The sequence below is a fragment of the Pseudomonas sp. WC2401 genome (assembly GCF_041200115.1).
GTDB classification, from domain to species: domain Bacteria; phylum Pseudomonadota; class Gammaproteobacteria; order Pseudomonadales; family Pseudomonadaceae; genus Aquipseudomonas; species Aquipseudomonas fragi.
Genome location: NZ_CP165623.1, coordinates 3,006,798 through 3,064,468, shown reverse-complemented (window position 1 = coordinate 3,064,468; position 57,671 = coordinate 3,006,798). Strand labels below are relative to the sequence as shown.

The following is a 57,671-nucleotide window of genomic DNA, read 5'->3' as shown; positions in this document are numbered from 1 at the left end:
TGCCGCTGCAACGGGGTGGTGGTGGCCGTGGTGAAGCCGCACAAGCGGGTCAGCCCGGCAATATTGATGCGATAGCGCTCGCACAGGTTCTGCTGATAAGTCACCCGGCCCATGATCTGGCGCGCCTGGACAGCACGCAGCTGGGCCAGGCGGTTGAGCACATTGATACGTTCTTTCATGTTCGCCGGCTCGCGTCATGGCCCATCATTTGACGATGCTCTGCAGCGTGTCGATGCACACGCCCAGCGGCGCCCCGGCCTCCACATCCTGGCGCAGGTAACGCTCCAGATTCGGCGCCAGCCTGACGGCGCGATCCGTGCCCGGGTCCATCCCCGGGGTGTAACCGCCCAGCGGGATCAGGTCTTTGATGCCGTCATACACACTGCTGCATTCCTTGAACGAACGGGCCGCATCCAGGTGCTTGCGCCCGGCCACCTGGCTCATGCAACGGCTGACCGACGCGGCCACATCAATGGCCGGGTAATGCCCGACATCTGCCAGCTTGCGCGACAGCACGATATGGCCATCGAGAATGGCCCGGGCACAGTCAACGATGGGGTCCTGATGATCGTCGCCTTCGGCCAGCACGGTGTAGATCGCACTCAGGCTGCCCTGGCTGCTTTCGCCGTTACCGGCACTTTCCACCAGCTCCGGCAGCATGCCGAACACCGACGGCGGGTAGCCCTTGGTGGCGGGCGGCTCGCCCAGGGCCAGGGCGATTTCACGCTGGGCCATCGCGTAACGGGTCAGGGAATCGATCAGCAACAGAACATGCTTACCCTGGTCCCGGTAATAAGCCGCAATGCTGTGGCACAGCTCTGTCGCCTTGAGCCGCATCAGCGGTGACTCATTGGCAGGTGCGACCACCACCACCGCCTTGCGCAGGCCTTCGGGGCCCAGGGAATGCTGGATAAACTCCTGTACCTCGCGGCCACGCTCACCAATCAGGCCGACCACCACCACTTGGGCTTCGGTCTGGCGGGTGATCATGCCCAGCAACACGCTCTTGCCTACCCCGCTGCCGGCGAACAGGCCGACGCGCTGGCCCTTGCCCAGGGTCAGCAGGCCATTGATCGCGCGCACCCCCACATCCAGCGGCTCGTTCACCGGCTGACGCTTGAGCGGGTTGACCCTGGGCAGCTCCACTTGCAATTCGTCCCGCCCGGTGAGCCGGCCCAGGTCGTCCATCGGTTCGCCCAGGCCGTTGAGCACACGGCCAAGCCAGGACTCATCGATCTGCAGCGCCGCTTCCTGTCGGGCGGCAAACACCCGCGACCCCGAACTCAGGCCCACCGGTTTCTTGAACGGCATCAGGTAGGTGATATCACGGTTGAACCCCACCACCTGAGCCTCGAGCATTTGCCCGTCGGCCTGTTCGACAGCGCAGCGCTGCCCGGTCACCTGCTGGCAACCCAGGCTTTCGAGCAAGATCCCGGACATGCGCACCAGCCGCCCGCTGACCTTGGCCAACTGAACCGTATCCAGCGAGCGCAAGGCTTCATCCAGCGCAAAGGGTTTGAGCACGCCCTACTCCTCAATCAAGTGCAAATGTTCAGACAGGGTGGCCACGCACGCATCCAGGCGCTGCTGGCAGCCTACGTCGACCTCGGCCTGCGGGGTGACGATCCGGCACTCCCCCAGCGCCAGCGTGTCGTTGGCCACCAGGCGCCAGCTGGCAGCGCGCTCGGGCACCAGATCCCGGATCCGCGCAAACTCCTGTGGGTGCAGGTTGATATGCACATCCAGCGCCTCCAGCGGCATGCTGGCCAGCGCCTCTTCTGCCAGGGTGAGCAATTGCGTCGGGTTGAGGGTCAGTTCGCAACGGATCACCTGCTCCGAAACTTTCTTGACCAGCGCCAGCAACTCCTCGCGCCGAGCCAGCTCAACCCCCTGCGCAAAGCTGCGCAACTGGCGATTGATGGCGTCCAGCGGCGCACTGGCCTGATCGAAGGACTCGCGCCCTTGCGCCCGCCCCTGTGCCAGACCCTCCTGCAAGCCCTGCTCCAGGCCGCTGTCGTAGCCTTGCTGGCGACCCTGCGCCTGGCCCTGGTCGAGACCTTCCTGATAGCCCTTCTCCATGCCTTCCTGAAAGCCGTCGGCGATTGCCCGTTGCAGGGCAATCGGGTCGTTTTTCCATTCCGGGGCCAGCCCTTGCGGCAAGGGCGGAAAACGGTAGGGCCGCCAGTCACGGGGCTTGCCTTTGAGTATTTTGATCGACACTGCGCGCCCCTTACTCTACGGTCTGTTCACGGAACAGTTGCACCGCGAGGCCACCTTCGGTCGCCATCTCGCGCACCACCGCCATGATCTCCTTGCGCACCTGCTCGACCCGGCTGATGGGCACCGGGCCCTGTCGACGGTTCTGTGCTTCCATCTGCTGCATCTGTCGACGCGGCATCGCCCCCTGGATCGCCTTCACCAGCGCCGGCTCTGCGCCCTTGAGGGCCACCACCCACTCGCTCAGCGGAATGGCTTCGAGCAGGGCCGACAACACTTCCTGGCTCTGACGCGAGAGGATAAAGAAGTCATACATCTCATCCTCGATGCGCTCCACCAAGGACGTGTCATGGGCACGCAACAGTTCGAACATCTGGTCGCGGTCACCCTTGAAGCGGTTCATGATATCGGCCGCCTGCTTGACCCCGCGCACCTGCGAGCCCTGGGTCGACAGCACCGACAGGCTGCGATCGATCAGTTGCTCCAGTTCCTTGATGACTTCACCGTTGATCTCGTTAAGGTTGGCAATGCGGTACAACAACTCGTCCTGGCGCCAGGCGGGCATGCTTTCCAGCACTTCGCTGGCCATGCCCGGCGGCAGGAAGGCGAGAAACACCGCCTGCATCTGCGCGTGTTCCTTGGCGATCAGCGAGGCAAACTGCTTGGGGTCGACCCATTCGAGCTTGACCATCTTGGCGCGGATTTCCTCGCCATAGATGCTGTCCAGCAAGCTACGGGTAATGTCGCTGCCCAGCGCCTTGCCCAACATGCCCGACAGGTAACTGCGCGAGGCACCCTTGATGCTGCTTTGCTCCTTGTAGTCATCAAAGAAACGGCTGATGACTTCACCCACCATCGGCTGCTTGACGTTGCTCAAGCGCGCCATCGCCTGGCTGATAATGACAATCTCTTCACGGGAAAAATGCCGCAGCACCCCCGCCGAGACGCTGTCGCCCATGCTCAACATCAGGATCGAAGCCTGCTCAAGAGACGTCATGTTGCGATTCAATGAGTTGCGGGCGTTCAATATCTGCATGACATCAGGCTGGGTTGACATTGGTTTCATTGCGGCCTATCCACTGCTTAATCACTTCCGACACACGTTCGGGGTCGTTTTTTGCCAACATTTGCAAATGCTCGATTTGCAGCTCAAGCCCTGAGCCCGGTGCCGGCAGGCAAATTTCTGACAACGGGTTGGATTCGCCCAGCATGGTTGCGAAGTTGCTGCTATCAATGCCCTTGAGCATCTGCTGGGACAGCATGGCGCTGTCCTGATGCAACTCACCGCTGCCCTGCACTTCAGGGAGCAGCACCGGCTCCTTGCGACCCAGCAGGCGACCCAGTGCCGGGCGTACCACCATCAGCAGCAGTAACAGGCTGATCAAGCCGAACAGTGCGATCTTGACCAGTTGATGCAGCTTGTCGTCCTGCCACCACAATGCCTGTTCGACCGTCATGTCGGCGGCGGCAAACGGGAAGACACTCAGGGTCAGGACATCACCGCGACTGCTGTTGAACCCCACTGCGCTCTTGAGCATGGTTTCAAGATCGGTACGCGCTTGCGGCGGCCAGCCCCCGTCGGGCTCGGCCGTACCGTTCAAGACCACGGCAATGCTCTGGCTGCGCAGGCTGAACGGTGAGTATTTGACGTGAGTGACACTCTGGTCGTAATCCAACTTGCGGGTGGACTCCTTGCGGACCGAGGTAGCCCCCTTGTCCGCCGTATTGGCCCGCGCCTCTGCTGCAGGCTGGGCCTGGGCAGCAGTGGGCGGCCGGTTGCTCAGTGAACCGGGGACTCCCAGCGCCAGTTGGTCCAGCACACTTTCATCCTGCAGCACCTCATTGCGCAGGCGTGGGGTGTCGCCAAAGGCTTGTACGGTCTCTTCTTTCTGGCTGAAATCGATATCGGCGGTGACGCTTATGCGGTAGTTGCCGTGGCCCAGGATGGGCGCCAGCACCTGCTCGACATTGCTCGATGCTTTTTGCTGGTATTCCTCGACCAACTGCCAGCTTTGCGCCGGGGCGCCGTCCATGTTGAGCCCGCGGGACAACAGCGCCCCGTACTGGTCGACCACGCTGACGTCCTTGGCTTGCAACTTGGGCACGCTGTTGGCCAGCAGATTGACGATGGCCCCCACCTGCTCGGGCTGCAGCCGTGCCCCGGGGCTCATCTGCAACATCACCGAGGCCTTGGCCGGCTCCCGGTTGCTGACCACAAAGGAGCTGCTTTCCTGCATTGCCAGGTGTACCCGGGCATTGTCGATGCCCTTGAGGGCCATGATGGTGCGGGCCAGTTCGCCTTCCAGGCTACGCTTGAGGCGCACATCCTGGACAAACTGGCTGGTGCCTAGCGGCTCATCCTTGTCGAACAGGTCATACCCGGCGGGTACGGCCACCTGCACACCCTTGGCGCTGAGCAGCATGCGAGCGCGGCCCAGGTCGGCCTCACGCACCAGGATCTGGCCGCTCTGGGGATGCAGCTGGTAAGCGATTTTGTCGGCATCGAGCACCTGCATCACTTCCGCCGCCGGGTACGCTTCCCCGGCACCGTACAGCGAACGCATGGCGCCTTGATCACGCCACAGGTAAAACACCACGCCAATGGCCAGCAGGCCAGCCAGAGCGGCCATCAGCCCCAGCCCCAGACGCGGGTCAAGCTTGACTCCGCCCAGCAACGTCTTGAGTTTATCGTTGATTGTTTGCAGCACGTTCAGCACTCACTCGTCGATTACAACGGCATTCTCATCACGTCATCAAATGCCGTGGTCAATTTGTTGCGTACTTGCAGCAAGGCACTGAACGCGACACTGGCTTTCTGGCTTTCAATCATCGCGCCGGCCAGGTTATCGCTCTTGCCGCTGTCAACGTCGGCCATCGCCTTGCTTGCCACATGCTGCTGGGTATCGACTGCACGCATGGCCTGTTCGAAGGCAGCACCGATGCCGCCGCCAACGCTCTGATCGAATACCGCGGCAGGTTGAATCATCGGGCCTTGCGCCAGGCTCTTGGCCTGTTCCATCTGGCCCAACAGGTTTTGCTGGACACTCAAAATCGAGCTCATAGGTTATGTTCCACTGGGGTTGGCCTATCGGTTGAAGGTATAAAATCAGAAAGCCGGCATCGATATGCCCTGCTCGCGCATGGCACTCAATCGATAACGCAAGGCTCGGGGAGTCATGCCCAGGCTTTGCGCCGCCTTGCTTTTATGGCCGTCGAATTTGCGGATGGTGTCCAGCACATGCTGGTATTCGGCCCACTTGCCGGTAGCACGCAAGGCCGCCTTGCCGTCACCGGCATCGAGGTCCGGCAGCCGCGGCGCACCGACAGGCGCAGCCGCGAATGCCAGGCCCAGGTCCTGGGGCTGGATAAACAGCCCCTTGCGCAGGATCAGCGCACGTTGCAGGGTGTTCTCCAGTTCGCGCACATTGCCCGGCCAGTCGTGCTGCAACAGGGCCTGGCAGGCCTGTTCGGTCAGCAGGTGCTCGGCATCTTCCTGGGGCGCATAGCGGCTGATAAAACGCCGCGCCAGCGCCAGCACGTCATCCTGGCGCTCGCGCAGCGGGCAGATATGCAGGGGCAGCACATCCAGGCGGAACATCAGGTCCGAGCGAAAACGCCCCTGGGCTACCTCCTCGCTCAGGTCACGGTTGGTCGCGGCAATGATGCGCACGTCCAGGGCGATCTCCTTGTGCCCGCCCAGGCGTTCTACGCGCTGCTCCTGCAGCACGCGCAACAGCTTGGCCTGCAAGCCCAGCGGCAACTCGCCGATCTCATCCAGCAGCAGGGTGCCGCCGTTGGCCATTTCAAACTTGCCGCACTGGGCCGTCACCGCCCCGGTGAAGGCCCCGCGCTCGTGGCCGAACAGCAGCGACTCAAGCATCTGCTCAGGGATGGCGGCACAGTTGACCGCTATAAACGGGGCATTGTCCCCCGAGGCAAAACGATGGATATAGCGCGCCATCATCTCTTTGCCAGTGCCCGTTTCACCGGTAATCAGAATCGGCGCACGGGTCACGGCCACCCTTTGGGCCATTGCCAGCAGACGACGCCCGGCGGCAGAGCAGGAAACAAAACTTTCCTGAGCACTGGCGGCTGCGGCATGGCGCTGCAGCAATGCCTTGATCTGGGTGCTGCTGAACGGCGCCAGCAGGTAATCCACACAGCCTCTCTCCAGCAGCGCCGTGGCCCGTTCCTGCTCGGCGTATTCCACCACCGGAATCACGCTGATATGCGGAGCGCGGCGGATCAGCGCTTCAGTTTCAGCATTCAACAGTTGAACGGAAAAACCGCTGACCAACACAAACACCAGCGTGGCCTGTTCAAGTACATGGTCATATAACTGCCCATGATGCTCAACGCAGATCACCTCGCAGCGCTGCCCGGACAAACTGTCTACCAATATTGAAAAACCCTTGTTGTCTGCAGTGCCCACAACAATAACGGGGGCCTGTTCAATACGAGTTTCAAATGGTGCAGTGCCTGCCTGACTATACGAATTAATAACCGGTTTCACCCTGTATACCTGCGGTTTTGATCGCCTGTTGCTGTTGGCCACTCGCGGGTTGCCGATGCACCTGAGCGGGTAGCCCAGGGCGATACCTGAGCGTGTTCGTTTCGGTTGTTGGCTGCATCCCGGGCAACCGGCGAAGACTCACGTTCCTGTGACGGCTCGAACTGTAGGCAAGGGCGCGAAAAAACTGAAATCATTAACAATCAAATCGTGCTGATCGTTATCAAACCGCGATTTGACAGTTTTTGATTTAGGTATTTGCACACACATTCCTATACTCGCTGACAGCCAAAGGGACCGGCCACACGCTACTCGGCCTTGGCAGGCAGCGGATGCCTGCTCCTCGATTCCAGGACACGAATCACCTGCCCGACGGTCAGGTACGAGACACCAAAGGATGCGCGCTACAACTTTCAGGAACAACTTTTCAACTATGACCCGTTATAGAAAAGTTCAACATCAGGTACCGGCAGACGGACTGTTGTTTTTAAAGCCCGAAAAATTGGGGCGCTATTATCACAAAGTACCTGTTTATATTAAAAAGCTGGCGGGCAAATACCCTCGGGCGATCAGCGATTATTTTTTAAGTCACTATCGAATCAACAGTGACCTGCGTGAAGTTATTGTGCTGGAAGCGCGCCACCCCGCTCCGCAATGCCGGTATAGCACCGCCATTGGCAAAATCGGTTTCAGTATCGACCGCCCCTTGTTGAGCGAGTTGCTGGAAAGTTACTACGGCGGCAGCGCCCGACCGGCTCAGGACGAGCCGCCGATCAGTTCTTCGGAAGATCGCATGCGCACCCGCCTGGGTGTCGATATTTCGACTATTTGCGCGCGCATCCTGATGGGCAACATTGCACTGGGCACTGTCGACAGCACGGTGAGCACCTACGAAGAAATTCACTGGGCCTACAGCATCGAGTTCGTGTTCTGCAGCACCGCCACCCATCTGGAGTCGTCGGTGTTCCTCTACCTGGATGCACACGCCGTCGATGAGCTGACTCGCCGCCTCAGCGAGGACTCGCTCGCGCCCCAGGCCGAGGGCGGCGGGCATGACATCGTCGGGTTGCCGGTACGCCTCGACTGCATCCTGGCACGGGCACAAATGCCCCTGGCTTGCGTGCTCGCGCTGCAGGTGGGCGAGATCCTGATGGTGCGCCTGCTGGAGCGCTGCGAAGTGCATATCAAACAACAAAAATTGTTTCACGGAGCCATCTCCGAAGATGACGGCGCCTTGTTCTTAACTTCTCTCGACAGTGTCAACAACCCATGAACAACTCCATCTCCGATTCCGATTTCGACAATCTGCTCAATGACACCCTGCCGGCCTTTGACGACGACAGCGACATGCCTGCCAACGCCCCGGCGGCCGCCCCCCTGCCACAACAAGACCTGAAGTTCTTCGGCAAAATCCCGGTCACCGTCACCCTGGAGGTGGCCTCCACGGAAATATCCCTGCGCGAACTGATGGACGTTGACACCAGCAGTGTCATTGCCCTGGACAAACTGGCTGGTGCGCCACTGGACGTCAAGGTCAACGGCGCCCTGTTTGCCAAGGCCGAAGTGGTCGTGGTGCATGGTAACTATGGCTTGCGCATCGTCGAACTCAGCGGCTCCAGCCTGAGTGACCTGGCGCTATGAGATTGATCAAACCGATCGGCTTTGCCCTTTTGGTGCTGCTCATGATCCTGGTGCCGCAATGCGCCTGGGCGGCCAATGGCGAAATCTCATTGCTGAACCTTACTGACGGTGAAAATGGCCAGCAACTGAGCATCAAGCTGCAAATCCTGGTGATGATGACGCTGCTGGGGTTTCTGCCGGCCATGCTGATGATGATGACCAGCTTTACCCGCTTCATCATTGTCCTGGCTATCCTGCGCCAGGCTCTGGGCCTGCAACAGAGCCCGCCCAACCAGATCCTGATCGGCATTGCTTTGTGCCTGACCATGCTGGTGATGCGCCCGGTATGGCAGGAGATCTACCACGATGCCTACCAGCCGTTCCAGAACGACCAGATCACGATGGACCAGGGCCTGGACGTGGCCAAGAAGAGCATCAGCGGCTTTATGCTGGCGCAAACCAACAAGGCCTCGCTGGAGACAATGGTGGGCCTGGCCAACGAAACAATGCCCGAGGACCTCAAGGAACTGGACTTCTCCCTGCTGCTGCCGGCTTTCGTGCTCAGCGAAGTCAAGGCCGCGTTCCAGCTTGGTTTCATGATCTTCCTGCCGTTTCTGGTGATTGATCTGGTGGTGGCCAGTGTGCTGATGGCAATGGGCATGATGATGCTGTCACCCATGATGATATCGCTGCCCTTCAAGCTGATGGTGTTTGTGCTGGTGGACGGCTGGGCCTTGTTGATGGGCACCCTGGCCAGCAGTGTCCAGCCCTTCGGAGGTGCGTGATGATGACCCCGGAAATCGCCGTCGGCCTGGTGGGCCAAGCGGTACAGATCACCGCGCTGATTGTCTGCGTGCTGGTAGTGCCCAGCCTGCTGGGCGGCCTGCTGGTCAGCGTGTTCCAGGCAGCAACACAGATCAACGAACAGATGCTCAGCTTTTTGCCGCGGTTGCTGATTACCCTGGGCATGCTGATGTTCGGTGGCCACTGGATCCTGCGCAAACTTAGCGACCTGTTTATCGAAACCTTCAAGATGGCCGGGGCCCTGGTGGGCTGAATCGATGAACGCGACCGAACCCCTGCTGCAGGCCAGCCAGTACCTGCACACACTGCAAGGCTACTGGTGGCCGTTTTGCCGGCTGCTGGCGGTGTTCAGCATGGCCCCGCTGTTCAATCACAAGGCCATGTCGAAAAAACTCCGGGTGTTGCTCGCTCTGGTGGTCACGGCCGCCATTAGCGGCGCCCTGCCCCCGATGCCGCAGGTCAACCCGTTGTCGGCTGAAGGCGCCTTGCTGGCACTGGAACAGATCGCGTTCGGCCTGATCCTGGGGTTGTGCCTGCAACTGGTCTTCACCGTGTTCAGTGTGGTCGGCGAAGTGGTCTCGGCGCAGATGGGCATGACAATGGCGCGCTACAACGACCCGGTAAACGGCGTGTCGTCGTCTTCTATCGTCTATCAGCTGTATTTCGTGCTGCTGGTATTCCTGTTTTTGTCCATCGACGGCCACCTGCTGACCCTCAGTGTGCTGTTCAAGAGTTTCAGCCACTGGCCGGTCGGAAGCGGCCTCAACTACCAGAGCTACACGGCGTTCATGCAGGCCATTGCCTGGGTATTCAGCGCCGCTGTGCTGCTGACCCTGCCGATGGTGTTCTGCGTGGTACTGGTGCAGTTCTGCTTTGGCCTGCTCAACCGTATTTCGCCGTCAATGAACCTGTTTTCCCTGGGCTTCCCGATCACCATCCTGGTGGGGCTGCTGTGCATCTACATGACCCTGCCCAACCTGCCGGAAAATTACCTGCACCTGACCCGCGAGCTGCTGGACAACATCGCTGCGATGCTCGAAGGAGGACCCGATGTCTAACAACAGCGCCCAGGAAAAAACCGAAGACGCAACGCCCCAGAAGCTGCGCAAGAGCCGTGAAGACGGCCAGGTCACCCGCTCCAAGGACCTGGCCACCACCGTCTCGCTGATTGCCACCTTGCTGATCCTGCGGATGGTGTTTTCCAGCTATTACCAGGGGCTGGAGCAGAGCTTCCGGATTTCGTTTCTGAACTTTCACGCAAGCGAAATCACCCAGCAAGACCTCGGCCTGATCCTCAGTCACAACCTGGCCCTGTTTGTGAAAATACTCGCGCCGCTGCTGCTGACCAGCCTGCTGGTAGTGGTGTTTTCCCTGATCCCGGGGGGCTGGTTGTTTGTGGCCAAGAACTTTTACCCTAAATTCAGCAAGCTCAACCCGATTACCGGGCTGGGGCGCATCGTGTCCAAGCAGAACTGGGTTGAGCTGTTCAAGTCGATGGCCAAGATTGCCGTGCTGATTGGCGTGGCCTGGTTGCTGATCAGCGACGCCATCCCGCAGCTGATCGCCCTGCAGCGCACCAGCCTGCCCACGGCAATTGGTACGGCCTTCAGCATGGCGTTCAATATCCTGATCGCGCTGATGGGGATTTTTGTGCTGTTTGCAGCCATCGACATACCAATACAGCGCTATTTCTTCCTGAAAAAGCTGCGCATGACCAAACAGGAGCGCAAGGAAGAACACAAGAACCAGGAAGGCCGCCCCGAGGTCAAGGCACGGATCAAGCAGATCCAGCGTCAGATTTCCCAGCGCCAGATCAGCAAGGTGATCCAGAACGCCGATGCCGTGATCGTCAACCCGCAGCACTATGCCGTGGCCATCAAATATGACACCAACAAGGCCCAGGCGCCCTTCGTGATCGCCAAGGGTGTCGATGACATGGCTCTGTATATCCGCAAGCTGGCCATTGCAAACACACTCGAAGTGCTGGAAATACCGCCCCTGGCGCGGGCCATTTACTTTACCACCCAGGTCAACCAGCAGATCCCGGCACCGCTGTATGCCGCAGTGGCGCATGTGTTGACCTACATCCTGCAACTCAAGGCATACAGGAACGGCTTGCGGGCCAGACCGCAGTTGCCCGACAACCTCCCGATACCTGCAAGCATGGCGAACAAGGCGTAAACATGAACGTACTGAACACATTCCTCCCGACGCTGCGCAGCGGCCGGATCGGGATCCCGCTGGTTATCCTGTCCATCCTGGCCATGATTATCCTGCCGTTGCCGCCCTTGTTACTGGATATCCTGTTTACCTTCAATATCGCGATGGCGGTGCTGGTGCTGATGGTCAGCGTGTCATCCAAAAGCCCGCTGGACTTCTCGCTGTTCCCCACGGTAATCCTGATTACCACCCTGCTGCGTCTGACCCTGAACGTCGCCTCGACCCGTATCGTGCTGCTTGAGGGCCACAATGGCACGGGCGCGGCGGGCAAGGTGATCGAGTCGTTCGGCGAGGTGGTAATCGGCGGCAACTTCATTGTCGGGATGATCGTGTTCGTGATCCTGATGATTATCAACTTCATGGTGGTCACCAAGGGCGGCGAGCGGATTTCCGAGGTGACGGCGCGTTTTACCCTGGACGCCCTGCCCGGCAAACTGATGGCCATTGATGCCGACCTCAATGCCGGGCTGATCACCCAGGATCAGGCCAAGCAGCGCCGCCAGACCATCGCCAAGGAAGCCGATTTTTACGGGGCAATGGACGGTGCATCGAAGTTTGTGCGCGGTGACGCGATTGCCGGGATCCTGATCCTGCTGATCAACCTGTTCGGCGGCTTTGCCATCGGCCTGTTTGTCTACGACCTGCCCGCGGGCCTGGCCTTCAAGCAATTTGCCCTGCTGACCATTGGTGACGGCCTGGTGGCACAGATCCCGGCGTTGCTGTTGTCGACCGCCGCCGCGCTGATCGTGACGCGGATCAACGAGTCTGCCGAAATCACCACTCAGGTGCGCCGTCAGTTGCTGGCCTCGCCTGCACTGCTCTACACCGTGGCCGGGATCCTGCTGGTACTGGGCCTGGTGCCCGGCATGCCGCATCTGGCCTTCCTCGGGTTTGCCGCCATTGTCGGCGGTGTGGCCTGGAGTGTGTCGCGCTTTCAGCCACCCGCCGAAGCCGCTGAACTTGAAGCCGTCAGCGCATTGAGCATGGCCATGCACAACGAGCGCAGCCACAGCCTGGCCTGGGATGACATCCCCCATGTTGAGCGGTTGTCGGTGTCACTGGGCTACAAACTGGTGGGTCTGGTCAATGAGGCCGCGGGCGCCCCCCTGACCCAGCGCGTGCGCGGCCTGCGCCAGACCCTCTCGGAGAACCTGGGCTTTCTCCTGCCCGAGATCCAGATCCGTGACAGCCTGCGACTCAAGGCGGCGCACTACAGCATCCATATCAACGGCGAGCAGATCGAGGGCGCCGAAATCCATGCCGACCATCTGATGGCCATTCCTTCGGCCGACCTGTACGGCGAAGTGGACGGTATTCTTGGCATCGACCCGGCCTACAAGATGCCGGTTGTGTGGATCAACCCCGCCGACAAGAGCCGCGCCCTGAACCTGGGCTACCAGGTGGTGGACTGCGCGGGGGTGATCGCCACGCATCTGAACAAGGTGATTCGCGACAACCTGGCGGACATCTTCAAACATGATGACGTCGACAGCCTGATGCAGCGCCTGACCGAACTGGCGCCCAAGCTGGCCGAAAACCTCAGAAGCCAGCTGTCGTATACCCAACAACACCGGGTGTACCGCCAATTGCTGGTGGAGAACATCTCGGTGCGCGACATCGTCACCGTAGCCACGGCGCTGGTCGAAAGCAGCGAGACCACCAAGGACCCGGTGCTGCTGGCATCCGACGTGCGCTATGCCTTGCGCCGCAACATTGTGGCGAGTATCAGCGGGCGCCGCGATGAAATCAGCGTATTCGTGCTCGACAATGCCCTGGAAAACACCCTGCTGGGGGCCTTGAGCATTGCCCAGCAGGCAGGTCCGGTGAGCCTGGACAACATTCCCGTAGAGCCCAACCTGCTTAACCAGCTGCAAAATGCGATGCCGGTGGTCAAGGAAAAACTGCGCAAGGACGGCCACCCGCCGGTGCTCACCGTCATGCCGCAATTGCGCCCGTTGCTGGCACGTTATGCGCGGGTCTTCAGCCCGGGGCTGCATGTGCTGTCGCAGAATGAAATCCCGGAGAACGTCAGCGTAAATATCATCGGCACACTGGGGTAAACAGGCTGCGAACGCCATGACTCCCCGTCGTTTTGCCCTGCTCAAAAAAGCCCAGCTGGCCGCAGCCTTGGTCAGCACCGTTGACGCCCATACGGCAACTGGCGACGCCGGCATCGTGGTCTTCTACCAGTAGCCCTGCGACACACAAACCGCGTTGTTCCTCGGTGACGCAGTGCTACTGCCCGCCACCCTGGCGGGTCAACAGCCCCGGGCTGCTGGCACCACCCTGGGCCTGGCCCATGTGCTGCCCCATTGATGCGTGCCGGCTCAGTCCCGGCTAAGTCTTGCGCTGTACCTTTGCCCTGCGCCACACAACGCGCCATACCGCAGAGGTCAAGACCATGAACAACGCAGCCCGCTGGCTGAACGAAGTGCCCGAGGTGACCCTGTCCTTCTGGGTGATCAAGATCATGTCCACCACCGTGGGCGAAACAGGTGCCGATTATCTGGCCGTAGATGCCGGATTCGGCGCCGGCCCCACCAGCCTCGGCATGGCCATGCTGCTGGCCGTAACGCTGTTCTGCCAATTGCGCACCCGCGCCTGCACCCCTTGGCTCTACTGGCTGAACGTGGTGCTGCGTCGCCTGGGCGGCAGCGCCGTGCCCGTGCTTGGCAATGGCGTGGTATCGCTGGACCTGGTGTGCAAGCAGGCCAGCGCCGCAGCACACCACGCCGTGGCCCTCTCCAGCCATGAATTCGCCCTGTTGCAGGCTCTGCTGGTAAGGCCCGGGGCGATTCTGTCGCGCAGTGAACTCGAAGAGCGCCTGTACGGCTGGGGCAACGAAGTTGAAAGCAACGCTGTCGAGTTCCTGATCCACGCCTTGCGGCGCAAGTTGGGCAGCCATGTCATCAGGAATGTCAGGGGGCTGGGATGGATGGTTTCAATAAACGCCTGAGCGAATCTGTCCAGCTCAGGCTGTCGGTGGCCCTGTCATTGACCATTGTGCTGGTGGCCGTGGCAGCCAGCGCATTCGTATTCGTTTCGGCTCTCGACGAGGCCCACAAACTGCAGGACGACACCCTGCGCCAGGTGGCCATGTTGTATGACCGCCAGCACATGACCCTGCACTATCCCGAAGGCCCGGCCCTGAAGGGCGATGACGAAGAGTCCCGGGTCATCATCCAGCACCTGACTGACAGCAGCCAGGCCTTGGCCAATGGCGACGAAACCCTGCCACTACCCTTACCCGCCACCCTGGTCGATGGCCTGGCCACGGTTGATGTCGGTGGCGAAGCCTTTCGTATCCTGGTGCGCAGCACAAGCCGCGGCGAGCGCATCGCCGTGGCCCAGGAGCTGCGCTCGCCCATGACAGCGTTGCCCCTGCAAGCCGAGCGGCTGGCCGTCTGCTACTTGCAGGTGTCGGCACGCGAACGCCTGCTGTCCTTGTGCCAGGGCATTGAGCGCAGCCGTCAGTTGATAGATCAGTTGCTCAGCCTGGCCGCCGCCCAGGCCGCCGTTCCCCGCCCGCAAGCCCGGATTGGGGTTCACGCGGTGTACCGGCGGGTGCTCGAAGACTTGCTGCCACTGGCCGAGCAAAAACACCTCGATATCGGTGTTGAAGATAGCGCAGATGTGCAGTTGCTGATAAACCCGATGGACCTGTTCACCCTGATCAAGAACCTGGTGGACAATGCCACCCGCTATACCCCAGCAGGCGGCACCATCGACCTGTGCCTGGCACAGACCGACACCTGTGTATGCCTGCAGGTCAAGGATTCGGGCCCTGGCATCAGCGTCGAGGAGCACGATCGGGTGTTCGACCCGTTCTACCGTACCCTGGGCTCGGGTGAAACGGGCTCCGGGCTGGGGCTGTCGATCGTGAGGGCGATTGCCGAGCGGGTCGGCGCCAGGGTTGCACTGGGTTTTACTGATGAAACCAGCCGGCGCGGGCTGTGTGTTTCACTCTGGTCCCCTGCACCAGGGGCTAAAGCTGGCGTATGCTTTGCGCCATTCCCAACCACCACCGCAGCAGGCCTTATGAGCACACCTCTGATTTCATCCTGGATTTTCTGGGCGCTGCTCTCGGCAGTGTTTGCCGCCATGACGGCCATTTTCGGCAAGATCGGCATTACCGGCATCAATTCCGACTTTGCCACTTTACTGCGTACCGTGGTGGTGCTGGTGAGCCTGGCGTTGATCCTCTATGCCACGCGCCAGTACCAGTCGCTGAGCTCAATTTCGGCACGCAGTTATTTGTTTCTGGTGTTGTCGGGGCTGGCCACAGGAGCCTCGTGGATCTGCTATTACCGGGCTCTGCAACTGGGCCAGGCGTCGCTGGTAGCCCCCGTGGACAAGCTTAGCGTGGTGATTGTCGCCGTGCTGGGGGTGACCTTTCTGGGCGAGAAGCTCGACATCCGCCAATGGGTCGGGATCGGCCTGATCACTGTGGGCGTGGTGGTGCTGGCGTGGCGGCGCTAGGCTGTTCTGCCGTTGGCAGCCGCCAGGCTTGCCCCCCTCATCAGTGCAGTTCGCTGTCAAAGATCACGGTGATGGTGCCCCTATAGGTGCTGCCTGAATGATCGGCGATCATACTGGCCACCTGATCGCGCTCAACGTTGAATTGTAATGTTGCAGCGCCATTGTCGACATAGTGGCTCGGTGAAAAAATGGTCGGGGTTGTGGTCAACAGATAGCGGTTCACGGGTTGACTGGAGGCATCGCGCAGGCCGTTGGGCAGGGTTATCCGGGTGTCCACGGTGACCGTATGGCCTGCGGGGTTGCGTATACCGCACTGCGAGGCCTCGGTGTATTCACATTGCAGCTCGACGCTCAATGGCGTCGATGCCCAGATATTGAAGGCCTGGCTCGCTGCCAGTGCTTCCGGGCGCCGCCCGCGGTCCAGCCATTGTTGCCAGCCACCTGCCGGGTACAGGCTGATGCGATTATAGTTGGCCGGAAACTGGAACTTGAGCGTGTGCTGCACATCAAGGGATAAATTGAACGTGACCTCGGTTACACTGGTGGTCAGATTGTCGCCAAAATCGAAGTCGCCATTAGGGCCAATCGAGTAGGTGATGGAGCCGACGTAGGTGCCGCTTTCCATGCTCAGCGGGTCCGGGGTAGTCATCCTGTAAGCCACGCTGGTATTGCGTAACCGCAACCAGGGGATTTCAAACTTCGGAAGCTTGCCACAGGCTTGCTGCACAGGTGTAAACCAGAAAAAATCTGCATCCAGATAAGAGAGGGCAGTCATCTGAGCCCCAAGTGTGCAGGGGGCGGCCGCAAAATAAGACCAGTTCTGCCCCCACAAAGCATCATGGGCTGAAAACGGTCCTGAATTGACACTGGTTATTGTGTTTACGTACGGATTCGTTCTGATAGTCGCGCTGAAAGCCGTAATGGAAAACGCCACTTCGGCCGTTTGCCCCGATGGGCTGGTCACTTGAACGGTTCTGGTATCCGCTGGGACCTTGAACATTGCGCTGTCCCGAAGACTGGAGGGGTTAGCCGGGATGGCGTACTGCGTAGTGGGCTCCATTCCCAGGCGGATGCTGTACAGCGGCGGCTTGCACATACTCGGAAACGTGAGGCACAACCCGGAATTGGGCGTGGTGTTAATGAACTCGTTGACATTCGGATTGGTCGGATCCGGCGAGAACACTGCGGTTATTTCGACCACTGCCGCCTGAGCCCTGGGTACTGCAAACAGCGCCAGCAGCAGGCAAAACCATAGAAAAAAACCTGCTTGCACCTGCAGATTCAAAGGGGATTTATCAAGCTTGCTCATGGCTGGGGTTTGACCTTGGCAGACCGGTTACCGTGAATCGACACCCCATCCTGCAGGTGCCAGTTAACTAATAATAGACCTAACCTGCCTTTCCCAGTCCACCAATAAACGGCTACAAATCGTGTCGTTCCCACTGCCCACACAGCGTACCCGCCCATGCCGGTTGGAAGACGTCGTTACGCTTGACTAACGCGCGCCCTATTGCACCACGACACTTTCAGACAGATCTGCGGCCGAGGGAGTGACTTTTCCTACAGGCGGGTTCTAGTATTGCCGCGCTTCACCCTGCCCCCCCCTAAAAAAATAACGTATGGAAACTGCACAAATGCCCTTCACCCGTACCCTTCTCGCCCTTTCCCTGGGCATGGCTCTCCTGCAAAACCCGGCGTTCGCGGCACCGCCCCTGTCGATGGTTGACGGCGTTGCCCAGGTCAATACACAAGACAGCAACGCCTGGGTCGAGATCAACAAAGCTGCGTTCGTGCACAACATTGGCGTGTTGCAAGCGACTGTCGGTGACAAATCGAAAATCTGCGCCGTGCTCAAGGCCGATGCCTACGGTCATGGCATCGGCCTGTTGATGCCCTCGATCATCGCCACCGGTGTGCCTTGCGTAGGCGTGGCCAGCAATGAAGAAGCCCGTGTGGTGCGCGAAAGCGGCTTCAAGGGCCAACTGATCCGCGTGCGCACGGCAGCACTCAGCGAGCTTGAAGCAGCGTTGCCATACAATATGGAAGAGTTGGTGGGTAACCTTGATTTCGCCGTAAAAGCCAGCCTGATCGCCGAAAAACACGGCCGTCCGCTGGTGGTTCACCTGGGCCTGAACTCCAGCGGCATGAGCCGCAACGGCGTGGAAATGACCACCGCCGAGGGCCGCCGCGACGCCGTCGCCATCACCAAGGTGCCGAACCTTGAGGTGCGCGCGATCATGACCCACTTTGCCGTTGAAGATGCCGACGACGTGCGCGCCGGGCTCAAGGCATTCAACGAGCAGGCGCAATGGCTGATGAACGTGGCCGAGCTTGACCGCAGCAAAATCACCCTGCACGCGGCCAACTCGTTCGCCACCCTGGAAGTGCCCGAGTCGCACCTGGACATGGTTCGCCCGGGCGGCGCCCTGTTCGGCGACACCGTGCCGTCGCACACCGACTACCAGCGCGTGATGCAATTCAAGTCCCATGTGGCCTCGGTCAACAGCTACCCCAAGGGCAACACCGTGGGCTACGACCGCACCTGGACCCTGGGCCGTGACTCGAAACTGGCCAACATCACCGTGGGCTACTCCGACGGCTACCGTCGCGCCTTCACCAACAAGGGTATCGTGCTGATCAACGGCCATCGTGTGCCGGTGGTGGGCAAGGTGTCGATGAATACGCTGATGGTCGATGTTACTGACGCTCCGGATGTCAAAAGCGGCGATGAGGTTGTGCTGTTCGGGCAACAGGGCAAGGCCGAAATCAGCCAGGCGGAAGTTGAAGACATCAACGGTGCATTGCTGGCCGACCTTTATACGGTGTGGGGCAACTCCAACCCGAAGGTACTGATCGACAAGTGACCGACAACCTGTCGGCCGCCCACGCGAGGTGATGCTTGCTACCCGTCGGGACTCTCAGGGCAACAGTCACCCCGCCCTGAAAGCGGAAAATTGTTGATCTTGATCTGGCTCTGGCTCTGGCTCTGGCTGTTGATTTTGATCTACCGCCCCATCGGGAGGCCGAGTGGAGGTTCTGTGGAGTGGGTCGACCGGCATGGATGCCGGGAGAGCCGCGATGGGCCATGGATGGCCCGTGGCGGCGTACCCACGGAGCTAACCTGCACGAGGGAACCTGAGCGCAGCGAAGGCCGGACGCCAGGGGCAAGCCTTTTTGGTTACTTTTTCGGCGTCTGGAAAAAGTGACTCGCCGTAAGGGCGAAACCAATATTCCAGTTAAACGCAAATGCCGGATATGTACTCGGTACACCGGTTAAAACCACCGAGTACATATCCATTGGATGAGTCACGGCTGTCTACGGGTTTCGCCCTTGCGGCCGACTCGCCGAGGCTCGCCGTTGCCCTCGCTCCGGCAGTGTTATGGGGCCACATAACAGCACCTGCGCTCGGCCTTCAGTGAGGGGCATTCGCGTCGTCTGGACACTCGAGTGGCTACAACAACATTAATCCCTTGTGGGAGCGGGCTTGCCCGCGATGGCAGCACTTCGGTCATCCAAATAGAACGAGGTGCCTGCATCGCGGGCAAGCCCGGCTCCCACAGAGGAAATATGTCGGTAACAAATCCTGCATTCAAACAGCTCGGCCGCCCCCTTGGGAGAACCTCCACTCGGCCTCCCGATGGGGCAGTAGATCAAAATCAAAAGCCAGATCAAAAACCAGATCAATAGCAGATCGAAAGGCCGTCACAACGGTTTGGCAACAAACAGTAAAGATACGTTAACGGCATTGATTATCATTTGCGTAAATGTAATTATTTGTAACTAATTCTCGTTTACGTATTTCCCTGCCGGAGTATTCGCAGATCATGCGCTCACTGTTCAGCCTTCCTACGTCTGCCCTTACGCTTGTCGCACTAGGGATTCTCAATACGGCTTCTGCCGAAGAGAACACCCTCAACCTGCCCTCCACCAGCATCACCTCCACCGCAGACGATGAGGCGCCGCAAGGCTATCAAGCCAAACCCAGTGCCACGACCACGCGCCTGAATCTCACCGCCGGGCAGACCCCTCAGGGCATTTCCAGCATCAAGCGCGAGCAGATGGACGACTTCAAGCTCAACAGCATTCGCGATATCATGGACAGTACCCCGGGGGTCAATGTGCAAAAGGTCGAAACCGACCGCACCTACTTCACCGCCCGCGGTTTCGATATCACCAATTTCCAGTACGACGGCATGGGCATGGGCCTGGCCGGCGGGGTGCTGGTGGGCGATATCGACACCGCACCCTATGAGCAGGTGGATATCCTGCACGGCGCCAACGGGTTGATGACCGGCAGCGGCAACCCCTCGGCCACGGTCAACTTCATCCGCAAACGGCCCACTTATGAACCCGAGGCCAAGGTCAGCGTGAGCGCCGGTTCCTGGGACAAGCGTCGGGTCGACCTGGATGTGTCCGGGCCGCTGACCGATTCGGGCAATGTGCGCGGCCGGCTGATCTATGCCAACGAAGTGGGTAACTCATACCTGGACCGCTACTCCCGGGAAAAGAACATCTTCAGTGGCCTGCTGGCCTTCGACCTGACTGACGACGACACCCTGACCGTCGGCTACGAAGAGCAAAAAAGCAACGCCAACGGTGCCAGCTGGGGCGCATTGCCCCTGACCGACAGCAGCGGCAACGCCCTGCACTACAGCAGCACCAGCGCCAATATTTCGCAGCCCTGGGTGTACTGGGACGTGCGCACCAGCCACGCCTTTGCCGAGTGGCAACACAACTTCGCCAATGACTGGAAGTCCACGCTGACGGTGACTGCGATGGAACATCGCGAGGACACCGACATGTTCTATATCTATGGCGACAGCACCTCCAGCACCGGCTACACGGGGCTGGCGTCCAATTACAAGGGCAAGACCCGCGAACTGGATGGCGACCTCTCGTTCAGTGGCCCCTTCAGCCTGGGCGGTCGCGAGCACCAATTGACCGTCGGCGCCAACGTGGCACGCTCACGCACCCGGGAAACCTCCCTGTACGGCACCTCGTCCTACTACACCCCGGTGTCGCTGGAAGATGCCCTCAACGGCGTCATTCCCAAGCCCACCTACAACATGGCCAACGCCGACGCCACGTCAGACTTCACCGACCGCCAGAAAAGCCTCTACGCCGGTGCCCGTTTCAGCCTCACCGACGACCTGCACCTGATCACCGGTGCGCGCATGCTCAGCGCCGACAGCGACGGTGAAAACTACGGTTCGGGGCGCGACGTGAGGATTCATGGCAAGGTCACGCCTTACGCCGGGGTGGTTTATGACCTCACTCCGCAGTACTCGCTGTACGCCAGCTACACCGAAATCTTCAACCCGCAGTACTACCTCAACACCCAGGGTCAGGTGCTCGACCCGCTGGAAGGCAAAAGCTACGAAGCCGGGATCAAGGGGCACCTGCTGGACAAGCGCCTCGACGTGTCTGCCGCGGTGTTCCACACCAAACAGGACAACGTCGCCACCTACGCAGGCTTCAACCCTTCCCTGGGCGGCTATTTGTATGAGGGCATGTCGTACAAAAGCAGCGGCGTAGAACTCGAAGCTACTGGCGAACTGGCACCAGGCCTGCAAGTCAGCGGCGGTTATACCTATGTCTATATCACCGATGCCGACAACAACCGCGGGCGTAAATTTATCCCGCGCAATGCGCTCACCTCCTCCATGACCTACAAACTGCCGATGGCGCCCAAGGTCAAAGTAGGTGGCAGCCTGAAGTGGCAGAGCAAGGTCGAGAATGACGACACCCCGGCGGCAAACCAGGCCGCCTATGCCCTGGTGGGCCTGATGACCAGCTACGATATCGATCCGCACTGGAGTACCCAGCTCAACCTCGACAACCTGACCAACGAGAAATACCTGCAAAGCGTGCGCTATGGCCAGAGCAATTACGGAGCACCGCGTAACGTCACGGCATCGGTGAGCTGGAAGTTCTAGAGGGGGTAAAACCGGATGTGGTGTTGGGACAATAACCAGGGGTTGTCTAAACTGCTGGGAGCCGTCAACCAATGCCACGTCACGGAGAAGCCATGAGCCACGCCACTGTTGCGCTGTCCCTCGCTTTCAGTCTGGGCCTGATCACCTGCGTCGCGGTATCCCACGCCGCGCCCCTCTCCCCGCCTGACGCCCCCCAGGCCAAGCCCCACAAAGCCCTGCTGATTGGCGTGGACGGTTTGCAATACGAAAAACTGCGCCAGGCCATTAAACAGGGCATGGCGCCCAACCTGGCGCGGCTGCAACTGGCCAAAAGCTATGTGGGCGGCATCGACGGCACAACCACCGAGCAAACGACGGGCAGCGGCCCGGGCTGGACGACGATTCTGACCGGCAGTTGGGTCGACCGGCATAAAGTCCCGTCCAACAACGATGAATGGCGCAACCAGGCCCCCAGTGTGTTCAAGCAGCTCAAGCTCGCAGACCCCCAGCGTAAAACCGCCAGCATCGTCAGCTGGAATACCATTAACCACAACTTCACTGATGACATTGCCAATGGCTATATCGACCTCGCCGTCGACTGTGCCGAAGACGACCAGTGCGTCGCCGACAAGACCGGCGAAGAACTTGAGCACGGCCAATCGGACCTGGTGTTCGTGCACCTGGACGAAACCGACACGGTAGGCCACAGGGACGGGTTTTCACCTGCCTATCAGCAGGCGATCCAGAGCGTGGACAACCATGTGGGCCAGTTACTGGCAGCATTGAGCCGTCGTCAAGTCACCCACCCGCAGGAAGACTGGCTGGTAATTGTCGCCCCTGATCACGGCCGCCGCCTGCCCGACGGCCACGACCATGGCAAACAGACCCTGAGTGAGAAAACCACCTTTATTGCCCTGAACAAACCCGGCAACGCACAACTGACGGCCCCCATCGCCCACCCGACCAACCCCGCCCATAAAGGCCTGTACGGTTATGCCAGCCAGGCAGACATAACCCCGACCCTACTGGCCCACCTGGGCGCCCTGCCCGCTGCCGCGCAATATTCGATGGATGGATTGCCCTTGACCGGGCCGGTGGGGGCCAGGCAGTTGACGGTGCGTCAGCTACCCGGCCGGACAGACGTGAAGTTGACCTGGCACGCGGACCGGCCCACCGGCACGCCGGTGCAGATTTATCGCAACGGCGAGCCTATCGCCACGCTCAAGGACACTCAACAGGCGTATGTCGACACCGGCACGCAGGCACTCGAAGGCCCCGTCAATTACACGGTGGTTGTGCATCAAGTGCCGGTGTCGCGCTTGATTATCCTGGGCGACAAGGCGCACTGAAATAGGCGCCGGCCCTCACCCCAACCCTCTCCCGCAGGGAGAAGGAGCTGATTGGCGGTGTTCTTGAAGTCGCGTGCGGTCAGTCCCCTCTCCCTCCGGGAGAGGGGCTTTTGATCCCGAGTTACGCCAGGCTTTTGCTGACCACTTCAAATACGTCGCTGGACAACTCGCCCGAGTCGCGGATACGCACCAGTTCAGCCTTCATCAGCGCCTGTCGCGCCGCGTCGTATTTGCGCCAGCGGGTCAACGGCGCCAGTTGCCGCGAAGCAATCTGCGGGTTGAAGCCATTGAGTTCGATCACCAGGTCCGCCAGGAAGCGATAGCCCGAACCGTCCGCCGCATGGAAGTTGATCAGGTTTTGCCCGGCAAACGCACCCACCAGGGCGCGTACCTTGTTCGGGTTCTTGAGGGTGAACGCCGGGTGCTCCATCAACTCGCGCACACGCTGCAAACCACCGGGCAATGTGCTGCCCGCCTGCACGCTGAACCACTGGTCCATGACCAGCGGGTTGTCCTTGAACTGCTCGGCAAAACTGGCCAGTGCCGCGGCTTTTTCCGCCTCGAAAGGCGAGTTGACCAGCACCGCCAGCGCCGTCAGGCGTTCGGTCATATTGTCGCTGTGCTCGAACTGCTCCAGCGCCGCTGCCAGCACTTGCGGCTTACCGCTGAGCATCAGGTACGACAGTGCGATATTTTGCAGGGCACGGCGGGCAAAGTGCTCGGCTTCAGCCACATAAGGCGTGGTTTTGGACACTTCGCGGTTGGCCTGGTAACGCGCCCACAGGGCATCAAACAGGCTATCGGCCAACTGCTTGCGAGCAAACTCGCGGGCGGTATGGATCGCCTCGACATCGGCCACGTCACTGATTTCAGTCAAGTAGGCTTCACCCGGCAACGACAGCATTTCAGCGACCATTGCCTGATCCAGCTGGTCATTGCCCAGCACGGTGCGCAACGCCTCCACCAGACGCTGATCCATGACCAGCGCTTCACCACGCTGATGCTGGCCGATCAACTCCTGGAGCACCTGCACCGACAGTTGCTGGCCGGCATCCCAGCGGTTGAAGCCGTCGCTGTCGTGTTGCATCAGGAACATCAACTGGTCACGGCTGTAGTCAAAGCTCAGCTTCACCGGTGCCGAAAAACCGCGCAGCAAGGATGGCAACGGTTTTTCGTTGACGCCAACAAAGGTGAAGGTCTGCTCGGCTTGAGTCACCGACAGCACGCGACTGGTGCCGGATGCGACCGTTTCACCGGCCAGTTGCAGGGCGATCTCGCCGCCCTGGGCATCCAGCAGGCCCAGCTCGACCGGAATCACGAACGGCAGTTTTTCGACCTTGTCCGGGGTGGCCGGGCAGCTTTGCGCAAAAGTCAGGCTGTAGGTGCCCTGTTGCGCGTCGAAGTGCTCGCTGACGGCCAGGCGCGGCGTGCCTGCCTGGCTGTACCAGCGCTTGAACTGGCTCAGGTCGGCACCGTTGGCGTCTTCCATGGCCTTGATAAAGTCGTCGCAGGTCACGGCCTGGCCATCATGGCGCTCGAAGTACAGGTCGCTGCCCTTGCGGAACCCTTCGGCACCCAGCAGGGTGTGGATCATGCGCACTACTTCCGAACCCTTCTCGTAAACGGTCAGGGTGTAGAAGTTGGAGATCTCGATAAAGCTCTCCGGGCGCACGGCGTGGGCCATGGGACCTGCGTCTTCGGCGAACTGGTGGGTGCGCAGATAGGCCACGTCCTGGATGCGCTTGACGGTGCGTGAGTTCATGTCGGCCGAGAACTCGGAATCACGGAACACCGTGAAGCCTTCCTTGAGCGACAGCTGGAACCAGTCGCGGCAGGTCACGCGGTTGCCCGACCAGTTGTGGAAGTATTCGTGGGCGACGATCGCTTCGACCCGCTGGTGCGCGGCGTCGGTAGCGGTTTCGGCGCGAGCCAGTACGGCGCTGGAGTTGAAGATGTTGAGACCCTTGTTCTCCATGGCGCCCATGTTGAAGTCATTGACGGCCACGATCATAAAGATGTCCAGGTCGTATTCACGACCGTAGGTCTCTTCGTCCCAGCGCATGGACTTTTTCAGGCTGGTCATGGCGTGCTGGCACTTGTCGATGTTTTCCGGCTCGACATAAATGCGCAGCGCCACGCTGCGCTCGCTCATGGTGGTGAAGGTGTCTTCGACGCACCACAGGTCACCGGCCACCAGCGCAAACAGGTACGCCGGTTTCATGAACGGGTCTTCCCAGGTCGCCCAGTGCCGGCCGTCATCGTCGGGGCCGCTGGCAATCGGGTTGCCGTTGGACAGCAGGATCGGGTAGCTGTGCTGCTCGGCCACCACGGTGGTGGTGAACTTGCTCATCACGTCCGGACGATCAAGGTAGTAGGTGATCTTGCGAAAGCCTTCAGCCTCGCACTGGGTGCAGAACATGCCACCGGATTTGTAGAGGCCTTCCAGCGCGGTGTTGGTTTCGGGGTGGATACGCACGCTGGTGTCGACCACGAACTGTTCGCTGGTCGGGTGCAGGATCAGGTGGCTGTCGCTGAGCTGATAGTCGTCAGCCGCCTGTTCGATGTCGTCGAGGCTGACCGACAGCAGCTCCAGTTGCTGGCCGTCCAGCGCCAGGGCCGGCAGGCCGGGGCCACGGGCCGGGTTACGGCGCATCAGCAGTTGCGCATGGACCAGCGTGTGGTCCTCGAACAACTCGAAGGTCAGGTGCGTCTCGTCGATCAGGTAATCGGGCGCCTGGTAGTCCTTCAGGTAGATCATTTGCGGTTGTTCGGTGCGCATGCTGGAGTCCTTTTACTGATGCACGGCCAGCTGGTAGGCCGTGTATTTGCGGATATTGATAACGCCGGTGTCAAAGATCAGGTACTGGCCCTTGATCCCCATCAGCGTGCCTTCGACGATCGGGTCTTTATCCAGATTGAAGCTGACAATCTTGGTCGGGTACTGCTCGACCGGGTAGCAAATCTCGATGGGCTCGACGCTATGCAAAGGCTGTACCGCTTGCAGGCCAAAACGCTCCTGCAGGGTGTGCAGGCCCTCGGCACAGCTATCGAACAGCTGATCGCGCACCGCGCTGAGGTCTACCGGCTCGGCATCGCCCTTGAGCAGTGCGCGCCAGTTGGTGCGGTCAGCCACTTGCGAGCGGAACAGGTCTTCGACAAAGCCCGATTGCTGACGCGTAGCGACCCGCACGATCGGCAATGCCTGGCTGGCGCCCTGGTCGAGCCAGCGGGTCGGCAACTGGGTGGCGCGGGTGATACCGACCTTGACCCCGGAGGAATTGGCCAGGTACACCACATGGTCAGTCATGCAGAACTGCTCGCCCCACGACGGATCACGGCAGGTGCCTGCGTCGTAGTGGCAGCGTTCGGGGCTCATTATGCAGACATCGCATTGCGCCAGCTTGGTCATGCACGGGTAGCAGTAGCCCTGGCTGAAGCTCTTTTTGGTTTTACGCCCACAGTGGGAGCAGTTGATCTCTCCCAGGTATTCCAGACGCAATTTTGTGCCAATCAGGGGGTTGACCGGCACTTCGGTATCGCCCAGGCGAAACGCATACTGAACGGTCGGCGTTTGCAGGCTTGCCGACATCTTGCTAATTGCACCGCGACCAATCTCAATCAATGGATAGCATCCGATTTGAACAGGATGTTGGGCACTGGCGCCGATTTGGAGCTGCATTCCTGCGGGCCCATATAACCGGTGCGCTGGTCTTCGGGCAGGTTTTGCACTTCCCAGGCAATCATCGCCTGCAACGACAGCTCGCGCTGTTCGGCAGTGAGTTTGTTACCGTCAGCCCATTTGCCGATTTCCACGGCCAGTTTCAGGCTCTGGTAGATCTCGGGGGTGATGTTTTGAATCATTTCGTTGAAAGAGGACATGGTTCTGTTTCCGCTCTTTAAAAATCAGATGACATTTCTATCTGTGGGAGCGGGCTTGCTCGCGATTCAGGCAACTCGGTGCGTCTGAATCAACGGGTTGATGCCATCGCGAGCAAGCCCGCTCCCACACGACAATTCGAAATTCTATACAGCCTGCTTGCGCCGCGCCCACAGCCCGCCCAGTAACCCGGTCACGCAACCGATGACCAGCCCGCCCACATGGGCAGCATTGGCGATCTGGCCAAAGCCGATCATCGACACCAGCCCCGACATGCACAATGCCAGCCACACCAGCATCATCACCAATACCCCGCGAGGCAGGTTGTACAGCGGGTTGGGCGCCATCAGCTGGTAAATCCAGACATGCCCCAGCAAGCCGTACAACACGCCGGACAACCCACCAAACAGGCTCGGGCCGCCAAACAGGTACTGGGCAAAGTTGGACACCAGGCTGAACAACAGGCTCAAGCCGATCAGGTTGATGCTGCCCTGGCGCATTTCAATGCGCCGCCCCAGTTCCCAGTACCACATGCCGTTCATGGCAATGTGCAGGAAACCGAAGTGGATCAACATCGGGGTAAACAGTCGCCACCACTGCCCCGCCGCCAGGCTGTCGGCCATCGGGGTGAATTCTATGTATTGCCCGTGGATGCTGAAGTCCAGGAACGTCAGCCAGCGCAGGGCCGACAGATTGTCCCCCAGTTGGGTAACGGCAGCCACGATCACGCACAACAGCAACACGATGGCCGTGGCCGGGCTATCGCGCAGCTGCTGCGCAAAACCCGGGCGGTTCATGGCCTGCGGGCGTTCAACAATCGGCAGCTCGTGGTCAGGATCACCCGCCGGGAAGCGCTGATAGAGGCTAAGTACATCCTCGACAATCGACTCGGGCGCCCACAGCACTTGTTCGCCGGCCTCTTCGCTGACCCGATGGGGCACCTGCATGCGCCGCAACAAGGCAACAAACCCGCTCAGATCCACGGACAACGGCAAACGTAATACAGCAACAGCACTCATTGAATGGCCTCAGGGCGATCTACATTCACCCATACAAATTTGTTCGGATCGAGGCGGGTTTCCTGGTCCAGGCGGTAAGCCACCAGCTTGCCGTACAACACCGCGCTGTAATCCAGGCACGCCAGGTTCGGACGGATCGGCGCGGGTCGGCCGCTGCGCCAGTAGTGCCCGACAAACAACAGCGGTTCATCAATGCCGTAGCGTAACAGGGCACTTTTCTCGGTGGAGGACAGCGGCTGCTGCGCCACCCGCTCGGGCAGTGCGTCCGGCTGGAAGACGATATCGCCGTAGGTCTTGGGGTCGTCTTCCCAGAACTTGGTGCGAAAGAACGCCCGCGTCAGGCCATCGCCACCGGTCAGGGTCATACCGCCGGGCAGGCGCATGTCGGTGCCGCGCAACAGGCGGTTGAAGCTCAGGTTGGCGAAGCTGTCCGGCACCGCTGCGGCCTGCAAGAAGGCCTCGTCGATGCAGCCGTCGGGGTATTGCGCGCGCAAGGTTGCAATCACCTCGCGGTCCCAGCAGGCATGCACCACGCGAAAGCGCCCGGCGTCGACAAACAGCGGCATGTCGTAAAACCACTGTACGAACTCGCGCCATTCGGCGGGATAGTGCTCGAACTGCTCGAGGGTTTCGTGGATCAGCCGGGCATGGCGCGGCGTGTGCTCGCGCACAAACTGCTTGCCACTGCCGGCAGGCGCGGGCGTACACCAGCCCAGCGCGTTGAATTCATGGTTGCCCATCAGGCACAGGGCCTGACCGCTGCGCACCATGTCGTAAACAATATGCAGCGACTCACGAATGCGCGGGCCGCGGTCAATGATGTCACCCAGAAACACCGCCATCCGTTGCGGGTGTCGCCAGATACCGGCGAGTTTGCGATAGCCCAGACGCTCCAGCAGGTGCTCAAGGGTATGAGCACAGCCATGCACGTCACCGATCAGATCGTAACTGCGCGCAGGATCGAGCATCAGTCAGCCCTGCCGCCCAGTCGGCTACCCCAGCCAAGCTTGGTCCGACACACTTCATAGTAGTTGTGGTCCAACGGGTGGATCAGGCGCAGCTTCTGCGCTTTTTTGCTCACGGTAATGGTGTCGCCCGGCGCGCAGGTGAAATGGTTCTGCCCGTCGCACGAGACTTGCGGGTAGATTTGCATGTCCTTGGCCACCACGATTTTAAGTTCGCTGTTGCCATCCACCACGATCGGGCGGCTGCTCAGGGTATGCGGGTACATCGGCACAATCACGATGGCGTCGAGCTTGGGGTGCATGATCGGCCCGCCCGCCGACATGGCGTAGGCCGTGGAGCCGGTGGGCGTGGCCACGATCAGGCCGTCGGCCTTCTGGCTGCAGACGAACTGGCCGTCGATATGCAGTTCGAATTCGATCATGCGCGTGGACTTGCCGGGGTGCAGCACTACGTCGTTGAGGGCATCGCCCTGGCCGATGGCTTCGCCGTGACGGCGCACTTCGGCCTGGAGCAGAAAGCGGTTTTCGACCAGGTAGTGGCCGTCAAGCACTTCAGCAACCTTGACTTCCAGCTCATCGGGGCGGATGTCGGTCAGAAAGCCCAGGCTGCCACGGTTGATACCCAGCACCGGGACGTTGTGCCGGGCCAGAGCGCGGGCGGCGCCCAGCAGGCTGCCATCGCCGCCGACCACAATGACCATGTCACAGACTTCGCCGAGCATTTTGCGTGACGACGTTTGCAGGCCATGACCGGGCAATACCTCGGCAATCGTGTCTTCAAGGATCACGTGCATATGCCGCTCGAGCAGGAATTTTTTCAGTCGGCGAACCGTATCGAGCACTTGCGAGCTGCCCAGACGACCTATGATGCCGATATTGCGAAATTGCTCCATGGGGCTCCTGCGGGATTCAATGCGTGCGAAAATAACGATTATGGGCGAAAGACGACGATAGACAAAACCCTTTCAGCCCCGCGAGCGGCTATGCTCGCACAATGACCCTCTTCCCCGACTTGCTCAACCTGCCCCATCAATTGCGCCACCCTGAGGTGCGCGATCTGGCGTGGGTGATTCTCGCCCCGCCCATGCTGATCCAGACACCCTGGCCACAACGCCATCCCCTGGCGGGCAGCGACTGGGTGCAGGCCCCGCAGCAACTGGCGGCGTGGCTGCGCGAGCTGGACCGCAACAGCCAACCGCTGCAGCACTGGCTGGCCCAGGCGACCACCCGCCGCCTGGGGCGCTATTACGAACGCTTGTGGCAGTTTGCGCTGCAACATGCCCCGGGTGTGGAGTTGATTGCCGCCAACCTGCCGATCCGCCAGGGCGGGCATACCCTGGGTGAGCTGGACTTGTTAGTGCGCGACCGTGACGGTGTGCATCACCTGGAACTGGCGATCAAGCTCTACCTCGGGCCACAGCACGGCGATGGCACAGATCACGCGCAATGGCTCGGCCCTGGCAGCAACGACCGGCTGGACCGCAAGCTCAGGCACTTCAGCCAGCACCAACTGCCCATGTCCAGCCGCCCGGAGAGCCGTGAAGTCCTGGCCGGCCTGGATGTGCAGGGGTTCAGCGCCCATCTGTGGCTCGGTGGCTACCTGCTGTATCCGTGGCCCGGGCAGGCCTGCCCGCCGGCGGGAGCCAACCCGGAGCACTTGCGCGGGCGCTGGCTGCATCAGCGCGACTGGCCGGCGTTTATTTGCCAGAGTGCTGCCGGGCGTTGGCAGCCCCTGCCCCGCCATGCCTGGCTGGCCCCGGCGCACTATGGCCCTGAAGGAGTCTGGACTGCGCAACAGCTCGATACCTGGCTGGCAGAGTTGCACCCCCAGGCCCCGGCGCAACTGCTGGTACGCCTGAGCGAGAATGCAGAGGGTGATTGGGAAGAGGCTGAGCGCTTGTTTCTGGTGTCCGATCTTTGGCCAAATGTACCTGGCACACCTGAAAGCTGACCCATCTCAGTGCAAAATGGCTCAACAGCTTTAAAGTAAAGGCACTCCGTCAACAAGAACGGGGGCCCAAGACCTGAACCGTGAGGAACCACCATGACCTGGAAAAGCACCGCCCATCACTACAGTCGAATGTCCATCGCCCTGCACTGGCTGATGGTGCTGCTGTTTATCCTGATCTACGCCTCGATCGAGTTTCGCGGCATTTTCCCCAAGGACAGTGACGGCCGCAACCTGATGAAGGACGCGCATTTTATGCTAGGCCTGACGGTGTTTGCGCTGGTCTGGCTGCGGCTGCTGGCCCGCAGCCTGGGTGTTGCACCGCCAATTACCCCGGCCCCACCCGCCTGGCAAACCGCCCTGGCCACCTTGATGCACTGGGCGCTATACCTGTTCATGATCGCCATGCCGGTACTGGGTTATCTGGTGCTGAGCTACAACGACAAGCCGGTGTACTTCTATGGCTTCGACATCTTGCCGCTGACCGCCAAGGACCCGGATTTCGCCAAGCAGATCAAGGGTTGGCATGAACTGGGCGGCACCATCGGCTACTGGTTGATCGGCCTGCATGCCGTGGCCGGGCTGGGGCACCACTATTTGATCAAGGACAACACCCTGCTGCGCATGCTGCCCGGACGCAGCTGAACCCGCAGCCTGCATGAGGGAGTGGCTTGCCTGCGATGCCAGCGACGCGGTCTGGCTGGTAAACCGCAGTGATCCCATCGCGAGCAAGCCCGCTCCCACATCGTCCCCCTGGCAAGTCACAACGTCTTGGGACACCACAAAACCTGTGGGCGCTGGCTTGCCTGCAATGCCTGCGACGCGGTCTGGCTGGTAAACCGCAGTGATCCTATCGCGAGCAAGCCCGCTCCCACATCGTCCCCCTGGCAAGTCACAACGTCTTGGGACACCACAAAACCTGTGGGAGCTGGCTTGCCTGCGATGCCAGCGACACGGTCTGGCTGGTAAACCGCAGTGATCCCATCGCGAGCAAGCCCGATCCCACTTGGTCCCCCCTGGCAAGTCGCAGCTTCTTTGAACAGGGCGTCGGGTTATGCAAACCCCCGGCGGCCTTGCAAGCCGCCGGTGTGGACAAACACCAGACGCCGACCCCGGGTAATTAACCCTTCTTTAACCGCCTGCTCCAGCGCCATCAAGGCCTTGGCCGTGTACAACGGCTCCAGCGGCAGACCACTGGCCGCTTCGCTGGCCCGCATAAACCCCAGCAAGGCATCATCCACCCGAGCAAATCCGCCGCGGCTGGCGTCGATCAGTTCAACGTTGCGCGCGAGCAGCCCGCCAGCCTGCAAGATGGCCTCCACTTGCGGGGCGACGCCGTGATCCTCTGGCACCGCCAGTGCCCCATATACCCGCCGCCTGCCGGCTTCGCCCAGCATCAGACCGGCCAGGGTCGTGCCAGTACCCGCCGCCAGCCACCAACCGTCATAATCGTCCCAACCGACCGTCGCCAGTTGCTCACGTACCTGGTTCACCAGTGGTTTGCAGCCCAGGGCGCCCGCCAGCCCGCCTCCGCCCTCGGGCACCTGGTGCAGGTTCTGGTACTGCGCCTGCCAAGGCTGCCAAAAACCCGGTTCATGGCGCGCTCGGTACCCGGCAAAACCCAGCCAGTGCAGCTGCATGCCATAGCGTTCAAGGTCCAGCGTGGTGGGCGTTTGCTGGGGATGACCACGCAGCAGCCCCACGGTGGCAAAGCCAAAACGCTTGCCGGCAGCGGCCAGGGCATGCAGATGGTTGGAATGGGCACCCCCCAGGCTGATCAGCCCGTCTGCCCCTGCTTGATAGGCGGCGCGCAGATGCTCGGTGAGTTTGAACCACTTGTTGCCGCTGATCAGCGGGTCGATCAGGTCCAGGCGCAGCACCGCCACTTCCACCCCGGCCTGGTGCAACCAGTCCAGATGCAGGCGCTGCAAGGGTGCATGGGGGTGCCAGTCGATCAAGGGCAGCATGGCTGGGGCTCAATTGAAAAACAGCGAGTTTACCGCAGCCCGTCGATTTTCATGTTCAGAACGGCCAATAAACTGCCTCCAGATGCAGCTTCTTGTTAAGGTGTGCGCCGAATTTTGTAGTGCTGCTATCTGTTTTTTCACGCGAGCCCCCCTTAATGCCTGAGCCGATCCCTCTTAAAGATCACGAATCCGAAAAACGGCTGGTCAATAAAAGACTGATCGCCTGTGCGGCGCTGGTAATGGCTATCAGCTGCGCCCTCATCGGCCGTATGTACTTCTTGCAAGTCACCGAGTTCGACTACAACTCCACGGTGTCCGAGAACAACCGGGTGCATGTGCTGCCCATCCCCCCCGAGCGCGGTTTTATCTACGACCGCAACGGCGTGCTGCTGGCGGACAACCAGCCCAGCTTCAACATGACCATCACCCGCGAACGCGCCGGCGATACCGCCAGGGTGCTGGATTCAGTGATCAGCATCCTGCACTTGCCCGAAGAAGACCGCGCTGTGTTCGCCAAGGCGATGAAACAGGCCCGCCATCCGTTTGATCCTTCGACCCTGTTGTACGAGTTGACGGAAGACCAGATCGCCCTGTTGGCCGTCAACCAGTTCCGCCTGCCCGGCATTGATGTTGAGGCGCAGTTTGTGCGCCATTACCCGCAAGGCGATCATTTTGCCCATTCTGTGGGTTATGTCGGGCGGATCAACGAGAAAGAAGCCAAACAGGTAGATGCCACCCAATACCGGGGTACCCAGTCCATCGGCAAAACCGGCATCGAGCGCTTTTATGAAAATGAACTGCACGGCAAGGTCGGTTTTGAAGAAGTCGAAACCAACGCCCAGGGCCGGGTCATGCGCGTGCTGCGCCATACCGATGCAGTGGCGGGCAAGAACATCGTCCTGAGCCTGGACATCAAGTTGCAGGAAGCCGCCGAGGATGCCCTGGGCGACCGCCGGGGCTCGATCATTGCTCTGGACCCGAAAACCGGCGAAGTGCTGGCGATGGTCAGCAAGCCGAGCTTCGACCCCAACCTGTTCGTCACCGGTATCAGCTCCAGGGACTACTCGGGCCTGCGCGACTCCATCGACAAGCCGCTATTCAACCGCGCCCTGCGCGGGCTGTATGCACCTGGCTCGACGATCAAGCCCGAAGTGGCGATTGCCGGGCTGGACAGCGGCGTGATCTCGGCCTCGACCCGGGTGTTCGACCCTGGTTACTTCCAGCTGCCCAATGTCGACCACAAGTACCGCAACTGGAACCACAGCGGCGACGGCTGGGTGGACTTGAACGCGGCAATCATGCGCTCCAACGACACCTACTTCTATGACCTGGCGTCCAAGCTGGGCATCGACCGCATGCACGACTACATGGCCGAGTTCGGGTTGGGGCAAAAAGTCTCGCTGGACATGTTCGAAGAATCTTCAGGGCTGATGCCGTCCCGCGAGTGGAAGCGCAGCACCCGCCGCCAGGCCTGGTTCCCTGGCGAAACGGTGATCCTGGGCATTGGCCAGGGCTATATGCAGGTCACGCCGCTGCAACTGGCTCAGGCCACGGCACTGATTGCCAACAAGGGCGTATGGAACCGTCCGCACCTGGCCAGGACCGTGGACGGCACACCGCCCGTGGACGAACACCCGATCCCCAACCTGGTGCTGCGTGATCCGCGGGACTGGGATCAGGTCAACCACGCCATGCAACTGGTGATGCACGACCCGCGTGGTATCGCCCGGGCGGCGGCCCAGGGTGTGCAATACCGCATCGCCGGCAAGAGTGGTACGGCGCAAGTGGTGGCGATCAAACAGGGGGAGCGTTACAACCGCCTCAAGACCGCCGAGCGCAACCGTGACAACGCCTTGTTCGTCGGCTTTGCCCCGGCGGAAGATCCACAAATCGTGATTTCGGTGATGATCGAAAACGGCGAAGCCGGCGGCCGCGTAGCCGGCCCCGTGGTGCGCAAAGTGATGGATGCCTGGCTGCTGGACAACCAGGGCCTGCTCAAGCCGCAATACGCCAGCCCTCAGGTCAAGGCGCACACCACGCCGCATGTTTGAACAGCGGCCCTCGCCCGTAGGCAGAGGCCGCTCGATCGGCGGCGTTACGCAGATCTGCTTTTGCCTTTCGTCCCCTCTTCCTCCGGGAGAGGTTTAGGGTGAGGGGCTTTTGCTTTTGCGCGAGCGTTCCCTTAATACCGCGCATCCACAGGCTTGCCGCCCTTGGGCCAGTCCTTGGCCTTGTCGACAAAATCAGGCCGTGGCTGATGGGAAAAGTACTCGGCCACATCCACCGCATCCTGATCCGATAATCCGCCCTGCCCCAGCGGGAATTTCTCGTGCATGCCGATCGGCATATTGCGCTTCACAAACGCTGCCGCCGTATAGGTGCGCGCCATGCCCGCACCAATATTGAACGACTCGTCGCCCCACAGCGGCGGGTACACAAAGCTGCCATCGGCGTGCTTCAAGCCCTCGCCGTTGTCACCGTGGCACACCGCACATTGCTGCACATACACGGCCTTGCCGTTCACCGGGTCCGGCTTGATGGTCGGGTCCACCTTGCCCACGCCCCGCCCTGCCACCTTGTCCCCCGCCACGGTGTTCATTTTCATCCAGTCAAAATACGCCACCATTGCCTGCATGTCGGCCGAGGCCACCGGCAACGGCTTGCCATCCATCGAACGACGGAAACATCCATTGATCCGCTCCTCCAGCGTCACGTCCTTGCCCGCACGGGGGGCATAGCTGGGAAAGAACGCCGACACCCCGACAAAAGGCGAACCATCGGCCACAGTGCCCGCGTTCAAATGGCAACTGGTGCAGTTGAGCGCGTTGCCGACGTTGTCCGGCAACAGCGCCTTGGTTTGCAGATGCAGGCGCATGCCACGCACCACCTGATCGGCATTGGCGGCGCTGAGCAGGTTGGCTAGACGCGGGGTGACGAAGGCCGATTCATCATCAGTCGAAGGGTTGAGCTGCTTGCGCATCTTCGCCACTTGCGCGGGTTTGATCGCCGGGGCCGCATTGCCCCAACTGCTGCGGACAAAACTGAGGATCTCGGCGATTTCATCATCCTGCAGCCGGGCAAAGCCGGGCATGGTGTACACCCGAGGGTGCGCCGCTGTTTGCGGGGTTTTCCAGCCGGTCAGGGTGATATGCAACAAGGTGGTCGGGTTGGCCGCCACAATGCCCGGGTTGCCATTCAATGGCGGGAACATACCTGGGACCCCGCCGCCGTCCGGGCGATGGCAGTCGGCGCAGAACTGCGTGTAACCCAGGCCGCCACGACTGCTGTAGAGCGTATCCGGCGCCCTGGCAGGCGTCAGCGCTACGGTCGGCATCGGCAAGTCATCCTTGCTCGCGGGCAGCGATTTCAAATAGCTGGCGATGGCCGTCAAGTCGGCATCGGTAAAATGCTGGGTACTGTGGTGGATGACATCGGCCATATTGCCCGACACCGTGGCAAAGCGGTTTTGCCCGGTCTTGAGCAACTGCACGGTGTCTTCCACTGTCCACAGGTTGCGCAGGCTCAGGGCACGCCACTCTTCGACGGTTTCACCGGCCAGGTAATGCTTGCCGGCGCTGCCCGTGTCGCTCATGGCCTTTTCCTGAAAGGCTATGCCACGCGGCGTGTGGCATGAGCCACAATGCCCCAGCCCCTGCACCAGGTAGGCACCACGGTTCAGCTCGGGGCTTTTCGCCGGATCGGGGGCGAACGGCTGATTGTCGACAAACGCCCAGTTCCATAGTGCCAGCCCCCAGCGCTGGTTGAACGGGAAGCCCATATCGGCCTCAAGGTTGGCCATCTTCACCGGCGCTACGTCCTGCATCAGGTAGGCGTACAGGGCGCGCATATCGTCTTCGCTCATTTTCGCGTAAGACGGATACGGCATCGCCGGGTACAGGTTCTGCCCCGCTGGCGTCATCCCTTGGCGCATGGCCTTGTCGAACTGTTCAAAGTTGTACTGGCCGATGCCGGTTTCAGGATCCGGGGTGATATTGCTCGAATAAATCGTGCCCATCGGTGTTTTCAGCTCCAGCCCGCCCGCCATCACCGCTCCGCCCTTGGCGGTATGGCAAGCAATGCAGTCGCCGAGCTGGGCAATATATTTGCCCTGCGCAATCAGGTTTTTCTCAGGAGCAGTTGCCGGGGTCGGCTCACTGGCCTGGCTCTGGGCTGAACAAAACAACGTCAGGCCAGCGAATGCCAGACGTGGGAAGGTAGAAAGCATCGCGTTATTCCTTTAAGGCGTCGATCTGGGGTGGTCCCCTCGAAACGGGCCGTGCTGGTTTTGTTATGGACTCCTCACGCAGGGTTTGTACCGGCTTTTCGGGGCACGGCGTTTGACCCCGGTCATGGCGACCTCAACAAGGCTGCATTGCGGGGCGCTCTAAGCTAGTTCCAAAACGGTATTTTCCCCTTTGATTTAAAGAACTTAGATTCGCTTCACCGGACCGCCGGACCACCCCCTCTTTAGCTCCTTACAACAAGGTCCGACCCATGTCCGTGCGCACACTCCTGATTGCTCTTTCCATCGCAGGCCTCAGCTTCGGCGCGCAGGCGGCTGATTTGACCATCGGCTATATCACCGGCATCGACCCCACCAAGCTGGCCCAGGCCGAGGGCAGTTACGAAAAAGCCATCGGTGAAAAGATCGACTGGCGCCGTTTTGATTCGGGTCCGGCAGTGGTGTCGGCACTGGCCTCCGGAGACCTGCAGATCGGCAATCTGGGTTCTAGCCCGCTGGCTGCCGCGGCCTCGCGCAATGTGCCGCTGGTGACTTTTATCGTCACCGCGCAGATCAAGGGTTCCGAAGCCCTGGTGGTGCGTGATGGCAGCGGCATCAACGGCCCGCAAGACCTGATAGGCAAAACCATCGCCACGCCCTTTGTCTCGACTTCGCACTACAGCCTGCTGGGCGCGCTGAAACACTGGAACCTCACCCCGCAGCAGGTCAAGGTGGTCAACCTCAGCCCTGCGCAAATCACCGCAGCCTGGAAGCGTGGCGATATCGACGGCGCGTTCACCTGGTCCCCTGCCCTGGGGGAAATCCGCAAGACCGGGAAAATCCTCACCGATGCAGGCCAGGTCAGTGAATGGGGCGCCCCAACGTTTGAGGTTTGGGTAGCACGCAAGGACTTTGCCGAGAAACACCCGGAAATAGTGGCCCAATTTGCCAAAGTCAGCCTCGACGCCATCGCCGACTACAACGCCCACCAGGCGGCCTGGAGCACAGATTCGGCACAGGTACAGAAGATCGCCAAACTGACCGGTGCCAGCCCCGCTGATATCCCCGAGCTGCTGCAGGGTACGCACTTCCCTTCGACGGCCGAGCAAAAGTCGGCGCAGTTGCTGGGCGGCGGCACGGCCAGAGATATCGCCCAGACCGCCCTGTTTCTCAAGGACCAAGGCAAGATCGAGGGCGTTTTGCCCGACTATTCAGCCTTTGTCAGCGATAAATTTTTGCCGCAATAACAAGCTGTTAGCCACTGGCACAAGAAATGCTTCGTTACGCCCCTACAGCACAGAGCCTTGTATCGCCAGTTTCGTTCTGGCGATGCGAAAACCTGCGTGAACCCTGACGCCAGAGGCGTCCCGGATCATAAAAAGGAGCGTAAGGATGGCAACGCCTGTTACAGCGTCACCGATCAACTTGCCTGCAGTGAAAACCGTGGGCTTTCTGGTGATACCAAACTTCACCACTATCGGTTTTGCCTCGGCCATCGAAACCCTGCGCATGGCCAATATGGCGGCGCGCTGCGAGATGTTTCGCACCGTGATCATTGCCCCTACCCTGGATCCGGTCATTGCCAGCAACGGCATGCGCATCCTGCCCGACCATGTGATCGGTGATGCACCAAAACTGGACATTTTACTGGTAGTGGGTTCGAACCCGATCGTCTCCCACCTCAGCAGCCGCCCGGTACTCAACTGGTTGCGCAAGCTGGCCCACGAACAAGTGACCCTGGGCGGCATCTGCACCGGCAGCTACTGGCTGGCCCGTGCCGGGCTGCTCAAGGGCTATCGCTGCACCATCCACTGGGAAGATATCGAAACCCTCAAGGACCACTTCCCCGGGATCATCATTTCCAACCAGTTGTTCGAACTGGACCGCGACCGCTACACCTGCTCGGGCGGAGTGGCCTCGATGGACATGACCTTGCAACTGATTGCCCGCGAACCGGGCGGCCGCGAAATCGCTGCCCATGCCGCCGAACTGCTGCTGTGCGATCGCGCCCGCGGCCCGCAAGAGCAGCAGCGCGTACCGCTGCGCCAGAAGCTCGGGACTTCGCAGCCCAAACTGAGTCAGGTGGTGGCAATCATGGAGGCCAATCTGGAAGAGCCGGTCAGCCTGGAAGACCTGGCCCGCTTGAACGAAGTGTCGGTGCGTCAACTTGAGCGCCTGTTCCACAAGCACCTGCAACGCACGCCGAGCCAGTACTACCTTGAGTTGCGCCTGGCGCGGGCGCGAAGCCTGTTGCTGCGCAGCGAATCACAAGTGCGGGATATCGCCCTGGCCTGTGGTTTTGTGTCGGCGGCGCATTTTTCCAAATGCTATAGCCGCCTGTTCGGTGTATCACCCATTGGTGAGCGCAAGCAGGTGGCGTTGCACTAAAACATCACCCGTAGAACCTGAGACCCGGGGCTATCTGATAAAACCTGGTGTCTGATTTTGCGACTGCTTCGCAGCCGATCGCAGCCTCGCTTCGCTCCTCAGCGGCTACAAAGATTGCGCAGCACACACTGACGCCAACAGGCTGGCCGGTCGGCCGCCCCATCGCGGCTGGCGCGGCGTCCTGCCGCGCCCCCCCCCCATAACAGCACCTGCGCTCGGCCTTCTGTGAGGGGCATTCGTGTCGGCTGGACAATCGCGTGGCTACATAAGCACCACCAATCCCTTGTGGGAGCGGGCTTGCCCGCGATGCCAGCACGTCGGTCATCCAGACAGAACGAGGTGCCTGCATCGCGGGCAAGCCCGGCTCCCACAGAGGAAATATGTCGATCGCAGCTCCCGCCTCCAGACAGGCCGAGTGGAGGTTCTGTAGTGACTCGCCGTAAGGGCGAAACCAATATTGCAGTTAGATGCAGATGCCGGATATGTACTCGACTTAACTGTTTTCCTGTAGCTGCTGAGGAGCGAAGCGAGGCTGCGAAGCGGCCGTAAAACCTGAGACCCGGGGCTATCTGAAAAAACCGGGTGTCTGATTTTGCGACTGCTTCGCAGCCGATCGCAGCCTCGCTTCGCTCCTCAGCGGCTACAAAGATTGCGCAGCACACACTGACGCCAACAAGCCGGCCGGTCGGCCGCCTCGCAAGCTTTTGATCTTGATCTACCCGCCCCATCACGGCTGGCGCGGCGCCCTGCCGCGCCACCCCCATAACAGCACCTGCACTCGGCCTTCTGTGAGGGGCATTCGTGTCGGCTGGACAATCGCGTGGCTACATAAGCACCACCAATCCCTTGTGGGAGCGGGCTTGCCCGCGATGCCAGCACGTCGGTCATCCAGACAGAACGAGGTGCCTGCATCGCGGGCAAGCCCGGCTCCCACAGAGGAAATATGTCGATCGCAGATCCCGCCTCCAGACAGGCCGAGTGGAGGTTCTGTAGTGACTCGCCGTAAGGGCGAAACCAATATTGCAGTTAGATGCAGATGCCGGATATGTACTCGCGTTAACTGTTTTCCTGTAGCCGCTGAGGAGCGCAGCGAGGCTGCGAAGCGGCCGTAAAACCTGAGACCCGGGGCTATCTGATAAAACCAGGTGTCTGATTTTGCGACTGCTTCGCAGCCGATCGCAGCCTCGCTTCGCTCCTCAGCGGCTACAAGGTGTAGGGGACGGGGGCAGGTTAATCCTGCAACGCCTTGTGCGCGGTCTCCCGACTGGCCAGCATCGCCACCAGTGCCACAGCCGCGGCGGCCAGCAGGTACCAGGCCGGGGCCATTTTGTTGCCGGTCATATGGATCAGCCAGGTGGCTATAAACGGCGCCGTACCGCCAAACACCGCGTTGGCCACGTTGAAGCTGAAGGCAAAACCGCTAAACCGGACCCGCGTCGGGAAGATCTCGGCCAGAAAGCACGGCAAGGTGCCGTCGTTCATCGCCAGGATGGCGCCGAAGGCAATCTGGATCATCAGGATCACCACCAGCGACGGGTTGTCCAGCATCCCGAACAGCGGAAAGGTCAGCAGCAGGAACATTACCGACGCACTGACCAGCATGGTCTTGCGCCCGTAGCGGTCCGAGAGCTTGCCCATCAGGAAGATCAGGCCGATATAGGTCGCCAGCGATACCGTGGACGCGATAAATGAATCATTTTCGCTCATGCCCATCTCGGTTGACAGGTAGGTCGGCATGTAACTGAGCAACAGATAGAAAGCCACCGCATTCAGGCAGGTCACGCCGATGCCGATCAGTACCGGCCGACGATGTACAGTGAGCAACTCACGCACTGGAGCATGGGTTGCGCACTCCTTGGCTTCCAGACGCTTTTCCATCTCCAGGAACTTGGGCGAGTCCTGCAAATGCACGCGGATATAGCGCCCCACCAGGCCAAAAGGTGCCGCCAGCAGAAACGGCATGCGCCAGCCCCAGTCGTGCAGGTTCTCAACCGTCATCAAGGCATGCATGCCCGCGACAAACATCGCCCCGAACAACAGACCAGCTGCCGTGCTTGCGGGCACGATGCTGGTGTAGAAACCGCGCTTGCCCTCAGGGGCATACTCGGCCAGGAACGCCGAAGCCCCTGCATATTCCCCTGACGCCGAAAAACCCTGCACCAGACGAATCAACAACAGCAACACCGGTGCCCACAGGCCGATCTGGTTATAGGTGGGCAATATACCGATGCAAAAAGTCGCCACGGTCATGATCAGGATCGACCACGACAAGGCGCTGCGTCGCCCGTACTTGTCGCCAAAATGCCCCCATACCAGACCACCGAACGGGCGCACGATAAACGACAGGGCAAATACAGCGAAGGTAGCCAGCAGCCCTGTGGTGGTGTCGGTTTGCGGGAAGAACGTCAGGGCGATGACCGTCGCCAGATAGCCATAAGCGGCGTAGTCGAACCACTCGACAAAGTTGCCCATAAAGCTGGCCGTGGCGGCGCGGCGCAACGCCTTGCGCTCGCTGAGGCGCTCGACTTGCTGTTCGGGGGTCAGGGGTAGAGCCAGGGTTGCGCTTGGGATGCTCATTGGGCACCTCCGGGGATAGAGGTGCGGGAGTGAAAAGCGGTCAGCAACGTCGGGACATGGGACATGACAGATACCCTCATTGTGTTCTTTTTGGCAGGGGTAAACAGGTCAGAAAACGCTGCGCAGTCTGTGTGCGCATGCGCGGGTGTTTGGCTGGGCCCGACTTCTTGTGGGTGCTGGCTTGCCTGCTCCCACAAAAAGGGGCTGAAGATTACTTTTTAATGATGTTGTGCTGCGGGCCATACGGGAAGTGGGTGATGTTTTCCCCGCCCTGTTCGTTGACGATCAGGATGTCGTGCTCGCGATACCCGCCCGCGCCCGGACGGCCTTCAGGGATCATGATCATCGGTTCGATGGACACCACCATGCCCGGCTCCAGTACCGTGTCGATATCTTCGCGCAGCTCCAGCCCGGCTTCGCGACCATAGTAATGGCTCAGGGTGCCAAAGGAGTGACCATACCCGAAGGTGCGGTATTGCAGCAGGTCGTGCTCCAAGAAAATTTCATTGAGCTGCAGGGCTATGTCCGAGCACTTGATGCCGGGCTTGATCAGCTTCAAACCGGCCTCGTGAACCTTGACGTTGACCTCCCACAGGCGCAGGTGCTCGTCCGAGCAATGGTCGAGAAACAGGGTGCGCTCCAGCGCCGTGTAGTAACCGGCAATCATCGGGAAGCAGTTGAGGCTGAGGATATCGCCCTTGTTCACCTTGCGGCTGGTGACCGGATTGTGCGCGCCGTCGGTGTTGATCCCCGACTGGAACCAGGTCCAGGTGTCCATCAGTTCGGAGTCCGGGAAGGTACGGGCAATTTCGCGCACCATCGCCTGGGTGGCATGCAGCGCCACTTCATATTCGGGCACCTGGTCGCGCAAAGCCTCGACGATGGCCGCGCCACCGATATCGGCAATCCGTGCGCCGTGGCGGATGACCGCGTGTTCTTCCGCCGACTTGATCATGCGCATGCGCATGCATGGCGCAGCGATGTCCACAAATTCGGCCTGGGGGTAGCGGCTGGCGAGCTTGTCGCGATTGAGCAGGTTCATATGGTCGAACTCGATACCGATGCGCCCCGCCTTGGGCAGCGCCTGCTGGATGGCGACAAAGTAGTTGTCGCGCTGCCAGTCGGTGTACACGATGTTGTCGGTGCCCATTGTGCGGCGCCACGGCTGGCCACCGTCGATATTGGCGCTGATGGTCACGGCGCTGTCCTGGGTAACCACCAGTGCGTAGTTGCGGCCAAACGAGCAATACAGGAAATCGCTGTAGTAGTTGAGGTTGTGGTACGAGGTGAACACCGCGGCATCGATATTGTTCTGCGCCATATAGGCCCGCAACTTGCCCTGGCGGTTGGCGTACTCCTGGGCCGAGAATGTAGGAGTGACTTTTTCGCCGTTCTTGATCTGGATGGTTTTCGGCATTTGCATGGCATGTATCCCTGTCATTGATCGAGCGTCAGAAGCCGCCGGCAGGCGGGTCGTTGAGGAACATTCGAACAGATACAGGCAGGGTTTTTTTGTGCGAATCCGACCTGTAGTTGATCAGATCCGCTGTGCCTGACGGCCCCTCTTTGCTTGATAGCAATTGCGCAGTACCGCCCATTCTGGGATATTCGCAAATGTGAAATATTCTCATTAGAGCCCCATGACCACTTCCCCCCGGTTACTTCTCGTCGAAGACGACTTCAGGCTGCGCCACGATCTCGAACAGCACCTGCTGCAACGCGGCTTTGCCGTCACCAGCTGTGTCGATGGCATTCAGGGGCTGCGTGCCTTGCAAGGCGAGCGCTACGATCTGGTGCTGCTCGACATCATGCTGCCCGGCATGGACGGGCTGGCCCTGCTCGAAGCCCTGCGCCAGCAGCAGGACGTACCGGTGATGCTGATGTCGGCGCTAGGCAACGAGCAGGATCGCATCACCGGGTTCACCCGCGGCGCCGATGACTACCTGCCCAAGCCTTTCAGCCTTGCCGAACTGGACGCCCGCAGCGATGCCCTGCTGCGGCGCATGGCCATGTTGCAGCGCCCGCCGCCGTCGCCGTCCAACCCGTTGCTGAGCTTCGATGAGCAGGCCCGGGACGTGCTGCACAACGGCCAGAGTGCAGGCCTGACCCACTCCGAATTCCGCCTGCTGATGACCCTGCACGCACATGGCGGCGAGCCCTTGAGCAAGGCATTTCTCTACCAGCAGGTGCTGCACCGCATCTACACCCGGCTGGACCGTGGCCTGGATGTGCATGTGTGCAATGTGCGGCGCAAGCTGGCAGCCATTGGCGCCCGGCATCTGCAGATCCAGGCCGTGCGTGGCCAGGGCTATATCCTGGTCGACATGGAAAAAACCTGATGCGTCGCCATCCCTTGTTATGGAAACTGGCCCTGCTGCAAATCGCCTTCTGCCTGCTGCTGACGTGGATCATCTGGATCTGGGGGGTGTCGGCCGAGCGCCGTACCTACTTTCTCTCGGCTGCTGACCAGCAGTACCTGGCCGACTATGCACAGCAGGCTGAGGGCATCTGGCACAGCCAGGGCACGCCCGGGCTGGCGCGTTTTACCGAACAGCTGGCGGCCAGCGAGGGCACCTGGGTAACCGTGCTGGGGCCAACCCTGCAAAGCCTGAGCAATACCCCGCTCAACGCCGAAAACTATCGCCAGCTGACCTTTATGCGCCAACTGAACTGGCCCATGAGCCGACGCCTGCAGGACGAGTTGCCCTATGTCAGCATCCCCTTTCCGGGGCAGCCAGAGCAGGGCCAGCTGGTGCTGCAGCTGCCCGAACGGCTGTTGCCCGGCGGCCTGACCCCCTGGACCCACGTCCTCAGCCACGGCGTGATGCCAACCCTGCTGGCCGCCCTGCTGGGGCTGCTGATCTATCGCCATCTGGTGCTGCCGCTCAACCGTTTGCGTGACCGCGCCGACGCCTTGCGTGCCGATGACCTGGACAGCGAAGCACCCTCGCCGCTGATCGAACGCCGGGACGAACTGGGCGAGCTGGCCCATGCCTTTGAACACATGGCCGGGCGCTTGCGCCAGAGCCTCAACCAGCAGCGCCTGCTGCTGCGCACCCTGTCCCACGAACTGCGCACCCCGCTGGCGCGCCTGCGCATCGCCCACGACAGTCATCTGCCCGTGGAGCAAATGCGCCAGCGCCTGGACCGGGAAATCGACGATATGCAGCGCCTGCTCGAAGACACCCTCAACCTGGCGTGGATGGACACCGAGCGCCCGCAACTGGCCAGCGAACCGGTGCTGGTGCTGTCGGTGTGGGAAGCCCTGTGTGAAGACGCCTGCTTTGAAAGCGGCTGGCCAAGTGAACGCCTGCCCTGCCTGCTGGGCCTTGATTGCTGTGTGCAGGTGCACCTCGACAGCCTGGCCCAGGCCCTGGAAAACCTGCTGCGCAATGCCATTCGCCATTCACCGCCCGGCGCCAAAGTGACCTTGAGCGGCTGGCGTGAAGGTGATGCCTGGCACCTGTGCCTGAGCGACCAAGGCCCCGGCGTCGACCCGCAGGACCTGGCCAGCCTGTTCGTGCCCTATCAGCGCCTCAAGGGTTCGATAGGCGAAGGCTTCGGCCTGGGCCTGGCGATTGCCCAGCGTGCCGTCGAGCTGCAACAGGGTCGGCTGTGGGCGAGCAATGGCGAGCCGGGGTTGTGCATGCATATGCTGTTGCCAGCTGCGCGCCCCCCTGACTGAAACACAAAACCCTGTGGGAGCGGGCTTGCCCGCGATGCCGCCAGCGCGGTTCAACAGGCAAACAGCGGCGATCCCATCGCGGGCAAGCCCGCTCCCACAGTGAAGTGTTTAGAAAGTTAATGCGCTTTACTCTCAATTAGCAGTCATTATCATTCGTGATCTTCCTGTATCAGGCTGTCCCGGAGATCACTCGATGTTGCAACAAGCGCTGCGCCCTATCGCCCCCTTCGTTCTGTCCAGCTGCTGCTTGCTGGCCAGCTCCGTGCATGCCGCCAGCGCTCTGGAGCTGGAAAACACCAACGTGGTCGCCACGGCCCTGGAAGAAACCAAACAGGCCCCGGGCGTGTCGGTCATCACCGCCGAAGACATCAAGAAACGCCCGCCGGCCAACGACCTGTCGCAAATCATCCGCACCATGCCCGGCGTCAACCTCACCGGCAACTCCACCAGCGGCCAGCGCGGCAACAACCGCCAGATCGACATTCGCGGCATGGGCCCGGAAAACACCCTGATCCTGGTCGATGGCAAGCCGGTCAACAGCCGCAACTCGGTACGCTACGGCTGGCGCGGCGAACGCGACAGCCGTGGCGATACCAACTGGGTGCCGGCCGATCAGGTAGAAAGCATCGAAGTACTGCGCGGTCCGGCTGCAGCCCTCTACGGCAACGGTGCGGCAGGGGGCGTGGTGAATATCATCACCAAACAGGCCGGGGCCGAAACCCACGGCGACGTCACGGTTTATTCCAACTTCCCGAGCCACAAGGACGAAGGCGCCAGCAAACGCGTGAGTTTCGGCCTCAACGGCCCGCTCACCGACAACCTGAGTTATCGCGTGTACGGCAATATCGCCAAGACCGACCCTGATGACTGGGATATCAACGCCGGCCATGAATCGGCCCGTACCGGCAACCAGGTCGGCACCCTGCCCGCCGGCCGCGAAGGCGTGCGCAACAAGGATGTCAACGGCCTGCTCAGCTGGCGCATGACCCCGCAGCAGACCCTCGACTTCGAGGCCGGCTACAGCCGCCAGGGCAACCTCTATACCGGCGATACGCAAAATACCAACAGCAACGCCTACGTCAAAAGCCTGCTGGGCCACGAGACCAACCGCACCTACCGCGAAACCTACGCCCTGACCCACCGTGGTGAATGGGACTTTGGTAACAGCATGGCCTACCTGCAATACGAAAAAACCCGCAATACGCGGATCAACGAGGGCCTGGCAGGCGGCACCGAAGGGATTTTCAGCAATGGCGACTTTTACACCGCAGTGTTGCGCGACCTTACCGCCCACGGCGAGGTCAACCTGCCGCTGCACGCAGGCTACGACCAGACCCTGACCCTGGGCAGCGAATGGACCCAGCAAAAACTCGACGACCCCAGCGCCAATACCCAGTCCACCAGCGAAGGCGGCACGGTCGCGGGCCTGAGCAGCAGCAACCGCAGCACCGCGTCCTCAGCACAGATTTTCTCGCTGTTCGCCGCCGACAATATCGAGCTGCTACCGGGCACCATGCTCACCCCGGGCTTGCGCCTGGACCATCACAGCGTGGTCGGCAACAACTGGAGCCCGTCGCTCAACCTGTCCCATGCCCTGACCGACACCGTCACCCTCAAGGCCGGTATCGCCCGAGCCTACAAAGCGCCGAACCTGTACCAGCTCAACCCCGACTACCTGCTCTACAGCCGCGGCCAGGGCTGCTACGGCCAGAGCACCAGCTGCTACCTGCAAGGCAATGCCGACCTCAAGGCCGAAACCAGCGTCAACAAGGAACTGGGCATCGAGTACAAGGACAACGGCGTCGTCGCTGGCCTGACTTACTTTCGCAACGATTACAAAAACAAGATCGAGTCCGGCCTGAGCCCCATCGGCAATGCCGTGGGCGGTACCGGCAGCTACGCCAATGCAGCGATCTATCAATGGGAAAACGTGCCCAAGGCACTGGTTGAAGGCCTCGAAGGAACCTTGACCCTGCCCCTGGCACCCCAAGTGACCTGGACCAACAACTTCACCTACATGCTGCAATCGAAAAACAAGCAGACCGGTGACGCCCTGTCTGTCACGCCGCGCTATACCCTCAACTCCATGCTCGACTGGCAGGCCACCGACGACCTGTCGTTGCAAGCGAGCGTTGCCTGGTACGGCAAACAGACGCCGAAAAAATACGATTACCACGGCGACCGAGTAACCGGCACCGCCAACAACCAGCTCTCGCCTTATGCCATTGCCGGCATCAGCGGCACCTACGCCATTACCGCCAACTTGAGCCTGACCACGGGTATCGACAACCTGTTCGACAAGCGCCTGTTCCGTGAGGGCAACGCCCAGGGTGTGGCCAATATCGCCGGGGCCGGTGCTGCGACGTACAACGAGCCGGGGCGCACGCTCTACACCAGCCTGACCGCTTCGTTCTGACTCTGACGAGATCGCCTGATGAGAAACCTCACCCTGCCCCTGGCCCTGCTGCTTGCCCTGGCCCTGCCGGGGCAAGCGGCCCAGGCCCGGCCAGCGCCTGACCAGCCGATGGACACCCGCCTGCTGCAACGCACCGACCTGGACTACCGCTTCAGCCGCTTGCTGATCGACTCGGCCGACGGCCAGCGGCACTATCAGCTGTGGATCGGACGGCCCAACGTCGCGCCGCCGAAAAGCGGCTACCCGGTGGTCTGGATGCTCGATGGCAATGCCGCCGTCGGTACACTGGATGCCGATCTGCTGCGAGACCTCGCCCGCGGCAAGGCACCGTTGCTGGTCGCCATCGGTTACCGCACACCGCTGCGCATCGAGCGTACGGCCCGCACTTACGACTACACCCCGAACAGGCCCGGCGTTGCGGAGCAAACCGACCCGCTGACCGGGTTACCCAGTGGTGGCGCGGACGAATTCCTTGACCTGCTGCGCAATCGCCTGCGCCCGGCGGTGGCGGCCAAGGCGCCGCTCAACCTGCAGCAGCAGACGTTGTGGGGTCACTCCTACGGCGGTCTGCTGGTGCTGCACGCCCTGCTTACCCGCCCCGCTGAATTTGCCCATTATGCAGCGGCCAGCCCGTCGCTGTGGTGGACCGATATCCGCCCCGGTGCCGGCTTCAAGCAACGCATGAACGGGCACAAGGCCGATTTGCTGCTGATGCGCGGCACGGCCGAACCCGGCAACCCGCGTGGCCCGAGCAACGACGAGCCAGACAGACTGATCCGCCAGTTGGCGGGTGAACTGAGTGATATCCCGGGGCTGGCGGTTGACTATCAGACATTCGACGGCATGGGCCATGGCGAAACCCTGTCGGCGTCATTGCGGCGGGTATTGCAGAACTTGTAGCTGCTGGCGGCCCAGCCAACTTTTGTGGGAGCGGGCTTGCTCGCGATGGCAGCGCCTCGGTTGGTCTGGCAGACTGCAGCGCCTGTATCGCGAGCAAGCCCGCTCCCACAAGGTATGGGGCGGTGTCCATCTACCCTGGAAGTTTACGTGTTTGAATTAACCAGCTATCTGGGCCTGTTCCTCGCCGCATTCGGCGCTGCATCGCTGCTGCCCATGCAATCGGAAGCCGTGCTGGTTGGCATGCTGTTGTCCGGCAAATATGTCGCCCTGACCCTGCTGGCAGTCGCCACCCTGGGCAATGTGCTGGGCTCGGTATTGAATTGGCTATTGGGCCGCTCAGTCGAGCGCTTTCGGCACAAACGCTGGTTCCCGGTCAGCGCGCAAAAGCTCGACAAGGCCCGGCATTTCTATCTGCGTTATGGGCGCTGGTCACTGCTGCTGAGCTGGGTGCCGATTATCGGCGACCCGCTGACCATGATCGCCGGGGTCATGCGCGAGCCGCTGTGGCGTTTCGTGCTGATCGTGACCCTGGCCAAAGGCGCCCGCTATCTACTGCTGACAGCGGCCACCCTGGGCTGGTCTTAGGCCACGGCGGGGATCAAACCGGTTCTGCGGCGATGCGGTTTTCCATCACCGGCGGGTACTCTGGCAGCCAGGACAGCGGCATCAACTGGCTGTATTTCTGATAGAAACACGCCTGAATACGTCCGCGAATCTGCTCAAGCTGTTCAATCAGCCCTGTCAGTGCCAACTGTTGCGAAACCAGGCGAATTTCATCCTCGGCAGTATCGCTGTCAGGTAACCGGATCGCCTGCAGGGCTATGGTTTCACTGAAATACGCAGGTACCCGCCGGCCATTGCGATACAGCTGGTTCTCGGCGCGGTAACACTGCACAAGCCCGGCCAGAATCATCTCGGCCTTGTTCAACCCGCTGGCCAGACGCGGTTTCACATTGCGTTTTTCGTCCAGTGCCGACTGGTAACTGACCAGTTGCTCATTGCACGCCAATACATCCGCTTCAAGCTTCTCAAGGTACTCGCCCTTGAGCGCCAGCAACTCGTTGCGCACATCAGCAATTTCATCCTGATAAACACTCAAGGCTTCATTGCGACGCTTTTGCTGTTTGCCAAAACCACCATGGTTTTGTGCCTTGAACGCACACAGTTCGGCCTCACGCTCCCGTGCACTGTATTCCAGGCGCTGCAAGCGGACTGCGTAATCACTCACCAGGCTGTTGGCTGCACGCTCGAAGTCTTGGTCAACATGCACGCAGTTGCTCACCATACGGGTGATATCCAGTGTATCGAGGCGCTTTTCGATCAAGGCGATCCATGACTCGGCCCAGGCCAGGGCCTTGTCACGTTCCGATTCAAGCGTGACGCGGATCTTTTCTTCGACAGCCGTCAACCGGGTGGCTTCTACAGGCGGATAGCCCTGTTCCCCGTGACGCCGGGCTTGCTCAATGATGTTGAGATCACGCTTGAGGCTTTCGAACTCGGGCGCTGTCAGCAATGGCTTGCCTGCGCGCTCATGCGTGCAGTCAGCCTGCCCCAAAATATTCAACAACCTTTTGAATAACTGCATGGTGTTCGCTCCGCTAAACCCTTGATCTCAATAGCCGGCACTTCAGATGAGCATCATCATGCCAATGCCTTTGCATAACAACAACAGCTTAGTAGCACTTTGCTATCTGCGCAGGCAAAACCGTTGAAAAACAGCGCTATGGCGAATGATTCCTGATGCTAGATCTATAAATTGACAGCTCTGTCAACTTATTAAAAGTTCATTCAGGCAACCCTGCGCCGCCATCACCCTTCAAGTAAATGACTACAAAATTTGTGAAATACGCCGCTTTTAACCGCAAACATGAGTTTAGTTTCGATATTAAAAAAAACAAAAAAATACACAAAATCTGAAATCAAAATGAAACAGCACCCCTCTACCTTTGCAACCTGTCACTTGAGACAGGTTTTGCACGCTTTACGCTCTGGCAAACCACAAGTGAGAAATCTGAACGGATGGTCAGCTTTTATGACCCCCTCTGTGGACTGGAGTGCATGTGATGCGAAGCTGGGAAGAACCTAAGAAAAAACGCCTGCATATCGAGATCATTCCGATGATCGACGTCATGATGTTTTTGCTGGTGTTTTTTGTATTGATCAGTCTCAACGTGATCCCGGCACTCGGCATCAAGACTCAGTTGCCCGGCGCCGCCCACGCCCAGCAGCTCAAGCCGCAAAACAAGGCAGTGATCACCCTGGGCCTGCAAGACCGCCTGCAACTGGATGGCCAGGATCTCAACCAGAACGATCTGGTGGCACAACTCAAGGCCATGGAAAAACCTGACGAGAAGATGGTGATCATCCTCAACAGCGATGCCGGGGTTGAAGTGGCACGCCTGGTGAGCGTGATGGATGTGCTCAAGGGCAGCGGTTTTTCATCCGTGTCCATCGCGACCCGGAAGCTGTAGGCCATGTCGGTTTTTTTCAAATCACGCAAAGCCATCGCCTGCCTGCCAGCTATTTGCCTGCTGGCCGTCGCGGTGCACAGTGCAATGAACACGGACCTGAAGATCACGCCCAAGTACGACGACAGCAGCGTCGAAGTGGCCCTGGTCGACCTGGATGAGTTGATGCCACCACCACCGCCGCCTGAACCCGAGCCCGCAGAGGCCGTCGAGCTGCCGCCGCCCGTCGAGGAAGTGGTCGAGGCTGTAGTGATCGAGCCGCCGCCACCGCCCAAACCCAAGCCACCGGCTCCAAAACCGCCGCCCAAGCCCAAACCGCAAGTGGCCAAGGCCGCGCCGCCGGCCAAAACACAAGCCGTGGTGCAAGCTCCCGCGCCGGTGCCAGCACCCTCCCCGGCCCCGGCCGCCCCGGTAGCACCCGCTCAGCCAGTAACCCAGGCCCCACGCGCCAACCCGGCAGACCTGGAGAGCCGCTATATCGCCCGGCTGCTGGCGGAGCTGGAGAAATACAAGCAATACCCGCGAGGTCGCGAAGCGTCACTGCAACGCCCCCAAGGCAATGTGGTGGTGTGGTTGCTGGTTGACCGCAGCGGCAAGGTGCTCGACTCGGGCATTGAAAAGAAGGCGACCAACATGCTGCTCAATCGCGCCGCACAAACCAGCTTGCAACGCCTCGACAAAGTGGTGCCCTTCCCCGAGGAAAGTTTCTCGGGCAAGGACAAATACCGTTTCAGCGCCACGCTTGTATACAACTTGGAACCATAACTAAAAGCATTTCAGCTCTGACACTTACGCTTAGGGGAAACTGTTTTGAAACTCAATACTTTATTCGCAACGCTACTGGCCGTTGGGGTTGGCGGCTGGACGCTATCTACGCTGGCGGAAGATACCGTTGATATAGGCAAGGTCAATGTCACCGGGCAGAGTCTGGGCAATGGCCTGATGGTCGAAGAAGACAGCGCCAAGGGCCGCTCCACTGTGACCAAGGAGGCGATGGACGAAATGGCACCCACTGCCAACGCCATCGACAAACTCAAGTACACCCCCGGCATCAACGTTTCCAGCACCGACGCCTCGGGCGTGAGCGGCACCAGCTTCACCATGCGCGGGATGAACTCCGATCAGGTCGGTGTGTCCTCGGACGGTATCCCGATCAACGATTCCGGCGACTATGCGGTGTATGCCAACCTGCTCGGCGACCCGGAAAACCTCGGTGAAGTATTCGTCACCCAGGGCTCTTCGGAAATCGACGGCCCGCATATCGGTTCCAGCGGCGGCAATATCGGCCTGGTGACCCTGCGCCCGACCAAGGACTTCGGCGTCTTTGTCAAACAGTCGGTTGGTTCCAACAGTTTGAACAAATCATTTGCGCGGATTAACACCGGCGATCTGAATGGTTTTAAAACCTTTGTCTCGGCCTCCCATACCGAAGGCGAAAAATGGCGTGGCAAAGGCACCGTGCGCGCCGACCGGGTTGAATGGAATACCTTGTTCGAAGATGGCAATGGCAACTCGACCAATGCCATCTTTAAATACAGCACCCAGGAAAACTACAACTACAACACCCTGAGCAAGGCACAGTTCCAGAAGTCGGGCCGTGGCCTGGACTATGCCGAAATCCCGATCTACAACAGCAGCGGCAAGTTGACCCAGTACTACAAGATCAACCGCAACCCGTTTGAAAATGCCTCGGCGTCCCTGACCCAGCGCTTTCAGTTGCGTGACGATCTGGCGCTGACCATTGCGCCCTACTACTTCTGGTCCAATGGCGGCAGTTTCAGCGGCCAATCGGCGACCGGGCTGTCTTCTACCAGCGACAAGGCCGGCAACTTCGACCTCAGCGGGCTGGCCTACGACACCTACTACCGCCCTTCATGGACAGAGAGCTGGCGCCCGGGCGTGACCACCAAACTGAAGTGGGACTTCAACGAAGCACACAGCATCGATGTCGGCTACTGGTACGAACGCGCCCGCCAGCGCCAGACCCAGCCTTTTATCAGCATCACCGAAAACGGCACGCCGGAAGATATCTGGGGCGATTACAACAGCGGCAACCAGCTCACCGACAAAAATGGCGCCACCGTCCAGGGCCGCCATCAGTACACCGTCACCCCGGCACAAAAAATCTGGGCCCAGGACGTGTGGACGGTCACCCCTGACCTGACCCTCACCGGCGGCATTGCCTACCAGTACGTCGAGCGCGACGGCAACAACCTCGGCAGCCTGTACAGCGCTCCCGAAAAACGTGACGCCAGGTACCACGAGTTTTTGCCCAACTTCAGCGCGCGTTATCAGATCAACGAGCAGAACCAGGCGTTCTACAACGTCACCCGCAATATGCGCACACCGCCCAACTATGTGCTCTACAACGCCGGCGATTCGATCAGCCTGGCGCCGGAGCTGAGCTGGAACCAGGAACTGGGCTGGCGCTTCACCCAGGACGACATGCTGCTGAGCGCCACCCTGTTCCATATCTCGTACAAGGATCGCCAGCTGTCGACCACCAATGCCGACGGTGACTACGAAATGCTCAACGTCGGCAGCGTGGTCAACAAGGGCCTGGAGCTGGAGTGGAGCGGCCTGCTGCCCTACAACTTCAACTATTACACCTCCTATACCTACACCAGCGCCGAGCAGCAGGACGACGTGACCACGCGCAACAAGGAACTGCCCACCTCCGGCAAGCAACTGGCCAACGTGCCGAAAAACATGCTCAACGCCAGCCTGGGTTACGACAACAAGCGCTACTACGGCAACGTGGCCGCCAAGTATGTGGGCAGCTACTACGGCGACCTGACCAACGACCAGGAAATCTCCGGGCGCACCACCTTCGATATCAACGCCGGTGTGCGCCTGCCGGTGGACAAGAAGATCCTCAAGTCGGCGGCCATTCGCGTCTCGATGCTCAACGTGTTCGACAAGGAATACCTGTCATCGGCGCGCACCGTGGTGCTCAACGCCGCACCGGTCAACGGCCTCAGCGCCGCCACGCCGTACTACAACGTCGGTGAAGAACGCACTGCGATGGTCTCTTTCGAAGCCAGCTTCTGACCCCGCACCCGGGCCTGCCAGCACGGCAGGCCCGGGTCATGAACGTATTTAGAGGACACCCCGAATGAACATGAATCTGCTCCACGACATCACCTTCTACGTCATGTACGGCGCTGCGGCCCTGGCCGCGTTTGTGGTCGTGGAACGCTGCATCTTTTTCAGTTACTCGCTGCGCAAGGCACGCCAGTTGCTCCCGGCAATCAACGCCCGGGTGCGCAGTGTCGATGACCTGCCAAAGGCCCTGACAGAACGCGACAGCCTGCCCCTGCAACTGGTCTCGCAGATCTATGACGGGCGCCGTCACCTGCACTCGCATCAGGAGCTGGAAGACCTTGCCCAGGCTATCTATATCTCGATGCGCGGGCGTCTGTCGCACAGCCTGTGGATCCTCGAAGCGGTGGTGGCCGGCGCGCCATTGCTGGGTTTGCTCGGCACCATCATGGGCATTATCGATACCTTCAAGGCCCTGGCTGAAGCCGGGGTATCCGACCCGGGTGAAGTGTCCCGCGGCATCGGCACGGCGCTGTATGCCACCGCACTGGGTATCGCCATCGCCCTGGTGGGCATGGTCTTCAACAGCCACCTGCAGGATCGCCTGGAACTGATCAACGATAACCTCAAGATGCTCCTGCTGCGCGCGGGCATTGGCACGCAATACGTCGCCACGACTGCGCCCGACGCCGTACACGTCGGTCAGCCGCGTACCGCCTGACCCACATCGAGGAGCCCCCATGTCCAATGTACTTTCGCGCCTGCACAGTGCCAGCCTGGTCATCCCGCTGGCGCTGGTGCTGGGTGCCTGCCAGCAGCCGGCCAAACCGGTCGATGTAAATATTGCCGCGATCAACGACTTTCACGGCAATCTGGCCGCCACCCCGTTCACCTATGCCGATGCCACGGCGCCAACTGGCAAGGTGTCACTCAAGGCCGGGGGCATCAACGCCCTCAGCGGCGTGGTTGGCGAACTGCGTAACAGCGACCCGCAACTGCTGTTGATTGGCGCGGGCGACATGATCGGCGGCAGCCCGCCGATGTCTTCGATGTGGGCCGATGAACCGACGCTCGAAGCCCTCGGTGAACTGGGGCTCAAGTTCAGTGTGGTCGGCAACCATGAACTGGATCTGGGCAAGCTGGAGTTGCAACGCCAGATCAATGGCGGCTGCGTGTCGCCGCGCCCGGACAAGGCCTGCCAGTTTGACAACAACTACAGCGGCACGCGCTTCCCCTATATGGCGGCCAACCTGATCGACGCGCAAACCGGCAAACCACTGCTGCCCGCCTACCGTATCGAGCAGGCCAACGGCGCCAAAATCGCCTTTGTCGGCGCGGTGTTGCGCGACCTCCCGGCCTATGTCAGCCAGCAGAGCATGGACGGCCTGTACACCATTGACGAGGCCGAGGCGATCAACGCGCAACTGCCCGAACTGCGCAAACAGGGGGTGGATGCCGTGGTCGCGGTGATCCATCAGGGCGGTGAAACCGCCGAACGCTTCGACCAGCAGGATTGCAGCCAGCTCAAGGGCGATATCGTCGACGTGGCCAGGCGTCTGGACCCGCAAATCAAAGTGGTGGTCACCGCCCACACCCACCAGGGCTACCTGTGCCGCCTGGGTGACAAGCTGATCACCCAGGGCAGCTCGTTCGGCCGCCTGCTGACCCATATCACCCTCACCGTGGACCCGGTCAACCACCAACTACTCGATGCCAAGGCACAAAACATCGTGGTCGACCCCGCGCGCTACCCGCCGCTGGCGGAAATTGCCGCATTGCAAGCCGATATCGAAGCGCGCAGCAACGCACACCTGAACAAGCCGGTCGCGCGCATTGCCACCCGCGAAATCACCCGCACCCTCAACGACGCCGGCGAGTCGGCCATGGGTGACCTGATTGCCGACGCGCAACTGCACGCCACCCGTGCCCTGGGCGCAGACGTGGCATTGACCAACCTGGGTGGGATCCGCACCGACCTGATACTCGAACCCGGCCAGCAACACCTGACCTATGGCCAGGTAGCCTCCGTGCAACCGTTCAACAACACCCTGAACATCCTTACCCTCAGCGGCACCCAGCTCAAGCAACTGCTGGAACAGCAATGGCAGAACAACGGTTTCGGTTTTTACCCCTTGCAACCATCGGCCTCCCTCACCTATCGCTGGGATGCCAGTAAGCCCCAGGGCCAGCGAATTCTTGCCGACAGCCTGAAAATCAATGCTAAACCGGTGTTGCCCGAGCAGCGCTACCGGGTCACGGTCAACTCGTTTATGGCCGGTGGTGGCGACAACTTTACCGTCCTCAACCAGGCCAGCCAGCGGGTGGATACCGGCCTCAACGATCTACAGGCACTGGTCGATTATCTGCAAGCCCGCGACCATACCGGCCAGCCTGCCGGAGCAGACGCGGCGCAACAACGGATTGAAAAAGTTGGCCAGGCCCTGGCTGAGACCACCGCGAGCAACGGCCCATGAACCGCAGCCCTGAAGCACAGGCGCAGTTCGAACGCCTGTTGCCCGAAGCGATCGCCGCCGCACGCGCGGCCTGGTGCCCGCACTCGGACTTCCCGGTGGGTGCGGCATTGCTGACCCTTGATAAGCACATCATCCGTGGCTGCAATGTGGAAAACGCCTCCTATGGCCTGACCAACTGCGCCGAGCGCAGCGCCCTGTTCAGCGCCATTGCCCAGGGCCATGCCCCCGCCAGCTTCAAGGCGATGCTGGTGTATGCCCCCAAAGTGGCGCTGATCGCCCCGTGCGGCGCCTGCCGCCAGGTCATGCATGAACTGATGAGCGCTGGCTGCCCGGTGTATTGCGTCGGCCACGATGCGACGGCCGCCCGCGACTGGACGGTCGAGCAATTGCTGCCCGGTGCCTTCGGTTTCTGAACGGCTGCGACCTTGATGCGCAACAGACGGGAATATGCTCAATGAGCTTTATTGGAGTGGTGGTTTTGATTGCTCTGGCGGTGCTGTTGTCCAGTAACCGCCGGGCGATCAAGTTGCAGACCGTCGTCGGGGCATTCGCATTGCAGGCAGGCCTGGGCGCCTTCGCCCTCTATGTGCCGTGGGGCCAGGCAACCC

48 protein-coding genes and 1 pseudogene (2 of these 49 cut by a window edge) are annotated in these 57,671 nt (G+C 60.6%); 30 read left to right on the top strand and 19 right to left on the bottom strand.

The window, feature by feature from the left end:
• The 7 genes in view from AB3G35_RS13965 to AB3G35_RS13935 are tightly spaced (at most 45 nt apart) and all read right to left on the bottom strand, a layout consistent with a single transcriptional unit that may run on beyond the window.
• A protein-coding gene (locus AB3G35_RS13965; RefSeq protein ID WP_106115987.1) for a flagellar export protein FliJ crosses the window boundary here: on the bottom strand, window positions 1-179 show its beginning. Its footprint begins 259 nt before the window's first position; only the first 179 of its 438 coding nucleotides appear in the window; it begins with the start codon at window positions 177-179; the stop codon falls past the left edge of the window.
• Window positions 180-204: 25 nt separating this feature from the next.
• Entirely contained in the window at window positions 205-1,524 is a 1,320-nt protein-coding gene (fliI, locus tag AB3G35_RS13960; RefSeq protein ID WP_086796934.1) for a flagellar protein export ATPase FliI, read from the bottom strand.
• 3 nt (window positions 1,525-1,527) lie between these two features.
• Entirely contained in the window at window positions 1,528-2,220 is a 693-nt protein-coding gene (fliH, locus tag AB3G35_RS13955) for a flagellar assembly protein FliH (RefSeq protein ID WP_106115988.1), read from the bottom strand.
• A gap of 10 nt (window positions 2,221-2,230) precedes the next feature.
• Window positions 2,231-3,283: a FliG C-terminal domain-containing protein gene (locus AB3G35_RS13950; protein ID WP_369781639.1), complete on the bottom strand. Its 1,053-nt coding sequence runs from the start codon at window positions 3,281-3,283 to the stop codon at window positions 2,231-2,233.
• Window positions 3,258-4,925 (bottom strand): flagellar basal-body MS-ring/collar protein FliF, encoded by a 1,668-nt coding sequence (fliF, locus tag AB3G35_RS13945; RefSeq protein WP_177413489.1) that lies wholly within the window; start codon window positions 4,923-4,925, stop codon window positions 3,258-3,260. The genes AB3G35_RS13950 and fliF overlap by 26 nt, the downstream gene beginning before the upstream one ends.
• Before the next feature lie 20 nt (window positions 4,926-4,945).
• A complete protein-coding gene (locus tag AB3G35_RS13940) occupies window positions 4,946-5,278 on the bottom strand; it encodes a flagellar hook-basal body complex protein FliE (protein WP_086796928.1) in 333 nt (110 codons plus the stop codon).
• Window positions 5,279-5,323: 45 nt separating this feature from the next.
• Window positions 5,324-6,616, bottom strand: a complete 1,293-nt coding sequence (locus AB3G35_RS13935; RefSeq protein WP_186350196.1) for a sigma-54 dependent transcriptional regulator — start codon at window positions 6,614-6,616, stop codon at window positions 5,324-5,326.
• A 544-nt stretch (window positions 6,617-7,160) separates the two neighbouring features.
• Here AB3G35_RS13935 and AB3G35_RS13930 point away from each other — a divergent pair.
• The 10 genes and pseudogenes from AB3G35_RS13930 (at window position 7,161) to AB3G35_RS13885 (ending at window position 15,850) form a co-directional block, all read left to right on the top strand.
• Window positions 7,161-8,000 carry a FliM/FliN family flagellar motor switch protein gene (locus AB3G35_RS13930; RefSeq protein ID WP_340079054.1) on the top strand — a complete coding sequence of 280 codons (840 nt, stop codon included), beginning with the start codon at window positions 7,161-7,163 and terminating at the stop codon, window positions 7,998-8,000.
• Window positions 7,997-8,368, top strand: coding sequence for a FliM/FliN family flagellar motor switch protein (locus tag AB3G35_RS13925; RefSeq protein ID WP_086796924.1), 372 nt, complete (start codon window positions 7,997-7,999; stop codon window positions 8,366-8,368). The genes AB3G35_RS13930 and AB3G35_RS13925 overlap by 4 nt, the downstream gene beginning before the upstream one ends.
• The gene (gene fliP, locus AB3G35_RS13920) at window positions 8,365-9,132 is read left to right on the top strand and encodes a flagellar type III secretion system pore protein FliP (RefSeq protein ID WP_086796922.1); all 768 of its coding nucleotides are present in this window, start codon (window positions 8,365-8,367) and stop codon (window positions 9,130-9,132) included. Before AB3G35_RS13925 ends, fliP begins: the two co-directional genes overlap by 4 nt.
• Window positions 9,132-9,404: a flagellar biosynthetic protein FliQ gene (locus AB3G35_RS13915; RefSeq protein WP_086796920.1), complete on the top strand. Its 273-nt coding sequence runs from the start codon at window positions 9,132-9,134 to the stop codon at window positions 9,402-9,404. The genes fliP and AB3G35_RS13915 overlap by 1 nt, the downstream gene beginning before the upstream one ends.
• A gap of 4 nt (window positions 9,405-9,408) precedes the next feature.
• On the top strand, window positions 9,409-10,209 hold the full coding sequence (fliR, locus tag AB3G35_RS13910) for a flagellar biosynthetic protein FliR (RefSeq protein ID WP_086796918.1): 801 nt from the start codon (window positions 9,409-9,411) through the stop codon (window positions 10,207-10,209).
• The gene (gene flhB, locus AB3G35_RS13905) at window positions 10,202-11,332 is read left to right on the top strand and encodes a flagellar biosynthesis protein FlhB (RefSeq protein ID WP_134048314.1); all 1,131 of its coding nucleotides are present in this window, start codon (window positions 10,202-10,204) and stop codon (window positions 11,330-11,332) included. The genes fliR and flhB overlap by 8 nt, the downstream gene beginning before the upstream one ends.
• Before the next feature lie 2 nt (window positions 11,333-11,334).
• Window positions 11,335-13,431, top strand: a complete 2,097-nt coding sequence (locus tag AB3G35_RS13900) for a flagellar biosynthesis protein FlhA (protein WP_369781638.1) — start codon at window positions 11,335-11,337, stop codon at window positions 13,429-13,431.
• Window positions 13,432-13,772: 341 nt separating this feature from the next.
• A complete protein-coding gene (locus AB3G35_RS13895; RefSeq protein WP_106116026.1) occupies window positions 13,773-14,327 on the top strand; it encodes a winged helix-turn-helix domain-containing protein in 555 nt (184 codons plus the stop codon).
• Window positions 14,303-15,346 (top strand): annotated as a pseudogene (locus tag AB3G35_RS13890) (sensor histidine kinase); the annotation flags it as partial. The gene AB3G35_RS13895 and the pseudogene AB3G35_RS13890, both read left to right, overlap by 25 nt.
• Before the next feature lie 63 nt (window positions 15,347-15,409).
• A complete protein-coding gene (locus AB3G35_RS13885; RefSeq protein WP_369782745.1) occupies window positions 15,410-15,850 on the top strand; it encodes an EamA family transporter in 441 nt (146 codons plus the stop codon).
• Between the two features lie 40 nt (window positions 15,851-15,890).
• On the opposite strand, the gene AB3G35_RS13880 is transcribed toward AB3G35_RS13885, so the two are convergent.
• Entirely contained in the window at window positions 15,891-17,159 is a 1,269-nt protein-coding gene (locus AB3G35_RS13880; RefSeq protein WP_238930818.1) for a hypothetical protein, read from the bottom strand.
• Between the two features lie 325 nt (window positions 17,160-17,484).
• Between AB3G35_RS13880 and alr the strand changes: the two genes are divergently transcribed.
• The 3 genes from alr to AB3G35_RS13865 all read left to right on the top strand — a co-directional run bounded on the left by alr (window position 17,485) and on the right by AB3G35_RS13865 (window position 23,115).
• Window positions 17,485-18,714 (top strand): alanine racemase, encoded by a 1,230-nt coding sequence (alr, locus tag AB3G35_RS13875; RefSeq protein ID WP_095004771.1) that lies wholly within the window; start codon window positions 17,485-17,487, stop codon window positions 18,712-18,714.
• 961 nt (window positions 18,715-19,675) lie between these two features.
• A complete protein-coding gene (locus tag AB3G35_RS13870; RefSeq protein WP_016780742.1) occupies window positions 19,676-21,787 on the top strand; it encodes a TonB-dependent siderophore receptor in 2,112 nt (703 codons plus the stop codon).
• A 92-nt stretch (window positions 21,788-21,879) separates the two neighbouring features.
• A complete protein-coding gene (locus AB3G35_RS13865; protein ID WP_369781637.1) occupies window positions 21,880-23,115 on the top strand; it encodes an alkaline phosphatase family protein in 1,236 nt (411 codons plus the stop codon).
• 121 nt (window positions 23,116-23,236) lie between these two features.
• Here the strand turns inward: AB3G35_RS13865 and pepN are convergent, their stop codons facing one another.
• The 6 genes from pepN to AB3G35_RS13835 all read right to left on the bottom strand — a co-directional run bounded on the left by pepN (window position 23,237) and on the right by AB3G35_RS13835 (window position 29,869).
• Entirely contained in the window at window positions 23,237-25,894 is a 2,658-nt protein-coding gene (pepN, locus tag AB3G35_RS13860; protein ID WP_369781636.1) for an aminopeptidase N, read from the bottom strand.
• 12 nt (window positions 25,895-25,906) lie between these two features.
• Window positions 25,907-26,737, bottom strand: coding sequence for a DUF2797 domain-containing protein (locus AB3G35_RS13855; RefSeq protein ID WP_016780739.1), 831 nt, complete (start codon window positions 26,735-26,737; stop codon window positions 25,907-25,909).
• Window positions 26,734-26,994 (bottom strand): YeaC family protein, encoded by a 261-nt coding sequence (locus AB3G35_RS13850; RefSeq protein ID WP_016780738.1) that lies wholly within the window; start codon window positions 26,992-26,994, stop codon window positions 26,734-26,736. The genes AB3G35_RS13855 and AB3G35_RS13850 overlap by 4 nt, the downstream gene beginning before the upstream one ends.
• A 144-nt stretch (window positions 26,995-27,138) precedes the next feature.
• Entirely contained in the window at window positions 27,139-28,011 is an 873-nt protein-coding gene (locus tag AB3G35_RS13845) for a rhomboid family intramembrane serine protease (RefSeq protein ID WP_369781635.1), read from the bottom strand.
• A complete protein-coding gene (locus AB3G35_RS13840) occupies window positions 28,008-28,982 on the bottom strand; it encodes a metallophosphoesterase (RefSeq protein WP_369782744.1) in 975 nt (324 codons plus the stop codon). Before AB3G35_RS13840 ends, AB3G35_RS13845 begins: the two co-directional genes overlap by 4 nt.
• Window positions 28,979-29,869 carry an NAD(+) kinase gene (locus AB3G35_RS13835; RefSeq protein ID WP_016780735.1) on the bottom strand — a complete coding sequence of 297 codons (891 nt, stop codon included), beginning with the start codon at window positions 29,867-29,869 and terminating at the stop codon, window positions 28,979-28,981. Before AB3G35_RS13835 ends, AB3G35_RS13840 begins: the two co-directional genes overlap by 4 nt.
• Before the next feature lie 101 nt (window positions 29,870-29,970).
• Between AB3G35_RS13835 and AB3G35_RS13830 the strand changes: the two genes are divergently transcribed.
• Together AB3G35_RS13830 and AB3G35_RS13825 are read left to right on the top strand one after the other, a co-directional pair.
• Window positions 29,971-30,927, top strand: coding sequence for a DUF1853 family protein (locus tag AB3G35_RS13830; RefSeq protein ID WP_369781634.1), 957 nt, complete (start codon window positions 29,971-29,973; stop codon window positions 30,925-30,927).
• A gap of 93 nt (window positions 30,928-31,020) precedes the next feature.
• Window positions 31,021-31,569 carry a cytochrome b gene (locus AB3G35_RS13825; protein WP_016780733.1) on the top strand — a complete coding sequence of 183 codons (549 nt, stop codon included), beginning with the start codon at window positions 31,021-31,023 and terminating at the stop codon, window positions 31,567-31,569.
• Window positions 31,570-31,976: 407 nt separating this feature from the next.
• On the opposite strand, the gene AB3G35_RS13820 is transcribed toward AB3G35_RS13825, so the two are convergent.
• Window positions 31,977-32,891, bottom strand: coding sequence for a 1-aminocyclopropane-1-carboxylate deaminase/D-cysteine desulfhydrase (locus AB3G35_RS13820; protein WP_369781633.1), 915 nt, complete (start codon window positions 32,889-32,891; stop codon window positions 31,977-31,979).
• 155 nt (window positions 32,892-33,046) lie between these two features.
• On the opposite strand from AB3G35_RS13820, the gene mrdA reads away from it, so the two are divergent.
• Complete coding sequence (gene mrdA, locus AB3G35_RS13815; protein ID WP_016780730.1) at window positions 33,047-34,942, top strand: penicillin-binding protein 2; 1,896 nt, start codon at window positions 33,047-33,049, stop codon at window positions 34,940-34,942.
• 131 nt (window positions 34,943-35,073) lie between these two features.
• Here mrdA and AB3G35_RS13810 read toward each other — a convergent pair whose 3' ends face one another.
• Window positions 35,074-37,116 carry a c-type cytochrome gene (locus tag AB3G35_RS13810; RefSeq protein ID WP_369781632.1) on the bottom strand — a complete coding sequence of 681 codons (2,043 nt, stop codon included), beginning with the start codon at window positions 37,114-37,116 and terminating at the stop codon, window positions 35,074-35,076.
• A 269-nt stretch (window positions 37,117-37,385) separates the two neighbouring features.
• Here AB3G35_RS13810 and tauA point away from each other — a divergent pair, with 269 nt between their 5' ends.
• Window positions 37,386-38,360, top strand: coding sequence for a taurine ABC transporter substrate-binding protein (tauA, locus tag AB3G35_RS13805; RefSeq protein WP_203304729.1), 975 nt, complete (start codon window positions 37,386-37,388; stop codon window positions 38,358-38,360).
• A 145-nt stretch (window positions 38,361-38,505) separates the two neighbouring features.
• Window positions 38,506-39,501 carry a GlxA family transcriptional regulator gene (locus AB3G35_RS13800; RefSeq protein WP_369781631.1) on the top strand — a complete coding sequence of 332 codons (996 nt, stop codon included), beginning with the start codon at window positions 38,506-38,508 and terminating at the stop codon, window positions 39,499-39,501.
• A gap of 1,230 nt (window positions 39,502-40,731) precedes the next feature.
• Here AB3G35_RS13800 and AB3G35_RS13795 read toward each other — a convergent pair.
• Both AB3G35_RS13795 and AB3G35_RS13790 read right to left on the bottom strand, forming a co-directional pair.
• Complete coding sequence (locus AB3G35_RS13795) at window positions 40,732-42,078, bottom strand: MFS transporter (protein WP_369781630.1); 1,347 nt, start codon at window positions 42,076-42,078, stop codon at window positions 40,732-40,734.
• Window positions 42,079-42,289: 211 nt separating this feature from the next.
• Window positions 42,290-43,501, bottom strand: a complete 1,212-nt coding sequence (locus AB3G35_RS13790; RefSeq protein WP_369781629.1) for a M24 family metallopeptidase — start codon at window positions 43,499-43,501, stop codon at window positions 42,290-42,292.
• 217 nt (window positions 43,502-43,718) lie between these two features.
• On the opposite strand from AB3G35_RS13790, the gene AB3G35_RS13785 reads away from it, so the two are divergent.
• The 5 genes from AB3G35_RS13785 (at window position 43,719) to AB3G35_RS13765 (ending at window position 49,664) form a co-directional block, all read left to right on the top strand.
• Window positions 43,719-44,417, top strand: coding sequence for a response regulator transcription factor (locus tag AB3G35_RS13785; RefSeq protein WP_086796809.1), 699 nt, complete (start codon window positions 43,719-43,721; stop codon window positions 44,415-44,417).
• Window positions 44,417-45,763: a histidine kinase sensor domain-containing protein gene (locus tag AB3G35_RS13780; protein WP_369781628.1), complete on the top strand. Its 1,347-nt coding sequence runs from the start codon at window positions 44,417-44,419 to the stop codon at window positions 45,761-45,763. The genes AB3G35_RS13785 and AB3G35_RS13780 overlap by 1 nt, the downstream gene beginning before the upstream one ends.
• 193 nt (window positions 45,764-45,956) lie before the next feature.
• Window positions 45,957-48,179 carry a TonB-dependent siderophore receptor gene (locus AB3G35_RS13775; protein ID WP_369781627.1) on the top strand — a complete coding sequence of 741 codons (2,223 nt, stop codon included), beginning with the start codon at window positions 45,957-45,959 and terminating at the stop codon, window positions 48,177-48,179.
• Window positions 48,180-48,197: 18 nt separating this feature from the next.
• A complete protein-coding gene (locus AB3G35_RS13770; RefSeq protein WP_369781626.1) occupies window positions 48,198-49,079 on the top strand; it encodes an alpha/beta hydrolase in 882 nt (293 codons plus the stop codon).
• A 147-nt stretch (window positions 49,080-49,226) separates the two neighbouring features.
• Window positions 49,227-49,664 (top strand): YqaA family protein, encoded by a 438-nt coding sequence (locus AB3G35_RS13765; protein ID WP_016780719.1) that lies wholly within the window; start codon window positions 49,227-49,229, stop codon window positions 49,662-49,664.
• 13 nt (window positions 49,665-49,677) lie between these two features.
• Here AB3G35_RS13765 and AB3G35_RS13760 read toward each other — a convergent pair whose 3' ends face one another.
• Window positions 49,678-50,664, bottom strand: a complete 987-nt coding sequence (locus AB3G35_RS13760) for a hypothetical protein (RefSeq protein ID WP_095040544.1) — start codon at window positions 50,662-50,664, stop codon at window positions 49,678-49,680.
• Between the two features lie 478 nt (window positions 50,665-51,142).
• Between AB3G35_RS13760 and AB3G35_RS13755 the strand changes: the two genes are divergently transcribed.
• From AB3G35_RS13755 to AB3G35_RS13725, 7 genes are all read left to right on the top strand, one after another.
• Window positions 51,143-51,550 carry a biopolymer transporter ExbD gene (locus AB3G35_RS13755; protein WP_016780717.1) on the top strand — a complete coding sequence of 136 codons (408 nt, stop codon included), beginning with the start codon at window positions 51,143-51,145 and terminating at the stop codon, window positions 51,548-51,550.
• Window positions 51,551-51,553: 3 nt separating this feature from the next.
• On the top strand, window positions 51,554-52,312 hold the full coding sequence (locus tag AB3G35_RS13750; protein ID WP_369781625.1) for an energy transducer TonB: 759 nt from the start codon (window positions 51,554-51,556) through the stop codon (window positions 52,310-52,312).
• Between the two features lie 45 nt (window positions 52,313-52,357).
• Entirely contained in the window at window positions 52,358-54,598 is a 2,241-nt protein-coding gene (locus AB3G35_RS13745; RefSeq protein WP_369781624.1) for a TonB-dependent receptor family protein, read from the top strand.
• 64 nt (window positions 54,599-54,662) lie between these two features.
• Window positions 54,663-55,310: a MotA/TolQ/ExbB proton channel family protein gene (locus AB3G35_RS13740; protein WP_016780714.1), complete on the top strand. Its 648-nt coding sequence runs from the start codon at window positions 54,663-54,665 to the stop codon at window positions 55,308-55,310.
• A 19-nt stretch (window positions 55,311-55,329) separates the two neighbouring features.
• Window positions 55,330-57,063 (top strand): bifunctional UDP-sugar hydrolase/5'-nucleotidase, encoded by a 1,734-nt coding sequence (locus AB3G35_RS13735; protein WP_369781623.1) that lies wholly within the window; start codon window positions 55,330-55,332, stop codon window positions 57,061-57,063.
• Complete coding sequence (gene cdd, locus AB3G35_RS13730) at window positions 57,060-57,476, top strand: cytidine deaminase (RefSeq protein ID WP_369781622.1); 417 nt, start codon at window positions 57,060-57,062, stop codon at window positions 57,474-57,476. The genes AB3G35_RS13735 and cdd overlap by 4 nt, the downstream gene beginning before the upstream one ends.
• Window positions 57,477-57,517: 41 nt before the next feature.
• Window positions 57,518-57,671, top strand: partial view of a NupC/NupG family nucleoside CNT transporter gene (locus AB3G35_RS13725; RefSeq protein WP_369781621.1) — the beginning only. It continues 1,106 nt past the right edge of the window; 154 of the gene's 1,260 nt are visible here — the first part of the coding sequence; its start codon is at window positions 57,518-57,520; its stop codon lies beyond the right edge, outside the window.

Bases quoted from the DNA above. Each gene is read 5' to 3' on its own strand.
- AB3G35_RS13770 (WP_369781626.1), top strand. From the start codon at position 48,198: ATGAGAAACCTCACCCTGCCCCTGGCCCTGCTGCTTGCCCTGGCCCTG.
- AB3G35_RS13865 (WP_369781637.1), top strand. From the start codon at position 21,880: ATGAGCCACGCCACTGTTGCGCTGTCCCTCGCTTTCAGTCTGGGCCTG.
- AB3G35_RS13930 (WP_340079054.1), top strand. From the start codon at position 7,161: ATGACCCGTTATAGAAAAGTTCAACATCAGGTACCGGCAGACGGACTG.
- AB3G35_RS13820 (WP_369781633.1), bottom strand. From the start codon at position 32,891: ATGCTGCCCTTGATCGACTGGCACCCCCATGCACCCTTGCAGCGCCTG.
- flhB (WP_134048314.1), top strand. From the start codon at position 10,202: ATGTCTAACAACAGCGCCCAGGAAAAAACCGAAGACGCAACGCCCCAG.
- AB3G35_RS13900 (WP_369781638.1), top strand. From the start codon at position 11,335: ATGAACGTACTGAACACATTCCTCCCGACGCTGCGCAGCGGCCGGATC.
- AB3G35_RS13760 (WP_095040544.1), bottom strand. From the start codon at position 50,664: ATGCAGTTATTCAAAAGGTTGTTGAATATTTTGGGGCAGGCTGACTGC.
- AB3G35_RS13950 (WP_369781639.1), bottom strand. From the start codon at position 3,283: ATGAAACCAATGTCAACCCAGCCTGATGTCATGCAGATATTGAACGCC.
- AB3G35_RS13870 (WP_016780742.1), top strand. From the start codon at position 19,676: ATGCGCTCACTGTTCAGCCTTCCTACGTCTGCCCTTACGCTTGTCGCA.
- AB3G35_RS13800 (WP_369781631.1), top strand. From the start codon at position 38,506: ATGGCAACGCCTGTTACAGCGTCACCGATCAACTTGCCTGCAGTGAAA.
- AB3G35_RS13755 (WP_016780717.1), top strand. From the start codon at position 51,143: ATGCGAAGCTGGGAAGAACCTAAGAAAAAACGCCTGCATATCGAGATC.
- AB3G35_RS13915 (WP_086796920.1), top strand. From the start codon at position 9,132: ATGATGACCCCGGAAATCGCCGTCGGCCTGGTGGGCCAAGCGGTACAG.
- AB3G35_RS13880 (WP_238930818.1), bottom strand. From the start codon at position 17,159: ATGAGCAAGCTTGATAAATCCCCTTTGAATCTGCAGGTGCAAGCAGGT.
- fliR (WP_086796918.1), top strand. From the start codon at position 9,409: ATGAACGCGACCGAACCCCTGCTGCAGGCCAGCCAGTACCTGCACACA.
- AB3G35_RS13785 (WP_086796809.1), top strand. From the start codon at position 43,719: ATGACCACTTCCCCCCGGTTACTTCTCGTCGAAGACGACTTCAGGCTG.
- AB3G35_RS13750 (WP_369781625.1), top strand. From the start codon at position 51,554: ATGTCGGTTTTTTTCAAATCACGCAAAGCCATCGCCTGCCTGCCAGCT.
- AB3G35_RS13830 (WP_369781634.1), top strand. From the start codon at position 29,971: ATGACCCTCTTCCCCGACTTGCTCAACCTGCCCCATCAATTGCGCCAC.
- AB3G35_RS13825 (WP_016780733.1), top strand. From the start codon at position 31,021: ATGACCTGGAAAAGCACCGCCCATCACTACAGTCGAATGTCCATCGCC.
- AB3G35_RS13735 (WP_369781623.1), top strand. From the start codon at position 55,330: ATGTCCAATGTACTTTCGCGCCTGCACAGTGCCAGCCTGGTCATCCCG.
- AB3G35_RS13925 (WP_086796924.1), top strand. From the start codon at position 7,997: ATGAACAACTCCATCTCCGATTCCGATTTCGACAATCTGCTCAATGAC.
- AB3G35_RS13775 (WP_369781627.1), top strand. From the start codon at position 45,957: ATGTTGCAACAAGCGCTGCGCCCTATCGCCCCCTTCGTTCTGTCCAGC.
- AB3G35_RS13850 (WP_016780738.1), bottom strand. From the start codon at position 26,994: ATGTCCTCTTTCAACGAAATGATTCAAAACATCACCCCCGAGATCTAC.
- alr (WP_095004771.1), top strand. From the start codon at position 17,485: ATGCCCTTCACCCGTACCCTTCTCGCCCTTTCCCTGGGCATGGCTCTC.
- AB3G35_RS13790 (WP_369781629.1), bottom strand. From the start codon at position 43,501: ATGCAAATGCCGAAAACCATCCAGATCAAGAACGGCGAAAAAGTCACT.
- AB3G35_RS13845 (WP_369781635.1), bottom strand. From the start codon at position 28,011: ATGAGTGCTGTTGCTGTATTACGTTTGCCGTTGTCCGTGGATCTGAGC.
- tauA (WP_203304729.1), top strand. From the start codon at position 37,386: ATGTCCGTGCGCACACTCCTGATTGCTCTTTCCATCGCAGGCCTCAGC.
- AB3G35_RS13895 (WP_106116026.1), top strand. From the start codon at position 13,773: ATGAACAACGCAGCCCGCTGGCTGAACGAAGTGCCCGAGGTGACCCTG.
- fliP (WP_086796922.1), top strand. From the start codon at position 8,365: ATGAGATTGATCAAACCGATCGGCTTTGCCCTTTTGGTGCTGCTCATG.
- AB3G35_RS13885 (WP_369782745.1), top strand. From the start codon at position 15,410: ATGAGCACACCTCTGATTTCATCCTGGATTTTCTGGGCGCTGCTCTCG.
- AB3G35_RS13795 (WP_369781630.1), bottom strand. From the start codon at position 42,078: ATGAGCATCCCAAGCGCAACCCTGGCTCTACCCCTGACCCCCGAACAG.
- mrdA (WP_016780730.1), top strand. From the start codon at position 33,047: ATGCCTGAGCCGATCCCTCTTAAAGATCACGAATCCGAAAAACGGCTG.
- AB3G35_RS13780 (WP_369781628.1), top strand. From the start codon at position 44,417: ATGCGTCGCCATCCCTTGTTATGGAAACTGGCCCTGCTGCAAATCGCC.
- cdd (WP_369781622.1), top strand. From the start codon at position 57,060: ATGAACCGCAGCCCTGAAGCACAGGCGCAGTTCGAACGCCTGTTGCCC.
- AB3G35_RS13940 (WP_086796928.1), bottom strand. From the start codon at position 5,278: ATGAGCTCGATTTTGAGTGTCCAGCAAAACCTGTTGGGCCAGATGGAA.
- AB3G35_RS13740 (WP_016780714.1), top strand. From the start codon at position 54,663: ATGAACATGAATCTGCTCCACGACATCACCTTCTACGTCATGTACGGC.
- pepN (WP_369781636.1), bottom strand. From the start codon at position 25,894: ATGCGCACCGAACAACCGCAAATGATCTACCTGAAGGACTACCAGGCG.
- AB3G35_RS13810 (WP_369781632.1), bottom strand. From the start codon at position 37,116: ATGCTTTCTACCTTCCCACGTCTGGCATTCGCTGGCCTGACGTTGTTT.
- AB3G35_RS13835 (WP_016780735.1), bottom strand. From the start codon at position 29,869: ATGGAGCAATTTCGCAATATCGGCATCATAGGTCGTCTGGGCAGCTCG.